At 32.4% G+C, this 57,671-nt stretch carries 60 protein-coding genes and 1 riboswitch (2 of these 61 cut by a window edge); of the genes, 8 read left to right on the forward strand and 52 right to left on the reverse strand.

All coding sequences use genetic code 11. The features are described 5' to 3' along the window. The 21 genes from bshA to cmk all read right to left on the reverse strand — a co-directional run. On the reverse strand, nucleotides 1-1,017 hold the 5' portion of the coding sequence (gene bshA / locus HMPREF2658_RS04680) for an N-acetyl-alpha-D-glucosaminyl L-malate synthase BshA (RefSeq protein ID WP_000690024.1). The gene continues 126 nt to the left of window position 1, outside the view; the window shows 1,017 of its 1,143 coding nt (coding positions 1-1,017); it begins with the start codon at nucleotides 1,015-1,017; the stop codon falls past the left edge of the window. A 256-nt stretch (nucleotides 1,018-1,273) separates the two neighbouring features. After that, the gene (locus HMPREF2658_RS04685; protein WP_000839928.1) at nucleotides 1,274-1,591 is read right to left on the reverse strand and encodes a nucleotide pyrophosphohydrolase; all 318 of its coding nucleotides are present in this window, start codon (nucleotides 1,589-1,591) and stop codon (nucleotides 1,274-1,276) included. Between the two features lie 336 nt (nucleotides 1,592-1,927). Further along, nucleotides 1,928-2,608, reverse strand: a complete 681-nt coding sequence (locus HMPREF2658_RS04690) for a zinc metallopeptidase (RefSeq protein WP_001827022.1) — start codon at nucleotides 2,606-2,608, stop codon at nucleotides 1,928-1,930. Between the two features lie 71 nt (nucleotides 2,609-2,679). After that, a complete protein-coding gene (locus tag HMPREF2658_RS04695; RefSeq protein ID WP_000154694.1) occupies nucleotides 2,680-3,267 on the reverse strand; it encodes a DUF1405 domain-containing protein in 588 nt (195 codons plus the stop codon). Beyond that, nucleotides 3,257-3,832 carry a YpiB family protein gene (locus tag HMPREF2658_RS04700; RefSeq protein ID WP_000005212.1) on the reverse strand — a complete coding sequence of 192 codons (576 nt, stop codon included), beginning with the start codon at nucleotides 3,830-3,832 and terminating at the stop codon, nucleotides 3,257-3,259. Before HMPREF2658_RS04700 ends, HMPREF2658_RS04695 begins: the two co-directional genes overlap by 11 nt. A 13-nt stretch (nucleotides 3,833-3,845) precedes the next feature. Then, complete coding sequence (locus HMPREF2658_RS04705; RefSeq protein WP_000389524.1) at nucleotides 3,846-5,090, reverse strand: tetratricopeptide repeat protein; 1,245 nt, start codon at nucleotides 5,088-5,090, stop codon at nucleotides 3,846-3,848. A 6-nt stretch (nucleotides 5,091-5,096) separates the two neighbouring features. Then, nucleotides 5,097-6,395, reverse strand: a complete 1,299-nt coding sequence (aroA, locus tag HMPREF2658_RS04710) for a 3-phosphoshikimate 1-carboxyvinyltransferase (RefSeq protein ID WP_000245905.1) — start codon at nucleotides 6,393-6,395, stop codon at nucleotides 5,097-5,099. A gap of 9 nt (nucleotides 6,396-6,404) precedes the next feature. After that, nucleotides 6,405-7,469, reverse strand: coding sequence for a 3-dehydroquinate synthase (gene aroB, locus HMPREF2658_RS04715; protein ID WP_000776333.1), 1,065 nt, complete (start codon nucleotides 7,467-7,469; stop codon nucleotides 6,405-6,407). 25 nt (nucleotides 7,470-7,494) lie between these two features. Continuing rightward, nucleotides 7,495-8,661 (reverse strand): chorismate synthase, encoded by a 1,167-nt coding sequence (gene aroC, locus HMPREF2658_RS04720; RefSeq protein ID WP_001269939.1) that lies wholly within the window; start codon nucleotides 8,659-8,661, stop codon nucleotides 7,495-7,497. A 407-nt stretch (nucleotides 8,662-9,068) separates the two neighbouring features. Continuing rightward, complete coding sequence (locus tag HMPREF2658_RS04725; RefSeq protein WP_000789524.1) at nucleotides 9,069-9,269, reverse strand: hypothetical protein; 201 nt, start codon at nucleotides 9,267-9,269, stop codon at nucleotides 9,069-9,071. Nucleotides 9,270-9,478: 209 nt separating this feature from the next. Further along, nucleotides 9,479-9,928 carry a nucleoside-diphosphate kinase gene (gene ndk, locus HMPREF2658_RS04730; protein WP_000442481.1) on the reverse strand — a complete coding sequence of 150 codons (450 nt, stop codon included), beginning with the start codon at nucleotides 9,926-9,928 and terminating at the stop codon, nucleotides 9,479-9,481. Between the two features lie 91 nt (nucleotides 9,929-10,019). Further along, nucleotides 10,020-10,979, reverse strand: coding sequence for a polyprenyl synthetase family protein (locus HMPREF2658_RS04735; RefSeq protein WP_001096468.1), 960 nt, complete (start codon nucleotides 10,977-10,979; stop codon nucleotides 10,020-10,022). 1 nt (nucleotide 10,980) lies between these two features. Then, nucleotides 10,981-11,706 carry a demethylmenaquinone methyltransferase gene (locus HMPREF2658_RS04740; protein ID WP_000774683.1) on the reverse strand — a complete coding sequence of 242 codons (726 nt, stop codon included), beginning with the start codon at nucleotides 11,704-11,706 and terminating at the stop codon, nucleotides 10,981-10,983. A 2-nt stretch (nucleotides 11,707-11,708) separates the two neighbouring features. Then, nucleotides 11,709-12,281, reverse strand: coding sequence for a heptaprenyl diphosphate synthase component 1 (locus HMPREF2658_RS04745; protein ID WP_000450565.1), 573 nt, complete (start codon nucleotides 12,279-12,281; stop codon nucleotides 11,709-11,711). Between the two features lie 430 nt (nucleotides 12,282-12,711). After that, nucleotides 12,712-12,984, reverse strand: coding sequence for an HU family DNA-binding protein (locus HMPREF2658_RS04755; protein WP_001043863.1), 273 nt, complete (start codon nucleotides 12,982-12,984; stop codon nucleotides 12,712-12,714). A 170-nt stretch (nucleotides 12,985-13,154) separates the two neighbouring features. Further along, nucleotides 13,155-14,153: an NAD(P)H-dependent glycerol-3-phosphate dehydrogenase gene (locus HMPREF2658_RS04760; protein WP_000161733.1), complete on the reverse strand. Its 999-nt coding sequence runs from the start codon at nucleotides 14,151-14,153 to the stop codon at nucleotides 13,155-13,157. Nucleotides 14,154-14,169: 16 nt separating this feature from the next. Beyond that, a complete protein-coding gene (gene der / locus HMPREF2658_RS04765; protein WP_000165530.1) occupies nucleotides 14,170-15,480 on the reverse strand; it encodes a ribosome biogenesis GTPase Der in 1,311 nt (436 codons plus the stop codon). 221 nt (nucleotides 15,481-15,701) lie between these two features. Beyond that, nucleotides 15,702-16,877, reverse strand: a complete 1,176-nt coding sequence (gene rpsA, locus HMPREF2658_RS04770) for a 30S ribosomal protein S1 (RefSeq protein WP_000133956.1) — start codon at nucleotides 16,875-16,877, stop codon at nucleotides 15,702-15,704. A 256-nt stretch (nucleotides 16,878-17,133) separates the two neighbouring features. Next, nucleotides 17,134-17,325: a hypothetical protein gene (locus HMPREF2658_RS04775; RefSeq protein WP_011382287.1), complete on the reverse strand. Its 192-nt coding sequence runs from the start codon at nucleotides 17,323-17,325 to the stop codon at nucleotides 17,134-17,136. Nucleotides 17,326-17,441: 116 nt separating this feature from the next. Then, entirely contained in the window at nucleotides 17,442-17,558 is a 117-nt protein-coding gene (locus HMPREF2658_RS04785) for a hypothetical protein (RefSeq protein ID WP_001806145.1), read from the reverse strand. Nucleotides 17,559-17,588: 30 nt separating this feature from the next. Continuing rightward, nucleotides 17,589-18,248, reverse strand: coding sequence for a (d)CMP kinase (cmk, locus tag HMPREF2658_RS04790; protein ID WP_000644393.1), 660 nt, complete (start codon nucleotides 18,246-18,248; stop codon nucleotides 17,589-17,591). A 76-nt stretch (nucleotides 18,249-18,324) separates the two neighbouring features. On the opposite strand from cmk, the gene HMPREF2658_RS04795 reads away from it, so the two are divergent. After that, complete coding sequence (locus tag HMPREF2658_RS04795; protein WP_000681753.1) at nucleotides 18,325-19,293, forward strand: asparaginase; 969 nt, start codon at nucleotides 18,325-18,327, stop codon at nucleotides 19,291-19,293. Between the two features lie 114 nt (nucleotides 19,294-19,407). On the opposite strand, the gene ypdA is transcribed toward HMPREF2658_RS04795, so the two are convergent. The 4 genes from ypdA to HMPREF2658_RS04820 all read right to left on the reverse strand — a co-directional run bounded on the left by ypdA (nucleotide 19,408) and on the right by HMPREF2658_RS04820 (nucleotide 24,732). Beyond that, a complete protein-coding gene (gene ypdA, locus HMPREF2658_RS04800) occupies nucleotides 19,408-20,394 on the reverse strand; it encodes a bacillithiol disulfide reductase YpdA (RefSeq protein ID WP_001174260.1) in 987 nt (328 codons plus the stop codon). 399 nt (nucleotides 20,395-20,793) lie between these two features. Continuing rightward, a complete protein-coding gene (gene ebpS / locus HMPREF2658_RS04810) occupies nucleotides 20,794-22,257 on the reverse strand; it encodes an elastin-binding protein EbpS (RefSeq protein WP_000069306.1) in 1,464 nt (487 codons plus the stop codon). 152 nt (nucleotides 22,258-22,409) lie between these two features. Next, nucleotides 22,410-23,789: a RecQ family ATP-dependent DNA helicase gene (locus HMPREF2658_RS04815; RefSeq protein WP_000902118.1), complete on the reverse strand. Its 1,380-nt coding sequence runs from the start codon at nucleotides 23,787-23,789 to the stop codon at nucleotides 22,410-22,412. Next, nucleotides 23,779-24,732: a YpbB family protein gene (locus tag HMPREF2658_RS04820; RefSeq protein WP_001163808.1), complete on the reverse strand. Its 954-nt coding sequence runs from the start codon at nucleotides 24,730-24,732 to the stop codon at nucleotides 23,779-23,781. The genes HMPREF2658_RS04815 and HMPREF2658_RS04820 overlap by 11 nt, the downstream gene beginning before the upstream one ends. Before the next feature lie 107 nt (nucleotides 24,733-24,839). Here HMPREF2658_RS04820 and HMPREF2658_RS04825 point away from each other — a divergent pair, with 107 nt between their 5' ends. After that, entirely contained in the window at nucleotides 24,840-25,088 is a 249-nt protein-coding gene (locus HMPREF2658_RS04825) for a ferredoxin (protein ID WP_001151999.1), read from the forward strand. A gap of 105 nt (nucleotides 25,089-25,193) precedes the next feature. On the opposite strand, the gene HMPREF2658_RS04830 is transcribed toward HMPREF2658_RS04825, so the two are convergent. From HMPREF2658_RS04830 to HMPREF2658_RS04875, 9 genes are all read right to left on the reverse strand, one after another. Next, nucleotides 25,194-25,739 (reverse strand): ECF transporter S component, encoded by a 546-nt coding sequence (locus HMPREF2658_RS04830; RefSeq protein WP_001186906.1) that lies wholly within the window; start codon nucleotides 25,737-25,739, stop codon nucleotides 25,194-25,196. Between the two features lie 61 nt (nucleotides 25,740-25,800). Next, nucleotides 25,801-25,935: riboswitch (FMN riboswitch) on the reverse strand. Nucleotides 25,936-26,344: 409 nt separating this feature from the next. Then, nucleotides 26,345-27,259, reverse strand: coding sequence for a DUF1672 domain-containing protein (locus HMPREF2658_RS04840; RefSeq protein WP_000476856.1), 915 nt, complete (start codon nucleotides 27,257-27,259; stop codon nucleotides 26,345-26,347). 90 nt (nucleotides 27,260-27,349) lie between these two features. Beyond that, nucleotides 27,350-29,512 (reverse strand): hypothetical protein, encoded by a 2,163-nt coding sequence (locus HMPREF2658_RS04845; protein ID WP_001033750.1) that lies wholly within the window; start codon nucleotides 29,510-29,512, stop codon nucleotides 27,350-27,352. Continuing rightward, nucleotides 29,505-30,434: a DUF1672 domain-containing protein gene (locus HMPREF2658_RS04850; protein WP_070854225.1), complete on the reverse strand. Its 930-nt coding sequence runs from the start codon at nucleotides 30,432-30,434 to the stop codon at nucleotides 29,505-29,507. Before HMPREF2658_RS04850 ends, HMPREF2658_RS04845 begins: the two co-directional genes overlap by 8 nt. A gap of 251 nt (nucleotides 30,435-30,685) precedes the next feature. Next, on the reverse strand, nucleotides 30,686-32,437 hold the full coding sequence (gene srrB, locus HMPREF2658_RS04855) for a two-component system sensor histidine kinase SrrB (protein WP_000987760.1): 1,752 nt from the start codon (nucleotides 32,435-32,437) through the stop codon (nucleotides 30,686-30,688). Continuing rightward, on the reverse strand, nucleotides 32,418-33,143 hold the full coding sequence (gene srrA, locus HMPREF2658_RS04860; RefSeq protein WP_000064074.1) for a two-component system response regulator SrrA: 726 nt from the start codon (nucleotides 33,141-33,143) through the stop codon (nucleotides 32,418-32,420). The genes srrB and srrA overlap by 20 nt, the downstream gene beginning before the upstream one ends. A 132-nt stretch (nucleotides 33,144-33,275) precedes the next feature. Next, entirely contained in the window at nucleotides 33,276-34,013 is a 738-nt protein-coding gene (locus HMPREF2658_RS04865; RefSeq protein WP_000159580.1) for a pseudouridine synthase, read from the reverse strand. Beyond that, nucleotides 34,006-34,548, reverse strand: a complete 543-nt coding sequence (gene scpB, locus HMPREF2658_RS04870) for an SMC-Scp complex subunit ScpB (RefSeq protein WP_000368647.1) — start codon at nucleotides 34,546-34,548, stop codon at nucleotides 34,006-34,008. The genes HMPREF2658_RS04865 and scpB overlap by 8 nt, the downstream gene beginning before the upstream one ends. Continuing rightward, complete coding sequence (locus HMPREF2658_RS04875) at nucleotides 34,541-35,272, reverse strand: segregation and condensation protein A (RefSeq protein ID WP_000273372.1); 732 nt, start codon at nucleotides 35,270-35,272, stop codon at nucleotides 34,541-34,543. The genes scpB and HMPREF2658_RS04875 overlap by 8 nt, the downstream gene beginning before the upstream one ends. Before the next feature lie 91 nt (nucleotides 35,273-35,363). Here HMPREF2658_RS04875 and HMPREF2658_RS04880 point away from each other — a divergent pair, with 91 nt between their 5' ends. Beyond that, nucleotides 35,364-35,870: a DUF309 domain-containing protein gene (locus HMPREF2658_RS04880; RefSeq protein WP_001183432.1), complete on the forward strand. Its 507-nt coding sequence runs from the start codon at nucleotides 35,364-35,366 to the stop codon at nucleotides 35,868-35,870. A gap of 77 nt (nucleotides 35,871-35,947) precedes the next feature. Here the strand turns inward: HMPREF2658_RS04880 and xerD are convergent, their stop codons facing one another. The 3 genes from xerD to HMPREF2658_RS04895 form a co-directional block, all read right to left on the reverse strand. Next, nucleotides 35,948-36,835, reverse strand: a complete 888-nt coding sequence (gene xerD / locus HMPREF2658_RS04885; protein ID WP_000447733.1) for a site-specific tyrosine recombinase XerD — start codon at nucleotides 36,833-36,835, stop codon at nucleotides 35,948-35,950. Nucleotides 36,836-36,883: 48 nt separating this feature from the next. Continuing rightward, a complete protein-coding gene (locus tag HMPREF2658_RS04890; protein WP_000392691.1) occupies nucleotides 36,884-37,333 on the reverse strand; it encodes a ferric iron uptake transcriptional regulator in 450 nt (149 codons plus the stop codon). Between the two features lie 104 nt (nucleotides 37,334-37,437). Continuing rightward, nucleotides 37,438-37,980: an NUDIX hydrolase gene (locus HMPREF2658_RS04895; protein WP_070854227.1), complete on the reverse strand. Its 543-nt coding sequence runs from the start codon at nucleotides 37,978-37,980 to the stop codon at nucleotides 37,438-37,440. Between the two features lie 81 nt (nucleotides 37,981-38,061). Between HMPREF2658_RS04895 and HMPREF2658_RS04900 the strand changes: the two genes are divergently transcribed. Next, entirely contained in the window at nucleotides 38,062-38,970 is a 909-nt protein-coding gene (locus tag HMPREF2658_RS04900; protein ID WP_001171342.1) for an aldo/keto reductase, read from the forward strand. A gap of 215 nt (nucleotides 38,971-39,185) precedes the next feature. Here the strand turns inward: HMPREF2658_RS04900 and HMPREF2658_RS04905 are convergent, their stop codons facing one another. After that, nucleotides 39,186-39,434, reverse strand: coding sequence for a hypothetical protein (locus HMPREF2658_RS04905; RefSeq protein ID WP_000995799.1), 249 nt, complete (start codon nucleotides 39,432-39,434; stop codon nucleotides 39,186-39,188). Between the two features lie 15 nt (nucleotides 39,435-39,449). Continuing rightward, complete coding sequence (locus tag HMPREF2658_RS04910) at nucleotides 39,450-40,205, reverse strand: SDR family NAD(P)-dependent oxidoreductase (protein WP_000678241.1); 756 nt, start codon at nucleotides 40,203-40,205, stop codon at nucleotides 39,450-39,452. Between the two features lie 141 nt (nucleotides 40,206-40,346). Here HMPREF2658_RS04910 and proC point away from each other — a divergent pair, with 141 nt between their 5' ends. Then, the gene (gene proC, locus HMPREF2658_RS04915; protein ID WP_070854229.1) at nucleotides 40,347-41,162 is read left to right on the forward strand and encodes a pyrroline-5-carboxylate reductase; all 816 of its coding nucleotides are present in this window, start codon (nucleotides 40,347-40,349) and stop codon (nucleotides 41,160-41,162) included. A 104-nt stretch (nucleotides 41,163-41,266) separates the two neighbouring features. On the opposite strand, the gene rnz is transcribed toward proC, so the two are convergent. After that, a complete protein-coding gene (gene rnz / locus HMPREF2658_RS04920) occupies nucleotides 41,267-42,187 on the reverse strand; it encodes a ribonuclease Z (RefSeq protein WP_054194578.1) in 921 nt (306 codons plus the stop codon). Between the two features lie 312 nt (nucleotides 42,188-42,499). Between rnz and zwf the strand changes: the two genes are divergently transcribed. Further along, nucleotides 42,500-43,984, forward strand: coding sequence for a glucose-6-phosphate dehydrogenase (gene zwf, locus HMPREF2658_RS04925; RefSeq protein ID WP_000105075.1), 1,485 nt, complete (start codon nucleotides 42,500-42,502; stop codon nucleotides 43,982-43,984). Between the two features lie 229 nt (nucleotides 43,985-44,213). After that, nucleotides 44,214-45,080, forward strand: coding sequence for an AraC family transcriptional regulator (locus HMPREF2658_RS04930; RefSeq protein ID WP_000382585.1), 867 nt, complete (start codon nucleotides 44,214-44,216; stop codon nucleotides 45,078-45,080). A gap of 82 nt (nucleotides 45,081-45,162) precedes the next feature. Here the strand turns inward: HMPREF2658_RS04930 and HMPREF2658_RS04935 are convergent, their stop codons facing one another. The 6 genes from HMPREF2658_RS04935 to HMPREF2658_RS04960 form a co-directional block, all read right to left on the reverse strand. Continuing rightward, the gene (locus HMPREF2658_RS04935; RefSeq protein WP_001041920.1) at nucleotides 45,163-46,812 is read right to left on the reverse strand and encodes a glycoside hydrolase family 13 protein; all 1,650 of its coding nucleotides are present in this window, start codon (nucleotides 46,810-46,812) and stop codon (nucleotides 45,163-45,165) included. 15 nt (nucleotides 46,813-46,827) lie between these two features. After that, nucleotides 46,828-47,847, reverse strand: coding sequence for a LacI family DNA-binding transcriptional regulator (locus HMPREF2658_RS04940; protein ID WP_000256333.1), 1,020 nt, complete (start codon nucleotides 47,845-47,847; stop codon nucleotides 46,828-46,830). Nucleotides 47,848-47,865: 18 nt separating this feature from the next. Continuing rightward, complete coding sequence (locus HMPREF2658_RS04945; protein WP_072468927.1) at nucleotides 47,866-48,102, reverse strand: hypothetical protein; 237 nt, start codon at nucleotides 48,100-48,102, stop codon at nucleotides 47,866-47,868. Next, complete coding sequence (locus tag HMPREF2658_RS04950; RefSeq protein ID WP_000413439.1) at nucleotides 48,041-48,412, reverse strand: VOC family protein; 372 nt, start codon at nucleotides 48,410-48,412, stop codon at nucleotides 48,041-48,043. The genes HMPREF2658_RS04945 and HMPREF2658_RS04950 overlap by 62 nt, the downstream gene beginning before the upstream one ends. Before the next feature lie 218 nt (nucleotides 48,413-48,630). Next, nucleotides 48,631-50,037, reverse strand: a complete 1,407-nt coding sequence (gene gndA / locus HMPREF2658_RS04955; protein WP_000193707.1) for an NADP-dependent phosphogluconate dehydrogenase — start codon at nucleotides 50,035-50,037, stop codon at nucleotides 48,631-48,633. 67 nt (nucleotides 50,038-50,104) lie between these two features. After that, complete coding sequence (locus HMPREF2658_RS04960; RefSeq protein ID WP_000606699.1) at nucleotides 50,105-51,238, reverse strand: tripeptidase T; 1,134 nt, start codon at nucleotides 51,236-51,238, stop codon at nucleotides 50,105-50,107. Nucleotides 51,239-51,500: 262 nt separating this feature from the next. Between HMPREF2658_RS04960 and prli42 the strand changes: the two genes are divergently transcribed. After that, complete coding sequence (prli42, locus tag HMPREF2658_RS04965; RefSeq protein WP_001789875.1) at nucleotides 51,501-51,680, forward strand: stressosome-associated protein Prli42; 180 nt, start codon at nucleotides 51,501-51,503, stop codon at nucleotides 51,678-51,680. A gap of 126 nt (nucleotides 51,681-51,806) precedes the next feature. On the opposite strand, the gene HMPREF2658_RS04970 is transcribed toward prli42, so the two are convergent. From HMPREF2658_RS04970 to lpdA, 6 genes are all read right to left on the reverse strand, one after another. Further along, nucleotides 51,807-52,787 carry an aromatic acid exporter family protein gene (locus tag HMPREF2658_RS04970; RefSeq protein WP_000916199.1) on the reverse strand — a complete coding sequence of 327 codons (981 nt, stop codon included), beginning with the start codon at nucleotides 52,785-52,787 and terminating at the stop codon, nucleotides 51,807-51,809. A 13-nt stretch (nucleotides 52,788-52,800) separates the two neighbouring features. Beyond that, on the reverse strand, nucleotides 52,801-53,238 hold the full coding sequence (gene brxB, locus HMPREF2658_RS04975; protein WP_000367419.1) for a bacilliredoxin BrxB: 438 nt from the start codon (nucleotides 53,236-53,238) through the stop codon (nucleotides 52,801-52,803). 348 nt (nucleotides 53,239-53,586) lie between these two features. Next, on the reverse strand, nucleotides 53,587-54,861 hold the full coding sequence (locus HMPREF2658_RS04980; RefSeq protein ID WP_000406833.1) for a dihydrolipoamide acetyltransferase family protein: 1,275 nt from the start codon (nucleotides 54,859-54,861) through the stop codon (nucleotides 53,587-53,589). Nucleotides 54,862-54,873: 12 nt separating this feature from the next. Continuing rightward, nucleotides 54,874-55,857 (reverse strand): alpha-ketoacid dehydrogenase subunit beta, encoded by a 984-nt coding sequence (locus tag HMPREF2658_RS04985; protein WP_001096632.1) that lies wholly within the window; start codon nucleotides 55,855-55,857, stop codon nucleotides 54,874-54,876. Then, nucleotides 55,857-56,849: a thiamine pyrophosphate-dependent dehydrogenase E1 component subunit alpha gene (locus HMPREF2658_RS04990; protein WP_000568356.1), complete on the reverse strand. Its 993-nt coding sequence runs from the start codon at nucleotides 56,847-56,849 to the stop codon at nucleotides 55,857-55,859. Before HMPREF2658_RS04990 ends, HMPREF2658_RS04985 begins: the two co-directional genes overlap by 1 nt. Nucleotides 56,850-56,864: 15 nt before the next feature. Then, nucleotides 56,865-57,671: the 3' portion of a dihydrolipoyl dehydrogenase gene (gene lpdA, locus HMPREF2658_RS04995; protein ID WP_001291530.1), read on the reverse strand. It continues 615 nt past the right edge of the window; only the last 807 of its 1,422 coding nucleotides appear in the window; its start codon lies off the right edge, out of view — the gene reads right to left on this strand; it ends in the stop codon at nucleotides 56,865-56,867.

Raw genomic sequence — 57,671 nt, forward strand, 5'->3', positions numbered from 1 at the left:
GTATAACACCTTATCTTCAAGTAATCGGATAGCATAGTCACTCGCTGAATCACTATCACCCACATCTACGACAAATCCAGTTTCACCATGTTTAATAACCTCTTTAATTCCACCGGCATTTGAACCAATTGGAACGACGCCTGTTTTCATAGCCTCAAGTAAAGTTAGTCCAAAGCTTTCTTTTTCACTTAATAATAATACTAAGTCAGATAATTGGTAAAATTCACTTACGCAATCTTGTTTCCCTAAAAATAAAACATCCTCTTCTACGTTTAACTCTTTCGTCTTTTGACGCATTGGCACTAATTCAGGACCATCACCAAGTAAAATTAATTTACTAGGTATCTTTTCACGTACTTTTGCAAATGTTTCTATAATAGTATCTATGCGTTTTACTTGTCTAAAATTCGATACATGTATTAACACTTTTTCATCTGGTGCTATACCAAATTGTGATTTTAATGCTGTGTTATGTTTAGTTGGAAACTCATTTTCACGTACAAAATTATAAATCGGTATAATTTCTTTGTTAGTTTCGATAATTTCATGTGTTTCTTGCGCTAAAGATTTACTCACACTTGTCACAATATCACTTTTTTCAATGCCAAATTTAATTGCACCTTGGAGTGAATGATCATAGCCCAAAACAGTAATATCAGTACCGTGTAACGTTGTCATAATTTTTATATCTTTACCTGACATCTCACGAGCTAAAATCCCACAAATTGCATGAGGTACAGCATAGTGCATATGCAACAAATCAAGATCATATTCTTTAATAACTTCAGCGATTTTAGTACTTAACGTAATATCATACGGTGGATACTGAAAAACTGCATATTGATTCACTTCAACTTGATGAAAAATCATATTCGGTAATGGTTTTCTTATTCTAAACGGGATATTTGAAGTGATAAAATGTACTTCGTGACCTCGCTCTGCTAATTTAATTCCTAATTCTGTGGCAATAATTCCAGAACCACCCATGGACGGGTAACATGTTATACCTATCTTCATTCGCTTGCCCATCCTTTCTTTCTATTTCTCTTTCTATTATTCTCGATGCGTAGATAATTGTTTAAATTTAATTTTACAATTTAAGTTTATAGTAATGTTGAGTTTATAATTTCAAATATCTAAAAAGCAGGTGTTGTATATATAATCATTTATCTAGTTATACTTACTTTAAAAATAATATGATTTCATGCGATGCAATTCATTGATGGATATTTTTAATCTTAATCAAATCCAAATAAAGCAAATATTTTTATATTCACTTTCTTTCGAATCGATTTTTATCTCTTGTATTAAACTTTTTCATTGTTTCATTAAAGCTCTCTGTCATATCTATTCCCATTGAATTCGCTAAACATAACAACACAAATAAATTATCACCTAATTCTGCTTTAATCGTATTTGCTTCCTCTGAATCTTTCTTCTTTTTTTCACCATAGGTATGATTTATTTCACGTGCAAGTTCGCCCACTTCTTCAGTCAATCTAGCTAAGTTAGCTAGTGGTGAAAAATATCCTGTTTTAAATTGTCCAATATATTCATCAACTTCACGTTGCATTTCTACCATTGATTTCATTTCTACGTTCTCCTTATATTGCATTTCTAATATAGTATATATCAATTTGAAGTCTCATGCATGTTTAGTGCAATCTACTGACTCTAGCTAAACTAGATGACAAGTTGTTTATTTTAGAAGTTTAATAATTCAGTTTATATAAATGTAATGCATTCCTAACTAAATTAAATCAATTGAAATTGGGATTATAACTTTATGATACGTACCACTACAATAAAATAATATAGTGAATAATCTACTATTAGAAAAATAAGCACAAAAAAACTAGCAACCACACAAAAATGTGATTAGCTAGTTAATAAGTGTCTAATTTAAGTTAATTGTTAATCTATAAGATTAATCACTTGAACGCGCAATCAAAATAATACGTACAAGCTCTGCTACAGCGACAGCAGTTGCTGCAACATAAGTCATTGCTGCTGCAGATAATACTTTACGCGCATGTTTGTATTCCTTTTCATTTACAATGTTCAATGCCGTAATTTGTTTCATCGCTCTTGAACTCGCATCAAACTCAACTGGTAACGTAACAATTGAGAATAATACCGCTAATGACATTAAACCAGCACCAATCCATAAAGCAGTTGAACCAAATGCACTACCTATCGCTGTTAAGATAATACCTAACATGATGATCATATAACTTAATGAACTCCCTAGGTTTGCAACAGGTACTAATGCTGCTCTGAATCTTAAGAACCAATATCCTTGGTGATCTTGAATGGCATGACCAACTTCGTGGGCTGCAATTGCAGTTCCAGCAACTGATGGTCTGTCATAGTTTGCAGGAGATAGTGAAACAACTTTCTTTTTAGGATCGTAATGATCTGTTAAGAATCCTTCACCTTTAACAACTTCGACATCATAAATACCGTTTGCATGTAAAATTTCTAATGCAACTTCACGACCCGTTTTACCACTAGTTGATCTAACTTGTGAATATTTCTCATAGTTAGATTTAACTTTGTGTTGTGCCCATAAAGGAAGCACCATTAATATTACGAAATAAATTATCATAGTAAAAATTGAAGACAATAAACTCACTCTCCTTTATAGATATTTTACTGTCATTTGCCGTTTTTATCAAATCATTTACACTTTAATAATTTGTTTAATTCAATATAAAGCAAAAGTCCAAAAACACTCAGACAACATGATAATACACCAATTTGCCACACATGTGTAGTTATAAAATCATAATATGGAAATTGAAGGTGAAAATAGTCAATATAATCATTCAAAAATACCCAAGTCATCGCTACGCTGATTCCAATCATAGAACGTTTAAACCTAGGATAGAAGTAAATTGCCTGAACAGCCATTATACTGTGAGAAAACATTAATACCAGGCCATTTACTGTAATATCACCTTGTTCAATAATAAATAATATATTCATAATAACTGCCCAAATCCCGTATTTGAATAATGTTACAAATGCCAGTGCATCGATAATACTATTTTGTTTTCGGATTAATATCAATGAGATTGAAATAACTAAGAATAATATTGCAGTTGGGCTATCTGGAACAAAAATCTTAAACTGCCACGGCGTATGACTTAATTGTTCACCATACCATATATAACCATAAATCATCCCTAATATATTACAAATGAGGAGCATCATTAACCAAGAACGTTGATAAAGTGTATATTGCCAAAATGTATTAATCGTCATCTGCTAAGTCCTCAAATTGATTATGTTTATTTACTAGCTTGAGTGTATTTAAAATTTGCGTTAGTTGATAAAAACGTTGCTTTTCATTCATCTGTAAACTTAAATCAATATTGTGTAACAAGTAATCTATTAATAACGCATGTTTATGTCGATCTATAGCCATACTATTTAAGTCATGAAGGTAAGTTTGATAACTGGGCGATTCCGTTAGTTGAGCAACTATTAAATCATCTAGCCTTTGCTCACGCTTTGACACGTTTGCGAAGTGAATTTGAATATCAAAAGCACAGTTATGATTAGCGATATAATCAAATATTTCATTTGTATTCATTAACTTTATATTACGCTTAGTAAATTGAATTGCAGAAGCGTGACTTCCCACTTCTGCAATTTCTAATGTTTCATGATGATTAATTTTTGTATCTACAAAATGAATGTTTGCCAATTTCGCCTCATTCACTTTTATATAGTTAAGCACCCAAACTGCAATACGCGACTTAAATCGATATTGAAAAAGTAAATATTCAATAAAACTTTCTTTAATTTGATTGAGTGTCTCTGACATCAAATACCCCATTTTAAGATTGCAATCTTGATAATTCGTCATGCCAATTTTCGTTACTTGGCTCTAGTTCCAACAATTGATTTAAAATAGTAATTGCTTGTTCCTTTTGACCAATTTCAATTAAATAGAAATAATAATCACTCATAAAATCAATATTTGTTTTCATCGTTGGATATGCTAATTCAAAGAAATGTTGAGCTTCTTTATCTCGCTCTTCTTGACCATAGGCGAACGCTAAATGCCACATGAATGTAGGATCCAAATCTTCTTCATCTACATATGTTAATAATTCAATGATTGCTTCATAATCTTCTTCATTACGATATAAATCGCTTAAAATCAATAAAGGTTCTTGGTAAGCATTATCAACCTCTAATGCTTGTTTTAACAATAATACACCTTCATTAGCATCGCCGTGTTCTATTTCCAAACATCCAGTTGTATACATTAACTCTTTATAAAATTGACTTAGTCGTAATCCTTCTTTACCCGTTTCAATGGCATCTGGATAATTTTTTTCATTTTCATATAATGATTGTAAATACAGGTATCCTTGAATATAATCAGGATCTTTAGAAAGTAATGTAGTCATTATTTTAATTGCTTCTTGAGTGATGTCATTTTTATCATAAGAAATAGCTTTTTTGAGATAATCTTCTGAAGTCATCTCATCTTCATTAATTTCATCGTATAAGCGAATCGCATCACTATAGTTACCACTTTGTAAACTACAATCTGCCATACGAGAGAATAAATTTACACCATTAACTTGATATTCACCAGTTTCTAAAACAGTTTCGTATTCAGAGGTAGCACGTAAATATTGACCATCATAATATAACATTTCAGCCAATGCAAAATGGATTATTGGATCATTTGGCTCTAGTTCAAGTGCTTCTTGTAATTTATCAATAGCAACTTCCATCATATTAATTTGTTGATATAAATCTGCTTCTAACATCAACTTTTCAGGTGATGGTTCAACATAACTTAAATATTCTAACGCTTCGTCAGTTTGATTTTCAGACATTAAACCTTCAATAAAATAAATCAGCAATTCACTTTCGTCTGGATATTTGTGATATAACACGCGGAATACTTCCAAACCTTGTGGCATTAATCCAAAATTATAAAGTGTCTCTCCTAGAATAAATAATGCGTCATCGTTGTCAGTAGTTATTGCTTCATTAACACGAGAGTCTAAATTTTCTAGTTTTTGTAGATTGATATCGTCTATTAATTTATAGATATCTTCCATTTTATATTATCCCTCATTTTCTAAAAGCTTTAGTTTTGGTAAAAATCCTGGAAATGATACATTTACAGCATCAAATTGTTTAATTTTGACAGGTTCGCTTGAAAGTAGAGAAGCAACTGCAAGCATCATTCCTATTCGATGATCAGTTAAACTATCAACTGTTGCATTTGTTTTAAATTCTGACGGATGAATAATCAATCCATCATTAGTTGGTTGTAATTCAAACCCTAACAAGTTTAACATATCAGCCGTTGTATCAATTCTATTTGTTTCTTTTACTTTTAATTCCTCGGCATCTTTAATTGTGCTCGTGCCAACTGCTTGTGTACAAAGTAATGCTATTACAGGCAGTTCATCAATTGCTTTTGGCACTAATTCTCCTTCGATTGTTATTGGTTGAAGCATTGGTGTGTATTGAATACGAATAGAAGCAGTAGGTTCAGCACCAGTTGTTTGATTGAAAAGTTGAATATTACCGCCCATTTTTTCAACAATATCAATAATACCTGAACGTGTTGGATTGATTCCAACATTATGAATTGTTACATCACTTCCTGGTGTGATAAGTGCTGCAACAATAAAGAACGCTGCAGATGAAATATCGCCAGGAACATGAAAATCTGCAGGTTTAATGTATCGAATTGCTTCAGGAGTTGTAGTAATTGATAACCCTTCCGCTTCAATTGGAATATTAAAATGTCTGAACATCGTCTCAGTATGATTTCGACTTACATCTAATTCTTTAATGATGGTCGCTTCCTTAGAAAATAGACTTGCGAATAAGATGGCACTTTTAACTTGTGCACTTGCCACTTCCATCTTGTAATTAATACCTTTAATTACAGATGGTTTAATGATTAATGGGGTGTAATTGTCTTCAATTCCTTCAATATTTGCATTCATACTTTTTAACGGTCTTAAAACACGATCCATCGGCCTTTTACCTATGGAAACATCTCCAGACAAGACACTTTCAATACCTAAACCACTTAACAAACCTGCCAATAATCGTGTTGTCGTACCAGAATTACCTGTATACAATACTTGATGTGGCGTGTTAAAAGACTGATATCCTGGGGAAGTCACAACTAATTTTTCATCATCTTCTTTGATTTCTACACCTAACAGTCGGAAAATGTCCATCGTACGACGACAATCTTCACCAAGTAGTGGCTTATATATAGTAGATACACCTTCAGCTAGCGACGCCAACATGATTGCACGGTGTGTCATTGATTTATCGCCCGGCACTTCAATTTCGCCCTTTAACGGACCTGAAATATCAATGATTTGTTCATTTACCATTTCATTCACCTACTTAAAATATGTTTTTAATTGTTCACATGCATGTTGTAATGTTAGTTGATCAACATGTTGTACAACGATATCTCCAAATTGTCTAATCAAGACCATTTGTACACCTTGCTTATCATTCTTTTTATCACTTAGCATATATTGGTATAACGTTTCAAAATCCAAGTCAGTTATCGTGTCTAAAGGATAACCAAGTTGTATTAAATATTGAATATAGTGATTAATATCATGCTTAGAATCAAACAAAGCATTCGCAACTATAAATTGATAGATAATGCCAACCATCACTGCATGACCATGAGGTATTTTATGATAGTATTCAACAGCATGCCCAAATGTATGACCTAAATTTAAAAATTTACGTACACCTTGTTCTTTTTCATCTGCAACAACAATATCCAGCTTCGTTTCAATACCTTTAGCAATATATTTATCCATACCATTTAATGACTGTAATATCTCTCTATCTTTAAAGTGCTGTTCGATATCTTGCGTCGCTGATTCACCATTCAATAACGCATGCTTATAAACTTCTGCATAGCCACTTAATATTTGCTCAAATGGTAACGTCTTTAAAAAGTCTAAATCATAAATCACAGCAGTTGGACGATAAAATGCACCGATAAGGTTTTTACCTTGCTTTGAGTTAATACCCACTTTACCGCCAACACTAGAATCATGCGCCAAAATCGTTGTGGGAACTTGTATAAAATGGACACCTCTTAATAGTGTTGCTGCTACAAATCCTGCAAAATCTCCTGTCGCACCACCACCAACAGCTATAATCGCTGTATTACGTGTTACATGATGCGACAAAATGTATTCTAATGTTTCTTGATATTGCTCAAATGTTTTCGTCTTTTCACCAGCTGGAATAATGACTTTATGTACATTTTCATATGATAAAATATCATCAAATTTATTCGCAAAATATTGATTTACATATTCATCAATTAACAAGAAACTTTGGTCAAATTGATTTAAATATGTGCCTATATACTTGATTGCACCGTGTTCAACATATATTGGATAATTGTTTGAAGGGTATGTTGTTTGTAATTTCATGATTACACCTCAATTGTTCTTGTTGTTAAAACTCAATATTTAATTGTCTGCGCTCAATAATTTGTTGTTTAAGTTGCTCAATATGATTTGATTGGAATTCTTCCAATAATGCTTTTGCAACTTCAAATGCTACGACATGTTCGCAGACGATACTTGCTGCAGGAACAGCACAACTATCAGAACGTTCAATTGTTGCTTTAAAGTCTTCTTTAGTATTAATATCTACTGAATTTAGTGGTTTATATAACGTTGGAATTGGTTTCATTACACCATTAACGATAATTGGCATTCCATTTGACATACCGCCTTCTAAACCACCTAAGTGATTTGACCCACGATAATAGCCCAATTCAGTATTGTAGAGAATTTCGTCTTGAATTTCACTACCAGGCTTTTCAGCTGCTTTAAATCCTTCTCCAAAACTTACACCTTTAAATGCATTAATACTAACGACACCCTGTGCTATTCTTCCATCTAATTTACGATCATAATGTACATAACTACCTACACCAACAGGCATATTTTCAACTACAACTTGAACTACGCCCCCTATTGAATCACCATCGTTTTTCGCTTCATCAATTTTATCGCGCATTGCTTGTGCGATGCCATCATCAATTACACGGACGTCATTTCGATCAAGGTTTGCTTTAAATGTTTCTGAATCATAAAAATCTTTATCTTTAATGCCACCTATCTCAACAACACGACTGTATATTTCGATATCTAATTGTTCTAATAAAACTTTGCATAGTGCACCGACCGCTACACGTGCTGCTGTTTCTCTGGCAGATGAACGTTCTAATACATTTCGTAAGTCACGATGATTATATTTCATACCGCCAACTAAATCTGCATGTCCCGGTCTTGGTTTCGTAATTGTACGTTTCATATTTTCTCGTTCTTCGTCGCTTATTGGCGCAGCGCCCATAATTTTTCGCCAATGTGTAAAATCATCATTAGTAACAACCATTGTAATAGGGCTACCTAATGTATAACCATTTCTTACACCCGAAACAATCTCCACTGTATCTTTTTCGATTTGCATACGACGTCCACGTCCGTAACCGCCTTGACGCTTAAACATTTCTTTATTAATATCCTCAACCTTAATTTCTAAATTTGCAGGTACACCTTCAACAATAACTGTTAATTGAGGTCCATGTGATTCTCCTGAAGTTAGGTATCTCATACACACTCGCTCCTTTCATACTTCCACGATAACATTATAATATGTTGTTAATCTTATCATATTCATTGTGCATTCATAAATGTTTGTTTTCAAGCTCAATTAAGAAATTGATTTATATCTCTTTTTAAATGTCAGAATTATCTTAATATTAAACGAACTAAGATTCATTATAATATATTCACAACGAGAAAAGTATTATGAATTTCTAATATTGTTATATTGTTTAAACAACCATTTGAAAATTTAAAATTTATTCGAACAACTTATACCGCATATAATCGTAGCTAACCACGAATAAATAATATACAAGCTATATTTCTTTATATAAAAGAAAATGGACTGATCATTTTTTATAAAGTTAATCAGTCCGTATAAAAATAGTTTATGATATTAAAAATATGCATATGTTAAGCGTTTTTGTTATACTTCGACTTCAAAAATATAATCAACTCTTTTACTAATACATAAAAAATATAAATGAGAGTCAGTATAAAAATAATTTTTGTTAAAGGATTAAGTGGTTTGTCTAAAAATATAGCACCATATAATAATTCCATTAATTTTAAGAACATTAAAATCCCCAAAATAATTGAAATAATATTCTTCATTTTAACAACCCCTTCTTTCTGTTTAGTTTCATTTGATAAAGAATATTCCTCTCTTTTTAATAAGTGTTACCAAAAAAACTATAAAATTTTTCAAGTAATTTACTACAACATAAAAAACGGGTCTTGTTATGTATAATCATAATGACTAACCACATAACAAAACCCTTTCTACCTTTATAAATAAATCATAAAGGTTTATAGCTTATATTTTATTCGTATAACCAAGCATCACGTGGTGAAGCATAGCTAGTAATTTCATTTTCATTAAACCATAAATTAATTTCACGTTCAGCAGACTTTAATGAATCTGAACCGTGAATGATATTTCTACCAACAGTTAAACCTAAATCACCTCTAATTGATCCTGGTGAAGCTTCTGAAGGATTGGTGCTGCCAATAATATGTCTAGATACATTAACTGCATCTTCACCTTCAACTACCATTGCGAACACTGGTGCTGATGTAATAAATGAAATTAAATCATTATAAAATGGTTTACCTTGGTGTTCACCATAATGTGTTTCAGCAAGTTCCATTGGTACTTGCATTAATTTACCACCGACAAGTTTTAGTCCTTTTCTTTCAATTCTTGAAATTACTTCACCAATTAGATTTCTTTGTACTGCGTCTGGTTTAATCATTAAAAATGTACGTTCCACTTTATGTATCCCCCTGTGTTTAATAGGTTTATGTATATTACTATTATATATTAACAGGTTGGTAAAGCGCTTTCAATACTTTTCATAAATACTATGTGTTTCTTGACCCCATTTTTTTCGTCAAACTTAAAAGTAGTGATTTCGGATGTCCATCTGGTAACTCAGAAATCAAATCCAAAGCTTTACTTAAATACTTAGAACTTACTGCCTTAGCCTCATCGATGCTGTCAGATTTTCTAATGATTTGGATACATTCTTCAAATTCTTTGCGTTCACTATCACGACGTAACTGTTCGATTTTCAATTTGAAGTCTGGATTTTTACGCATTTCTAATAAAATCGGTAACGTAATATGACCATTAAGCAAATCACTTCCGACCGGCTTACCTAATTTCTTTTCGGTACTTGTGAAGTCTAATACATCATCAATGATTTGGAAGCTCATACCTATATAATGACCAATCATTTTCAATTTTCGTACAGTCTCTTTATCAGATTGTGATGTAATTGCACCAACTTCAGTTGATAATTGAATTAACAGTGCTGTTTTGCGATTGATACGTCGTAAATAATTGATAATTGTCTGTTGACTGTTAAATTGGTCTTGAAATTGGAAAAGTTCCCCTCTACAAACATCAACGATAGATTCAGATATTAATTGATGTACACGATTATCTTTAACTGCCATTAAGTGTTCAAGTCCTAATGCCAATAAAAAATTCCCAGTTAAAATAGCAGTTGTCTGATCCCATTTCTTTGATATGGTTAACTTGCCTCGACGCTTGTCGCTTTTATCAATAACGTCATCATGAACAAGTGTTGCCATATGAATTAACTCTAATGCGACTGCAACTTGATACGTTTGTTCAGACGTTTGGTCATCTTTGCCAAATTGGCTACTCAGAATTACAAATGCTGGGCGTACTCTTTTACCACCAGATGACAATAAATGTAATGATGCCTGTTCTAATACAGAATCTTTACTTTTTATTGCCTTTTCAAGTCGTTGTTCCACTTTCTTAATTTCATTGTTCATGTTTAACTTTGCCACGTTAATCACCTTTGGTATTATCTTTTTCTTTATAGCCAAGGTGCATTGCAGCAACGCCCCCTGTAAAACTACGTACTCTTACATTTATGAAATCCGCTTCTTCAAACATGCGCTTCAACTCTTCTTTTCCAGGAAAATTAAACGTAGATTGCTGTAACCATTCATATTCTTCTTTTGATTTTGCAAATAATTTTCCAAAAATAGGCATAACAAATTTAAAGTATAATGCATACATTTGTTTAAAGACTGGCAAAGTTGGTTGGCTCGTTTCAAGACATACCACCATACCACCTGGTTTAAGTACTCTATTCATTTCTTTTAACGCGACTAAATAGTCTGGCACATTTCTTAATCCAAACCCAATTGTTACATAATCAAAAGAATTGTCTTCAAACGGCAATTCCATTGCATCACCATGAACAAGTTTAACATTTTCCATTGAAGCAGTTTTTTCTTTTCCTACTTCTAACATATTCTCACTAAAATCAATACCAGTAACTTCACCTGTTGGTCCTACAGCTTTGCTTAATGCGATTGTCCAATCACCAGTACCACAACAAACATCTAATGCTTTCGTACCTTTTCTAACACCCATGTCTTTCATGACACGTTTTCTCCATACTTTATGCTGCTCAAAACTAATAATATTATTTAATCTGTCATATTTTTTTGAAATATTTTGAAAAACGCGATGTACTTGCTCTTTATTTGCTTTATTGTCAGCCATGCTTAATTACCTCTACTTTTTAAATAACTTTTTTGGATATCGTGTAAGTAATGCTTTACTTCACTTTGATTATATTTCTTGAAGTATGATGGATAGTAATCAGACATATCTTCAAATAAATAATTATATATTTCCGACTCATCAATATTGATACCGAAATGAGATAACGTAATATATGGGAAAAGTGTTTCAATTTTTACTATTGCTTGAGAAATTTCATAATCATTTAAAGCTTGATGATGTAATGAAGATTTCAATTCATTAATTTCAACAATTGCTTTACTAATTTCATTTTGAAATGATAAATCATTGATTTCTGCTAGTAGCGTATAAAAATGTGCACTAATTAAATCTCCAATCAAAATGGAATGCTTAGACAAATGATTATATGTAATGTCATCAAGGTGTCTCATTGATGTGTCAATTGTGAGGCATGCTACTTTGGCAACATCTGGAATATCATATAAATCGAGTAACTTACCTAACCGATGATTAATATTAATGGATTCATATTCTGATACGCCCTTTAATCTTTCTAATATTTGTCTTTCCAATTTGCTAACAGTTGTTTCCATGTCTACACCTCACGATATTATCACTATTCATATTAACATTATATGTAAGAAATTAAAATCTTTTGAAGCATTAAGATTACTTATCATTTTTAAATTTCAATTTAAACTAACAGTAATTTATGTAGCTTTTGTAATTCTCATAATAACCCTTACTTCATTTACATTATTCATCACTTTAAATAACATAAAATACTATAGTAGACATGGTTACCTTTTAAGTAAATTCAACACTACCAATTAATCTAATTATTCATATGTATATTTTGTAGTTGCTATTTTTATCAAAACTATTATGTCATGAAATATTTTGAACGCTTAAACAATGGATGTTCCAAAGATTAAAAACTTAGAAGAACATTACAATTTATGTACAGTTTGTAAGTATTAAAAGCAAAATAAAAAGCCCTTATTCAGGGCTTTTTAAGTAAAATTATTTTACAGCATCTTTTAATGCTTTACCAGCTTTGAATGCTGGAACTTTACTTGCTGGGATATCAATTTCTTTACCAGTTTGAGGGTTACGACCTTTACGTGCAGCACGTTCACGTACCTCAAAGTTACCGAAACCAATTAATTGTACTTTTTCACCTTTAGCAAGTGAGTTTTGGATTGATTCGAATACAGCATCTACTGCTGAACCAGCTTCTTTTTTAGTTAAATCAGCTTGCTCTGCAACTGCATTGATTAAATCTGTTTTGTTCATTAGACATTCACCTCCTGAGGTTTGATAATGATATGTTTATATCATTATGGTAAAACTTTAACACAAGCATTACATAAATCGCAATCATTTATGTGGCAAAAACGTTGAATTTAAGCCATTTCTATTCATTTTACGTAATTATTAGCTGTATATGTGTAATAATACACATTTTATTCAGATTTTTTATCGCGCTCCATTAAATCTTTTACGCATTCTTTTACTGATATATTTTCAAATAACACTCTATATAATGCATTTGTAATTGGCATATCCACATTTTTTTCTTTAGCTAAATGATAAACGGATTTAGTTGTATAAATACCTTCAACAACCATATTCATTTCAGATAATGCTTGATCCATTGATTCACCTTGTCCAAGTTTATATCCTAATGTGAAATTTCGAGAATGTGTTGATGTGCAAGTAACGATTAAGTCACCGATACCACCTAAACCTAGAAATGTCATAGGATCGGCACCTAACTTTTCACCTAATCTGCTAATTTCCGCTAAGCCACGAGTCATTAATGCAGCTTTTGCATTATCACCGTAGCCAATTCCAGCTACGATACCACTTGCAACTGCGATGATATTTTTCAATGCACCACCAAGTTCAACACCAATCAAGTCATCATTCGTGTACACACGTAAATAATCATTCATAAATAAATCTTGTGTTAATTTACTTACACTTTTATCTTTTGATGATGCCGCAACTGTAGTTGGTTGCTTGACTACCACTTCTTCCGCATGACTTGGCCCTGACAACACGCCAATACCTGCATTATATTCAGGTGAAATAGAATCTTCAATCATTTCTGACACACGTTTAAACGTCCCATTTTCAATACCTTTAGCAACATGTATAAAAGTCTTTTTAGATGTCAGCTTATCATTAATTTGAGTAGCAACTTCTCGCATTGCTTTAGTAGGTAAAGCCATTAAATAAATGTCAGCAAATTGAATTGCTTTGGTCATATCTGAAGTAGCGATAATGCTATCATCTAATTTCGCGTATTTTAAATACTTTTTATTTGTATGACATGTATTTAATTCATCAACAGCATCTTGATTTTTACCCCACATCAAAACATCATGTCCATTTTCTGCAAGAACATTGGCAAGGGCTGTTCCAAAACTTCCCATACCAAAAACGGTAATTTTAGTCATTGTTATCCCCCAATCGTTAATTTCTCTTTCGAGCTATAATATGAATTGGTGTACCTTCAAAACCAAAAGCGGCACGGATTTGATTCTCTAAATAGCGTTTATAAGAAAAATGCATTAATTCTACATCATTAACAAATACAACAAATGTCGGTGGCTCTATAGCAACTTGTGTTGCATAAAAGACATTCAAACGTCTACCTTTGTCTGTTGGTGTAGGGTTCATGGAAATTGCATCAGTAACAACTTCATTTAAAGTTGAACTTTGTACACGTTTTTTATGGTTTTCACTTGCTTCATTAATGTAAGGGAATAATGTACGTAATCTTGTGCGTTCTTTAGCAGACACAAAAGCAATTTGTGCATAATCTAAAAATTGGAATTCTTTACGTACTTCATCCTCAAATTTCTTCATCGTTTTACTATCTTTTTCCACAGTATCCCATTTATTTACGACAATCACGACTGCTTTACCTTGTTCATGTGCATATCCTGCAACACGTTTATCTTGTTCAATAATGCCTTGTTCTGCATCAATGACCACTAAAACAACATTTGAACGTTCAATCGCTTTTAAGGCTCTTAACACTGAATATTTTTCAGTTGATTCATATACTTTACCTTTTTTTCGCATACCAGCAGTATCAATCAAAACATAATCTTGTCCATCATAACTATATTCAGTATCGATTGCATCTCTTGTTGTTCCTGCAACATTAGAGACAATGACACGATCTTCACCTAAAATAGCATTTACTAAACTTGATTTACCTACATTCGGACGTCCAATTATTGAAAGACGAATCGTATCTTCATCATATGGGTCTTCTTCCTCTTCACCAAAATGAGAAACAACTGCATCTAACAAGTCACCAAGCCCTAAACCATGTGACCCTGATATCGGATACGGTTCACCAAATCCTAATGAATAGAAATCATACACGTCTGTACGCATTTCCATATTATCTACTTTGTTAACCGCTAATACGACCGGTTTTTTAGATTTGTATAAAATTTGAGCGACCATTTCATCGCTTTGTGTCAATCCTTCACGCACGTTAACCATAAAAATAATAACATCCGCTTCATCTATGGCGATTTCTGCCTGCGCTCTAATTTGTGTTTGGAATGGTGCATCACCAATTTCAATACCACCTGTATCAATAATATTGAAATCATGTGTTAACCACTCACCTGAAGAATAAATACGATCTCGTGTTACACCTGGCGTATCTTCAACAATCGAAACACGTTCTCCAACTATTCTATTAAAAATTGTAGATTTACCTACGTTAGGCCTACCTACAATAGCTACTATAGGTTTAGTCATAAGCTAACTTCCTCTCTTTCTTATATCTTTTTAATAATATCACATGAGACTGTGTATTCAAAATGAGTTTATTACTGTAATGATAAAAATCAGCACTTAAAACTTTATCTTATAAAACACTTAGTTAAATTTGTCCACGTTATCATTCCGAATATATTTTGTTACAAAAAAATACTCCACATGCAATCATAAACATGTGGAGTTGACTATTAAATATTAAATTATAGTTTAAGATTTTTAAGTTTATCACCAATCATATCGCCAATTGTTGGATTATCTTCTTCTTCGCTTTCTAAGTACGCCTTAGTCGTAGAAGGATCGCTTTCAACAACATCTTCGTTTGGTAATGTTGCTTTAATAGATAGTGATACTCTTTCATTCTCTTCATCAATACCTAATATTTTAACATTTACTTGTTGACCAGGTTCTAACACTTCACCTGGCGTACCAATGTGTTTGTGTGCAATTTCAGAAATATGTACAAGTCCTTGTACACCTGATGCAATTTCAACAAATGCACCAAAGTTTGCCAATCTTACTACGACACCTTCAATGACATCATTTTCGTGGAATTGACCTTTAATATTTTCGAAAGGTGTTGGTAACGTATCTTTGATTGATAATGAAATACGTTCTGTATCTCTATCAATAGATTTAATTTTAACTTTAACATCTTGACCAATTGAAACTACTTCTTCTGGTGTTTGAACATGTTCGTGAGAAAGTTCAGATACATGCACTAAACCATCAACACCGCCAATGTCTATAAATGCACCAAATTGAGTTAAACGCGCTACTTTACCATCAATAACATCGCCTTCATTTAAAGATTGTAATAATTGATCTTTTTTAGCATCGTTTTCTTCTTGTTCAACTGCTTTACGGCTTAAAATGACTCTATTATTTTCAGGATCCAATTCTTCAACTTTAATACGAATTGTTTGTCCATCAAACACAGAGAAATCCTCAATGAAGTCTGTTGAAATTAGTGAAGCCGGAACAAAACCTCTTTGTCCTACATCAACAACCAAACCACCTTTAACTACTTCTGTTACTTTTGCTTCGATGATTTCATTATTATCTAATTTTTCTTGTAAATAACTATAAGACTTCTCAGTTTCAAGTTGTCTTCTAGATAAGATGTAAGCTCCAGTTTCATTTTCTTCATCAAACTCAACTTTAGTGACATATGCTTCAACTTCGTCGCCCTCTTTTACAACTTCACTTGGGCTATCAATATGATGCGTAGATAGTTGACTAATAGGAATAATCCCATTAAATTTACCACCGTTGATATGAACAACAACTTGCTTGTCTTCAACTTGTTGTACCTCGCCAGTGACTTTGTCACCTTCTTTAATATCGTTAATCATTGATTCATTGAATTCTTCAGTCATCTTGTTTGCCTCCTTATACACTACATATTTATAACATCTTATAAACTGACAGAATTGTCAAGAAATTCTACCTTTATTACATTTAGTAAATTAGTTGTATCCATAAATATGTCACTTAATCTCATTCTGTGAATTAGTTGGACATATATTTATTACAACCATATATTCAAACAAGTAATAAAGTCCGCTATGTTTATACATATTTTTTGTATAAAAATTAGCATAGCTCACTATTTTGTTTTATAAGTCTGTCATTTCATTGTTCTCTACAAGATATATTATAGTAAAATTTTATACTTTTATAAAACAAAAAGCCACGCAAATAAGCAACTTTTACATTTGAATAGTAAGAAGACCGTATATAGTGCATCTTTCTCGAATTATTACATAGGTCATTTTTTGTGACTAAAACAGCTTCTTTTGCAATACTTAGATTTGTAACACTCATTTTCTTACCATTTGTAAAATGCTTTATGAATGTAATGAATTATTTTTGGAATTCTAATAATTTACCTTTATTATTTCTGTTTACTTTTTAAAAAACTTACACAATTGACTGACGCATTAACTTTCACCAAAAGTAAAAAGGCAACTTTTATTCATCGTTGAATAAAAATCACCTTTTAATTTGAGTAAATCATTATCAGCACATTCAATTTGCATATGCGTTAAGCGTTGCACATTACAAATAGATAGTTATGACTTACTAGATTATTTAATTTGACTAACCATCGCTAAAATTTCGTCAGTAACTTCTTCAATCGTCTTGCCTGTCGTATCTAAAGTCACTGCATCATCTGCTTTTCTTAATGGTGATATTTCACGGTTCATGTCATATTGATCACGTGCTTCTATATCACGTTTTAAATCTTCAAAATTTGATTCGATACCTCTTAATTGATTATCTTTATATCTTCTTTCTGCTCGCTCTTCAACTGATGCAATCATATATACTTTTAAATCTGCATCTGGTAGCACTACAGTTCCGATATCGCGACCATCCATTACGATACCTTTTTCTGCAGCTAACTCTTTTTGTTTTTTAACGGCGAATGAACGTACTGGCTCTTTAGATGCAACGTATGAAACATGTTGCGTCACATCATTGTTTCTCAAAAAGTCTGTTACATCTTCGTTATCTAAAATGACACATTGACCTTTATCTGCTTTATAAGTTAAATCTAATGTTGTTTGGTCAACTAGTTTTGCAAAGTCCTCAGTTTTGTTTAATTTTAAATATTTGTATGTTAATGCACGATACATTGCTCCTGTATCTACATAAATCATTGATAGTTCACTGGCTACACGTTTCGCAATTGTACTTTTTCCGGCAGCAGCTGGACCATCTAATGCAATATTAATGGCTTTCATGCGTCATTTCCCTTCCTTGTCGTTTTATGAATAATATTTTATCATAATTAAGTAAATGAAATATAGGAGGAAATATATGAAACATCTACTTGTTATTCATACTGGTGGCACCATTAGTATGTCACAAGACCAATCTAATAAAGTAGTAACAAATGATATCAACCCTATTTCAATGCATCAAGATGTCATAAATCAATATGCACAAATAGATGAATTAAATCCTTTTAATGTACCTTCACCTCATATGACAATCCAACATGTTAAACAATTAAAGGATATTATTTTAGAAGCAGTATCAAATAAATATTATGATGGTTTCGTTATCACGCATGGTACCGATACGTTAGAAGAAACTGCCTTTTTACTTGATTTAATATTAGGTATCGAGCAACCTGTTGTTATTACTGGCGCAATGCGCTCGTCTAATGAAATTGGTTCTGACGGATTATATAATTATATTTCCGCTATTCGCGTTGCCTCTGATGAAAAGGCCCGTCATAAAGGCGTGATGGTTGTATTTAATGATGAAATTCATACGGCGCGTAATGTTACCAAAACACATACGTCTAATACAAACACATTTCAAAGTCCAAATCATGGTCCGCTAGGTGTATTGACAAAGGATCGTGTGCAATTCCATCATATGCCATATCGCCAACAAGCATTGGAAAATGTCAATGACAAACTAAATGTACCATTAGTAAAAGCATATATGGGTATGCCAGGTGACATTTTTAGTTTTTATAGTCGTGAAGGTATCGATGGTATGGTTATTGAAGCGTTAGGACAAGGTAACATACCTCCAAGCGCATTAGATGGCATTCAACAATTAGTATCTTTAAATATACCTATTGTGCTAGTTTCACGTTCCTTTAATGGCATTGTGAGTCCAACTTACGCATACGATGGTGGTGGTTACCAACTCGCACAACAAGGTTTTATTTTTTCTAACGGTTTGAATGGTCCAAAAGCAAGATTAAAATTATTAGTCGCGTTAAGCAACAATTTAGATAAAGCTGAAATCAAATCATATTTTGAATTATAATGATTACGTAACATAAAAAGGTCTATGTACAATAATTAGTCATCAACCTCATTTGACATCTCATGAATGTCAGTCGTTGTAAAACTAAGTTATTTAGTACATAGACCTTTATTTTTATGATTCTAACGGCGTTTGTTTCTTAGCTAGCATGCTTTGAGCAATAATGCCACCGTGGAATTTACCATTTTCAATAAAAATGGTATTCGCATCGTTCCCTGCAGCAATCACACCTGCAATGTAGCAATTTTCGATATTTGTTTCGTATGTTTCTTTATTATACATAGGCGCTGTTCCAAATTCATTTGTATTAATTTGAATGCCTACAGATTTTAAAAATTCATAATCGGGATGATAACCAATCATCGCAAATACATAATCATTGTGTATTGTTTTACTTTCACCATTTACTTCATAAGTCACAGTATCTTCAGTTATTTGGGTAACATTAGCATTAAATTCCATGTCAATTTTTTCATGATTTACTAATGCTGTGAAATTTGGAAGTATCCACGGTTTAATTGAAGGCGAATAATCTCCACCACGATATAGAACCGTCACGTTAGCACCAGCTTTTTCCAACTCCAAAGCAGCATCGATAGCCGAATTCTTACCACCAATAATAACAACATCTTGATCAAAATACGGATGTGCCTCTTTAAAATAATGGAACACTTTAGGTAAATCCGCACCTTCAACTTCTAATGTATTATGCTGACCATAATAGCCTGTCGCGATTGTTAAAAATCGACATTCATAAACATCTTTCGTCGTAGTAATTGTAAATTTATTATTCATTTTTTTAACAGTTAATACTTCTTCAAATGCATTTACTTTTAATTGATGATGTTTTACAACTTCTCGGTAATAAACTAGCGCTTGATTACGTCTTGGTTTACTTTCTTCAACGATAAACGGTACGTCCCCAATACTTAATTTATCACTTGATGAGAAAAATGTTTGGTGAGTAGGATAATTGTAGATTGATTCAACGACATTACCCTTTTCAATAATTAAGGTATCAATACCTTTTCTTTTTTGTTCAATAGCCGCACTTAATCCGCATGGCCCTCCACCAATTATGATACTTTCAACTTTTTGCATTGTTTCGGCCTCCTTTAATCCCAAACTATTATAACAGTTCAGTGATTGATGTGCTAAGTCTGTGCTTGAAGATTTATGATATATTTTTGACAATTTGTTTAATGTGAATATAGAATTGTTAGCTACGGAGTTGAATAACACTACAATTTAATATGTTGATTTATTTTTTATTCTTCCTTGTTAAATTTGTTGATTATGGTGTTTTATCTTTTTGATCTATGTAAAAAGTTAAATTGATATGTCAATATTTGAGACAACACCTTGTTAAATAACAAACTTTGAAAATGAAAAAACTGCTACATACTTATAAGCGCAATTTAAGTTTTCTATAATATTTAGAGAAACTTTATAATATGCACGTTTGTATATAGCAGTTCAGTTACAATTTATATAGTTATATTATGGAATAACGATTTGTTGACCGTTTCTAATATTGTTACCACTTAAACCATTGGCACGTCTAATTTTTTCAACATTTTCCGGTGAACCTGAACCGTAGTATTGAATTGCGATACGGTATAAGTTTTCTTGACCATTCACTGTATGTCTTTGGCCACCACCTTGACGTTGTTGTTGCTGTTGTTGATTTTGATTAGCTTGTTGTTGATTTTGATTATTTTGTGCTTGATTGTTCGCTTGATTAGCGTTGTTTTGATCATTATCAGATTCATCTTTAGTCGCTTTGTCTTGATCATCTTTTGATTTATCACTGTCTGTAGATTTTGATTTATCTTTAGAAGCGTCTTTAGATGTGTCTTTGTCTTTACTTTCATCAGCATTATTTTTATTTGTATTCGCGATTTTATTTTCTTTTGTACCATTATTATGATTGTTTAATGCCATGCCTCCAAATATCGCTAATGCACCGATAATTAGTACAGCTGCAATTAATGGTAACAATACTTTGGCCATGCCACCTTTTTTACGTTCTTTATCTCTATCATGATGGTCATGTTCATCATGGTTTTGACTTGCATTATTAGAGGCATGTGGTTTTGAAGCGGCAGAAGCACTTTTACTTGCTGCGCCTCCAGCCAAACCTGCTGTTCCAGCACCGATTGCTGCACCTTTTTTACCATTATGATGATCTTTAGACTTATCTTGAGACGCTTTATCCTCAGTCGAGTTATTCGCCTTGCCAGAATTACTTTTCTTTTGAGCGTCATTTGAATGTTTCTTAGCTTTAGAAACACCCATTGCACCAGCTGCACCTGCTACACCCGCTGTTCCAGCACCAATTACTGCACCTTTTTTACCACTATGATGATTTTTAGATTCATCTTTGTCTTGCTTAACAGTTACATCATCATGTTTATCTTTTGATGTATTTGCTTGGTTAGCACCTGTTGCAAAATATGGTTTAGGTTGCTGAGATTGTTCAGCTTCACTCTTATCAGAAACTGTTGAATGCTCAGTGTTATTTTCTGCATCTTTAATAGTCTCGTGTTTATCATTGTCTTCGATTGGTTCTGGATGTGATTTATCCATTGCAAAAGCATTCTTATTATAATATTCCTCTTCATGTTGAGATGTACTGTCTTGATGGCTAGGTTCTTGATTTACAGAACTATGCGCTGATGATTCGACTTGACGATCATCTAATGTGCCAGCCTCATTGTGAGCATTGTCGTCAGATGCTTGTGATTCATCGTGATGTTGTTTGTTATGATTTGTTGCTAAATCACGGCGTCTTTTTCTTCTTTGGGCATTTCTTGGTGGGAACTGTTGCTCCGTATTCTCTGTTGTATCTTGATGTTCTAATTCTGATTGGTCTTTTTCGACATCTTCCGTATGGTCTTGATGTGAATTTGTGTCTATCGATTGACGATTTTTTTCAAAGTCATCTTTAAAATTATTAGACATAGCCATCTTCCTTTCTATTCTATTACAATGATTTTACATAAAATATACCCGTATGACACAAGTTTATGTATATTTTTCAAAATTATTTCAATCATTTTTCAATTGTGTATACACTAATTATAGCTTGTCAATTTTCTTTTAGTAAAGTAATACTATCTGAGAAATAAATTTTGCAACTTTTCATCAAACCCAATACTTCTAATTACCTTCTTCTTATTTAAAATTACGATATCAGTTATATTAGAATCATTGTCACAACATCGATCTTGTGCCGGTGGATATTCACCGAAAAATTCTAATAAATACTTCCGTCTACATTGATCCAATTTGCAATAGCCAATCATGCGAAAGAATCCTAATTGCTTTCGTTTAAATGATTGCTTAAATATCTGTTTCAAGGCGCCGATACTATAGAATGAATGCAACGTTGTCAAAACGTCTTGTTTATCGGGTGCTAAAAATTCTCCTATTTCGAATTTTTGTACATCTTCTTCTGTTATCATATCTGCAAATAATAACGTTTCTAAAATATATTTATCGTCCGGTTGAAATAAACTAATTGCCTGACTTAGTTCACCATCGCGACCCGCACGGCCAATTTCTTGAATGTAGTTAGAAGGACTTGTTGAAAGATGAAAGTGAATGATTGTGCGAATATCTTTTTTATTAATTCCCATACCAAAAGCACTCGTTGCGACTATAATCGGAATATCATTATTTAAAAATTGTTGTTGAACTGTGTGTCGCTCTTGATAATTCATATCACCATGATAAATGCCAGTGAGAAAACCTGAATCATAAATAAGTTGCGCTAAATTCAGACACATCTTTTTCGATGAGACATAAATAATCGTTGGTCCCGACTGTTGTAGAAACGGTAGCAACCACTCAATTTTATCTTCATCATCATGAAAATTAAGATGCTTAAAGCTTATGTTTGGGCGATTCATTGTAGTTTTAATAACGTTGAATTGAATTGCTAACATTTCCGTCAAATCATCTTGTAAATGCGGTGGTGCAGTTGCTGTCAATGCTAAGACTACCGCTTCTTTAAAATGCTTTGTTACTTTTCCTATTAGAGCATAATGTGGTCTGAAATCATATCCCCATTCAGATAGGCAATGTGCTTCATCTAGAACAATCATGCCAAAGTCTATCATAGATATTAATTTAAAATTTGACGGTTGCAGGAGAAATTCTGGACTTAGAAAGATGAAGCGGCTATGTCGTAAACATTTAATATTATGCTTTTTCTCAATTTCATCCATACCAGAGTGAATACATGTTACACGTTTTTCTCCATTTATTTTCAACTGCATAACTTGGTCATCCATTAAAGATATTAACGGTGAGATAATTAATGTCGGCTTACCTGATAAATACGTAGGTATTTGATAACACAAACTCTTTCCGCTTCCAGTTGGAAGAATACCTAGAGTGTGTTGTTGAGACATTATACTTTCTATAATTTCCTGTTGTCCCGGTTTAAAACTCTCGAAACCAAATTTGTTTCGTAAAATATCATGCAACATTCAAATCACCTCTTTCAAATCCAACGATTAATACTTTTAATTGAAAATATGATAACGTGTCAAATTGTTCTTTGTAAAATTTTAATCGTTCGCCACGATGCTGTTGATAAAAATTCAAAAATTGCAGTTGATCTTCTTGTTCAACATAATCATCGTAATTAGACATATAACCTTTGATTAAGATTTCAAGTACATGATCTTCGATAGTATTGATTTTAACTTGTTGTTGAGCCGCTATATCTTCCATCGTGAATTGTTCAAGCAATCTTGTATAAGTAATATAGGTTTGATTTAATAATGTAGGTTTCATTATTATTTTTGATAAAATAGTATATTCTCCACTTTCTAATTCAAACATCATTGTCACTAAATTATTCATTTCGTATTCAAACAATTGCTGTTGAGATAGTTTTTCTATTAAACTAACTTGCTGTCTCGTATACATTGGTTCATCATAGCCTTGCAAATAATAATGTAAGTAACATGGCCCTTTTAAAGTTATTGCTTTAAACAAGTTATGTAGTTCATTTTCAAAGTCAATTTGTAATTGGTTTTCTTTAATATAGTTATAGACAATTTTTACAGTTTCTTGTATCTTATTATTTTGAGAGATTGGTACGAAACGAAAATCTTGCTGCATAGTATTAGACATGGTTTGCACTAATAGTTGAATTGCTTGAAATGTTTGCCCCAGGCTTTCAAATGTATATCTAGGATGCAACATAATTTCCATTTCAGCATTAAATTCAGTTATATTTTCTAAAAATAGCTCAAAAGACGGATATTTTAATAGTGGTAAACTGTGATATAATGACAACTGTTGTTGACTACAAGCGTCAAAAAAGGTTTGGTGAGATTTCTTACCAACTAAGATATTGTAAATACTTTTATTTGTTTTATAGTTAAATGTTTGTTGTAATGCTGTTTTTATAATGTGTTGCAAGTTTAACCCTCACTCTGTAAAACGGATAATTTGAAAATAAAAATGATGCTGTCTAAAATTTTAGTCACATTACTATTTTAGCATTTTTATCAAAGGAGGCGAAGACATTGGCAAAATATACAATCGTTGATATGGATACTTGTATTGCATGTGGTGCATGCGGTGCAGCAGCGCCAGATATATATGATTACGACGACGAAGGTATTGCTTTCGTAATCCTTGACGATAACCAAGGTACTGCAGAAGTACCAGAAGAATTATATGAAGACATGGAAGATGCATTAGATGGTTGCCCTACAGATTCTATAAAAATTGCAGACGAATCATTTGACGGGGACGCTTTAAAATATGAATAATTGATTTTTTAGACAAATGTTCCATAGAAAAAGCAGGTAAGCTATCGTTTATTGATAGTCACCTGCTTTTTATTATTATGTGTATATTATTTTGCTTTAATTTGATTAAATTCTTTTCAAGAAATTCGCAAGCCTTCTATATAGTAATATAAATACAATAGAAATGACGATACCTTTAATAATATTGAATGGTATAATTCCTGAAACAATGATTACTTTAAGATTATTTGCGATATCAGCTAAGTTAAATATCATACCGTACAAAGGTAATAAAACGAAATAGTTCAAGATACTCAAAACGATAGTCATAATGATTGTTGCAATGATTAATCCAGTAATCAAAGATTTTGTTGAACGTTTATTTTTATAGATGGCGTAAGCAGTTAATAAGAAACTTGCGCCTGCTAAAAAGTTAGCAAATGGTCCAACTGGATCGCCCATACTAAATAAGTAGTTCAATAAATTTTTAACCAGTGCAACTATGATACCGGCAACTGGTCCAAACGTAAATGTAGCTAGTAGTGACGGTACATCACTAAAATCTAAAGTTAAGTATGGTGGCAAAAATGGTATAGGAAACTTGATAAAAGTTAACACAAACGCAATCGCGCTCAACATACTTATTGTGATAAGACGTTTATTTTGTTGCATATTCAATTTTCTCCTTCCATTCATCTCGTAAGAATAGGAGGATTATTGCACAACAAAAAACCTCCATCTTCTCCCATCCAGACTATACTGTCGGCTCTAGAATCTCACTAGATCAGCCACTAATATGAAACATATTAGCAGGTCGCAGGCTTTATTTACTGCCGGTTGGGAATTACACCCGACCCCGAAGATGAATTTTACATTATTAAATTTAATTCTCATTAATTTTATACTATATATCACAAAACCTCAATAACTATGCTTTAATTAGATCATAGTTACGTAATTGGAGAGTGATACATTGGTGATTTGCGAGCATTGTTTGAGTAGGTTTGATTGGTTTGTGGTTTTGTCAGTTGTTGGGATGGTTTTTTGATTCTATCACTCAATTGGGTCAAGATCGTCATAAAATGGAAAGCAAATTATAAGAATCTAGTAGGTCAAAAAGTTTTATATCAGCACTTCCATTTATATTATTATTTAAATCGCCAGAAGTTATACTTAAAACCTTCTACTTATTTGCCTTCACAACAATAGTAGAATTGTCTTTCAATACTTAATCTATCCAATATACACTAATCTCCGTTAAATATTCATCATTTATTTTATTCTTGATCAAACACACCATATTCTGAAGTGCTTTTACCGTTATAATTTGGTTTAACTGTATTTATTTTATTGTCCGAAAATTTTATACTAAGATCTATACCGTTTGGTATCTCTTTTTCTTTTTTTATTTCTTCTGCCATTTTTATTACATTTTCACTGTTACTTTTTTTAGTATAGTTCTTTTTTTTACTAAATAGAGTAGTAGTTACCGAAACTTTAGACTTATCTTTTAATTGCTTCTTAACATTTGACAATTCTTTTGAAAATTCACTGTCACTTTTGTTTAATAATGGTTCAAAATAGTCTCTATACTCAGTTAAATTATACGGTATAGTCGTAATATAAAAATATTCATTTTCACATCCACTATTTTGTGTCTTGTTAATTGCCTCTTTTGTAAATCCTGTATATTGATATTTCTTTTCATTATCTTTGAAAAATTTATATAAATTGTCATACTTTTCTTTTTGTGCTCGATATTCAAAGCCACTCAACACTGTACCTACTAAAGTACTCATATCATCGCCTTTGTCCTCACTTCTTAATGAGCTATTACTGTCAATAATTGATTTGTCAAATGGAATACTCGCATTAAATACGATGTCGTGGTCATCACAATGCACGAATACTTCTACGCCGTCGCCACTACCTACAACATTGGTAGCTTTAACTTTTAGACCGAAGTTATCCATAAAAAATTGTTCACTACGTTTAGCTATTTTATCTTTATGCTTCTTTGCAAATTCAATCGCATCTTTTTCTGCAGGTGGTTGGAAGCCTTGTCCTACATATTTGGAAGCTTCCATTTCTTCTGGTACTGATTTTGTTTCATTGTTGGATTCGTTATTGGTAGTTGAACATCCTGATAGTAGTATCGTTGCTATTAAGATTAGTTTAGTTCTTTTAAACATAGCACATCACCCATTTATGTGTTTGTAAAACTTTTATGTTTGAAAAAACTACTTATTCTCAATGAAAACAAGTAGCTTTTAATAAATTAATTAGTATACTGCTAGTTTTTCTAATTGCTCTTTAACTTGAATTAAGTTTGAACGAATTAACGAGGCAGATTGATCCATTGTTTGAATAGCTTGTCCTTCATTTTCGTTCAAGCCATTACAAACAACTTCAAACTGTTGTGCCATTTGATCAAGACGCGCATGAGCTTGTGTGTTTAAAATAAACATATCGTCATAATGTGATGGTTCAAAAATCTGATTAACAATTAACGGTTTCATATTTCTAACTATATCATCTAAGTGATTTTCTAAAATCGGCGATGCTGCCTTTAAATCATGTAAAAAATCTGTCCATTTTGTTAGGTTTATTTTTAATTCTTCTATTGAATTTTCAAATTGTTTTCGATCAATAGAGGATTCTTTTAAACCATCAATGATTCTTTTTTCGTATAACATTGTAATTAATAAATTAAGACCATCTATAATTCCTTTTATAATTTCTGTTGTGTTATTTATATTTCTTACTAACTCTTTGAAATTTTCATTATAAACTTTTTGAATATAATCAGATAATTCTTCAACAGCATTATCAATATGATTTTTTAAAATAGTCATTTTTCTTGATAAATATTTTGAAAGGTTAACTTTACCCGAAACCATATGTTGACCATTATAATTGATATTTAGGTTTCCATCCATAATAGTAGCATCTTGATAGGACATGATACTTTTTATATCAGCAATTTGATTACCATAAATGTCATTTTGATTTTTAATTAGAACGATATTTTCGCTAACGATTTTTAAATGTTTCATCATTTCTTCCGTCACACCATCTTGTAAATCATGATCTAAATTTTTAAACATTTTTACTAATATTTTATCGATTGAGTCGTGAATTCTTTCTATTCCACTCTGGAGTTGACTATCGACCTTATTAATACCCCACTTTAACGGTTTCAAGTTTAAAGCTGGAACTAAAATTGCAATAGGTCCAATTTTATCCATAAAAGAATCTATACTTTCAAATAACTCATTCTTTTTAGATGTAATGTCTCTACTCATATTTTCTAAAACATCAATTTCAATTACATTCTTAAATTTTTGTTTTAACTTATGCTTTCTATCTCCAAAATAAGAATTTTCCGACTGAGATATATTAAAACTTTCATTTAAAAATGTCACACATTCTTGTAACATAATGCTTGTTTCCCCTGTAACAAGTTGGTATAAATCACCTAATTTCTCAATATCTAACTTAATATTTTCCCCTTTACCTGACCTCGCTATTGAATCCCCTGTCCAAACATTTATTGGAATTCTACCATCCATGTCTAGATTTATATTTATAACCTTTTTCACTTCTTTTCCATTTTTAATCTCTGTATCCTTGACCGATTCTATTTTATGAACAGGTATATCCTTATATTCATTAGATTTCGAATTGAATTCCCTTTTAAAACCAAGATGACTATCAATTAATCCATTTAAAGTTGGAACACCATCTCTTATATTAATTCTTTTACCTGGCATTTCTTTCGCAAATGGATCTTGTAACCATGATAGTAAGTCATTTGTACTATGAAAACTAATCATATTTTTAAATTTTGAATTTTTATATTGTTCCCATGAAGCATATGGTAACATAGCAGGATTAGAAGCAACTATATTTTCATTTTGATGTTTGGCCCCATGATATTTTGCTCCTGCGCCACCTTCGGAATTACCACCGTCAGCTACAATGCTTTTGTGCTTGTAATTTTTAGGATTTGTATTATATTTTCTAAGAAATTCACTTTTTGATAATTTATTTGCATCTTCTATTTTTTTCTTATATTGATTTGAAAATTCATCCGCTTGATTCAAATATTGTGTGGACATATTTGAATCATTCATTAATTTGATGTTTTGTATCCAATCATCACCGATATTTTTAGACCTAAGTGGGTTTTTAGGATTAATTGCCTCATTAGAAGTTCCTTGATAGACGATAGTCTGTTGGCCTGTTGGTTTACTTTTATCATCTAACAACTCATATATTTTAATATCAGCAGCACCATTCAAATTCCTATTTTTATCATCATTGTAACTATCTACTTGCATAAATCGTTTTCCATTAACTTTAATTTCTTTATTTGTATTTATATCTTGATAAACCCAGTAACCACTTAACTCAGTTAAATCTCTATCATTAATTTTATTCATCTTTACGATACACTCCATATTCTATTGGATCATTATCATCATAAAAGGCTTTTTTAGTATTAATAGTAGGCTTTCCTATTTGAATTGTAATTGTAGATTTTTCTGGCTTATTTTTAAAATTATATAATTTATCACTCAGTTCAATTACATCATCAACTGTATTATCTTTAGTAAAATTTTTCTTTGTACTAAACAATGTTGTTACAGATACAGTATTAGCAGCGTAATTCACTTCTTTTCTGGCTTGTTCCATTCCTTCTTTAAATTCTTTATCATTTTTATGAATCAATGGTTCGTAATACTTACGATATTCTTTTAAGCTTCTTGACGAGTAGGTGATATAAAAATATTCATTTTTATATCCGACATTTTGCGTCTTGTTTATTGCTTCTTTTGTAAAGCCTGTATATTGGTATTTCTCTTCATTATCTTTGAAAAATTTATATAAGTTATCATACTTTTCTTTTTGCGCTCGATATTCAAAGCCACTTAGTACTGTACCCACCATCATACTCATATCATCACCTTTGTCCTCACTTCTTAATGAGCTATCACTGTCAATAATTGATTTGTCGAATGGAATACTCGCATTAAATACGATGTCGTGGTCATCACAATGCACGAATACTTCTACGCCGTCGCCACTACCTACAACATTGGTAGCTTTAACTTTTAAACCGAAGTTATCCATAAAAAATTGTTCGCCTCGTTTGGCAATTTTATCTTTATGCTTCTTCGCAAATTCAATCGCATCTTTTTCTGCAAGTGGTTGAAAGCCTTGGCCTACATATTTTGAAGCTTCCATTTCTTCTGGTACAGATTTTGTTTCTGTTTTTGTGTCTTTTTTTGATTCATTTTCCATCGTGGAACATCCCCCTAAAATTAATGTCGTAGCTAAAACTGATCCAATGAATTTTTTCATATGACACCTCGAATAATTTAATTAATACAATATATCTATATTTTACCCTATTTTTATAATCAAATAAATAACTTTATCAAACTTTATATTTTTGTATAAATTAGTAATATATTTAATAGTTGATATTCGCAAAAACCTTAAACCCTAAGTCCTAATCCACATACAAAACTTTCGACATCAATCAAAAAACGCATGCTATAAATTAGAGTCTCTAATCAATAACATGCGTTCTGAAATAACTATATTCAGTTTTATTCCGGCTTTGGTAGTTTGATAATAAACGTTGTGCCTTTTCCTAATTCGCTTTTAACATCAATGGAACCACCATGCTCTTCGATAATCATTTTACAAATGAACAAACCTAAACCGGTACCTTGTTTACCTCGCGTTCTCGCTGCATCAACTTTATAAAAACGATCAAATACTTGTTGTAAATGTTCTGGTGCAATGCCTGTGCCTGTATCTTTAATGTATAAAATATCTTCGCTTTCATTTTCATCACAAGTAATTGCAATTTCATCACCAGGTTTCGTATAACGTGATGCATTATCAATTAAGTTCGTTAGTACTTGGTCCATTCGATCCATATCATAACTCCAAACACGCTTCTTACAATAATTAAAAGTCATATTTAGACCTAAATCATCAGCTTGTTGGCGATACTTAATTTTCATCTTATCTAGTAACGCTGCAATAGGCTGAATTTCTTTATTTACGGATAACCCTTCAGCATCCATGCGAGCGACATTTAACAATTCATTAACTAAACGATTTAAACGTTTCGATTCATCAAGGACAATGGCAAGCGATTCTTTTATTTCATCCGGTTCTGTAACAATACCATCTACAATTGATTCAGTATAGCCTTGAAGTAATGATATCGGTGTACGTAATTCATGTGATACATTAGCAATGAAATCTTTCTTCATTTGATCTAGATTGTGCTCATTAGTCATATCACGAACTGTCACAACAACGCCACTTTTACCTCCCTGTTCAATCTTGTCGATATAGCTTGTGGTCACAACAAAGAATCGTGCATTCATTTCTAAATCACGCATTTCAGTTTGTTTTGATTTAAAAGTATCTTCAATTTGTCTTAATAAGAAAGCTTTGGCATCTTCATCAATATTGTCCATAATATCATTCGCCATCTTATTCGATAAGATAATTTGTCGACTCTCATTAATACCTAGGACACCTTCTACCATAGAGTTAATTAAGCTGTCTCTAATATTTTTAGATGTGGATAATGCGTCGACATGCTCTTCGATTTCTGTACTCATCTGATTAAATGCCTGCGATAATTGACCAATTTCATCTTTCGTTGTGACAGAAGGTTTATAAGAGTAATCCCCTTCAGATACACGTGTAGCTTGGTCTCTTAAGCGCCTTAAAGGTTTTGTAATTCTTGACGATAAGAAAAAAGCAAAGACTGTTGTAATTGTTAAGAAAATAACAGCCGTAATTATAGTGATAATCGTAATAGCATTATTTGTATCTTCGATTGATTTCAAGTCTTTATATATAAAGACTCCACTATATTTGCTATGACTATTCTTCTGTGCTTTTGTTGGATAGCCTAACAAAATATATGTTTGAGATGAGCCCTTTTCTTTAATCGTTACATTTCGAGTAACAGATTTACCTTTATCAAACACATCGTCAAAATGGTCGTTGTTGACTACTTCATTCAACATTTGCTTTTTAATATTAGAAAGTGAAGCTGAAGATTGACGATGTTTATTATTTATAATCATTAACCCACCAGGGTTTTCAATTAATGTTTGACTATATTTGATTGCTTCTTCTTTATTGTGCGATTGTTCGACCAGTGAACTAATTCGTCTAGCATCTTCTCTTATGGCATTTTCGGTTTCTTGTGTGAAATAGTATTGCATAAAGGTAATTAACGCAATACTTAATAAAATTAAAACTGTCGTCACTATTAAAATAATAGTTAACCACAGTTTAATTACGACACTATTTAGCCGGCTCATCATTAGATTTAACCTCAAATTTATACCCAACGCCCCAGACTGTTTGAATCATATGCGCAGCTTCGCTAGACACACGATTCAACTTTTCTCTAAGTCGTTTAACATGAGTATCAACTGTTCTTAAATCACCATAGAATTCATAATGCCAAACTTCTTTTAATAATTGTTCACGGTCAAATACTTTATTTGGTGTTTTAGCTAAATATATTAATAATTCGTACTCTTTAGGAGTCAAATTGACTTCTTGATTATCAGCAAGTACGCGATGTGCATCATTATCTATTTCTAAATGTTTAAATTCAATCACATCACGTGCGTGAGGTTCGCTTTGTTCTACAGTTGTAGATTGCGTTCTTCTTAGAAGTGCTTTAACTCTTAAGACTACTTCTCTAGGTGAAAACGGTTTGACGATATAATCATCTGCACCAGATTCAAAACCTTCAACACGGTTTGTTTCTTCACCTTTAGCAGTCAACATAATAATTGGTGTTTGTTTATGTTCACGCAATTTAGTTGCCACCTGGATACCATCCATTTCAGGCAACATTAAATCTAGTAGTATGCAAGCATAATTATTCTCCATTGCAAGATCATAAGCTTCTTGCCCATTACTCGCTTCATGGATTTCAAAAGATTCTCTTTCTAAATACATTTTAAGTAATCTTCTGATTCTATCCTCATCATCTACGATAAGTATTTCGTTCGACATACAGGTCATACCTCCCACACATGCTTTTCTTTACAAAAGTATTATATCACAGGAAAACGCATACAGTTATTAAAAACCTAAAATTTTGTGAAAAAATTCTCAAACTTTGTGATAAATACATATTTTATCTAATTATTTTCCGTGTTCAGCAAGATGACGCATTACTTTAACTTCATGAGGTGTCAATACGCGGCCTTCGCCAGCATTTAAACCAACAACATTTAAAGGTCCATATTCAATACGAGATAATTTTGTTACTTGATGACCAAAGTGTTCAAACATTCTTCTAACTTGTCGATTTCGTCCTTCTGTAATTGTAATTTCAACCAAAGTTGTATTTTTATCTTTATCTTGTTTTTTAACTTTTACATCAGCTGGTTGTGTTAAACCATCTTCTAATTCTATGCCTTTTTCTAATGCTTTTACTTCTTCTCGCATAAGATAGCCTTTTAGTTTCGCAACATATTTTTTCTTAATTTGATATCGAGGATGTGTCATTAAATTAGTAAATTCTCCATCATTTGTTAATAATAACAATCCAGATGTATCATAGTCTAAGCGTCCAACAGGATAAATACGAGCATCAATATCTTTAAAGTAATCAGTAACCACTGTACGTCCTCTATCATCTGATACACTTGTTATCACTTGTGTTGGCTTATGGAATAATATGTAAATCTTGTCCTCTTGTTCAATTTTAATACCTTCAACTTCAATCGTGTCTGAAGGCTTCACTTTTGTTCCTAATTCAGTGACAGTTGTACCATTCACTTTCACTTTTCCTTCAGAAATTAAAGTTTCTGCCTTACGTCTTGATGTATAACCACTGTTCGCTATACGCTTTTGTAATCTCTCTAATTCTTTAGTCATTATTTTCTCCTTTTTGATTGACTAGATTGCTGAAAAAAACATCCATTTCTTCATCGTCTTCTTCAGTTGTTGGCAAATCATCTATACTTGAAATACCAAATACATTTAAAAATAAATCAGTAGTGATTAATTGTTGGCTACGCTGTTCATTGACCACTTTAGCCTCAACTAGTCCTTTGGCAATCAATGTTTTAACTGCACCATCTGAATTGATACTACGAATTAATTCAATATCACTTCTTGATAATGGTTGGTTATAAGCAATAATTGATAGTACTTCCATTGCTGCTTGTGATAATTTCATTTGTGACTTTTGTTCAATTAATTGTTCAATGTACGTTGCCGCTTCTTTTTTAGTCGTTAAAACATACGTCATTCCAAATCGTTGTATTATTAATCCATGTGATGAATAATTTTCAATTAATTCTACGAGTTGGTCTTTCGATATATCTAAAATTTCTAATAGCTGTTTTTCATCTAAACCTTCATCGCCAGCTGTAAATAATAGCGACTCTAATATACCATGATTATCCAAAATGGTAGTTCACTCCTCTAACAATGTTAATATCTTCAAAATTACGTTGTTGCTCAATATTAATTATTCCTGCCTTTGACATCTCTAAAATAGCTAAAAAGTGAGTGACTACTTGTTCAATTGGCTCAGAAAACGTAAACAGACTAAAGAAGTTAAAATGATCTTTATCTTTCAATCTCGATGTCACTTGTTCTGTAGCTTGTTGAATGGTAAATGTCTCTTTTCGGATTTCAACAGATTTAGGTGTATTTAACTCAACTCTATTTTTAACTCTTTGATAAGCTACAATTAATTCAGTTAAGTCAATCGTATGATTTGGATCCCAAGATTCATCTGTTTCCAAATGAGATAAATCTGTCGGTCTTTTTGTAAAATAAAAATCTCTTTCTTCTTTCATGTCATTTAAAATAGCAGTATATTCTTTATAATTTTGATATTCTATTAAACGCCCAACTAAATCTTCACGTGGGTCATCATCAACATCCATATCTGATGTTGATTGTGGTAAAAGCATCTTACTTTTAATCATTAAGAGTTCTGACGCTAATACTAGGTATTCACTTGCAATATTAATTTCAAGCTGTTTCATTGCATGAACGTACTGCATATACTGCTCTGTTAATGCTTGCATTGGAATATCATAAATATCTATTTCAAATTTTTGGATAAGATGCAGTAATAAATCTAATGGTCCATTGAAAGCATCTAATTTAACTTCATACATAATATCTACCTCGTATTGCGTCATATGTGCATAATTCTCTAAAATATTATAGCATGAAAATAACTTACTTTTAAATTGGGGTGATAACAAAATGCAACAGGCACTGATAAATTTCTATTATCAATTTCATACTAAGCAACATTATTTCCTATGTCATGACATTTTAGAAGATGCATGGAAAGCTGAAAATAACTACAGTAAGCAAGATGCAGTTGTTAGTTTAATCTTGTTTGCAACTGCTTGTTACCATTATCGCCGCAATAATTTAAAAGGCGCCTATAAGTCTTTTAATAAATCTAAAGAAATAATACAAAATGCTAAAGATAGAGATGCGTTATACCTTAATTTAAATGATTATCAGTTGTTAATTGAGCAACAGATAGCAAAGTTGAATACAGCAAAGCCTTTTTCATCAGTTATATTACCAATAACTCCAGACTTTGAACGCATCATCAAGGCCAACTATCCAGATTATGATTATAATCACGAAACAGCAACAGATCCTTTTATTGTAGACCATCACATGCGGCGTGATCGTTCAGAAGTGATTGCAGCAAAAGAAGAAGCGATTCAATTAAGAAAACATAGACGTAATTAATTAACCAATTTAAAAAAGCCACAATAGCACAGACATTTTTAGTCATGTGTATTGTGACTTTTGAGTTATGGTTCACTTTATGCTCTAGGATGAAATTGGTTATACATTTTTCTAATTTGAGATTTTGAAACATGTGTATAGAGTTGAGTAGTAGATATGTCAGAGTGACCTAACATCTCTTGCACTGCTCTTAAATCTGCGCCATTTTCCAATAAATGTGTCGCAAAAGAGTGGCGTAACGTATGTGGCGTTAACGTCTTTTTAATGTTTGCCTTTACACCATTTTGTTTAATCATTTTCCATATTGCTTGTCGTGATAAAGGTTTACCATGCATATTTAAAAATAAGACTTCGGTAACAGTCTTTTTTAAAAGTTGCGGTCTAATCGTTTCAATATAAGTAGTTAAGTACTCAATGACTGCGTCGCCTAATGGTACAATTCTTTCTTTATCCCCTTTACCAAATACGCGTACAAACCCCATTATTAAGTTCACGTTCTCTAACTCTAAATGTATCAATTCAGATACACGCATTCCCGTTGCGTACAGAAGTTCTAACATCGTACGATCACGATAACCATTAATTTTATTTAAATCCGGCGTTTCTAATAAAGCCAACACTTCGTCAACATTTAAAACGTCAGGCAATTTTTTGTCATATTTTGGTGAATCTAATAATACCGTTGGATCTTTCGCCGCATATTTTTCTCTTATAGCAAATTGATGAAAACTACGGATTGTTGAAATAAATCGCGCAATAGATTTAGCAGATTGCCCTTGGTCTATTAAATGCCCCAAACACTCTTGAATTAATTGTCGATCTATAAAATCAATATGCGAGATATGATGTTCAGTCATATAATCTTGATACTTTTTCAAATCACGTCTATAAGCACCAATTGTGTTAGAACTTAGTCCTTTTTCAATTTGTATAAAGCGCAAATATTCTTCAATAATTGTTTCCATAACCACACCTCTAAAAAAAGCGAAGGTTAATTTAACCTACGCAATTTACTATCCTTTACCTTTAGCTTGGCACGTTTCACACACACCATGGAAAGTTAAACGATGATCTAAAATTTTAAAATTGAACTCATTTTCAACTCGATTTTCAACTTCTGGTAACAAATCTTCATCGATTTCATCTACACGACCACATTCCATACATACTAAATGATGGTGGAAATGTTTTGCGCCTTCTTTTCTTAAATCAAAACGAGCGACGCCATCACCAAAGTTAATTTTGTCGACAACTTTTAGTTCAGCTAACAACTCTAACGTTCTGTATACTGTCGCCAAGCCAATTTCAGGCGCTTTGTCTTTTACTTTTAGATATACGTCTTCAGCACTTAGATGATCTTTTTCATTTTCAATTAGTACTCTAACAGTAGCTTCGCGTTGTGGCGTTAGCTTATATGATGATTGTTGTAATTGTTGCTTAACGCGATTTAATCGTTCTTCCAACGATGTCCACTCCCCTACTAATAATTAAAATCATTACAAATTATTTCAAACTTCACAATTAAAACTAACAGTTTTCTCAATAAAATGCAAGCTTTTCTCATTTGTTATTTAGAATGATTATAATTTAATAATAGGTGTTGCAATGCAATGATAGTCTTCGCATCTTCTATTTCTTTATTCATTAGCATCGATTTAACATTCTCAATCGGAACTTTAATGACTTCGACAAATTCATCTTCATCTAAGTGAACTGTGCCTTCTTCTAAATTATCCGTAAAATATATTGATAATTGTTCATCACAAAAACCTGGTGAACCATACATATCTACAACATGTGTTAACTCTTTGGCAATATATCCTGTTTCTTCTTCTAATTCACGATTAGCCGCTTCGACTCTATCTTCATCATCTTCTAATTTACCAGCTGGAATTTCTAGCAATGGTTTTTCTACTGGTTTACGATACTGTTTCACTAATAAGACTTCTTTTTTAGGCGTCACTGCACAAACAGCAACTGCACCATTATGATAAACTAATTCTCTTGTTGACGTTTCACCGTTTGGTAATGTCACTGTATGAATTTCTACATCTACAATTTTGCCATTATAAATAACTGTTCGATCAATTGTTTTTTCATTTAAATCCATTATAATCACGTTCCTTTAAATTCATATTATATATTGATACACTATGCTTGTTAGCTAAAGTGTATCGAAAGGAGAACAGACATGCAAAAAAATATATTAAAAAGTGGTATTGCATTATCTGAATTAGGTCTAGGTTGCATGAGTTTAGGTACAGATTTAAAAAAAGCCGAACAAATTATAGATTGTGCTGTTGAAAATGGTATCACTTATTTTGATACAGCAGACATGTACGATAAAGGTGTAAATGAATCAGTTGTTGGTAAGGCACTTCTTAAATATCAACAACGCGATGATATTGTCATTGGTACAAAAGTAGGCAATCGTTTAACAAAAGATGGCAGTACAACATGGGATCCGAGTAAATCCTATATTAAAGAGGCAGTTAAAGGTTCACTAAAGCGTTTAGGTATAGATCATATCGATTTATATCAACTTCATGGCGGAACCATTGATGACCCATTAGACGAAACAATAAGCGCATTTGATGAATTGAAACAAGAAGGAATTATACGTGCTTACGGTATTTCTTCTATTCGCCCAAATGTAATTGATTATTATTTAAAACATAGTCAAATCGAAACGATAATGTCTCAATTCAATTTGATTGATAATCGTCCAGAATCATTATTAGATGCAATCCACAACAATGATGTTAAAGTATTGGCAAGAGGACCTGTGTCTAAAGGATTATTAACTTCAAACAGTGTTAATGTGCTCGACAATAAATTTAAAGATGGTATTTTTGATTATTCTCATGATGAATTGGGTGAAACAATAGCCTCTATTAAAGAAATTGAAAGTAATTTATCTGCATTGACATTTAGTTATTTAACATCACATGACGTGCTTGGTTCCATCATTGTAGGTGCAAGTAGCGTCGACCAATTAAAAGAAAATATTGAAAACTATCATACTAAAGTTAGTTTAGATCAGATTAAAACAGCAAGAGCTCGTGTAAAGGATTTGGAATATACCAACCATTTAGTGTAGAAGTCATTTTCAGTAATAAAAACAGCGGCATGAGGCGTTTCATTATAAAAATGCCTTACTGCTGTTGTTTATATACAATTCGCTATAATTTATGATTAAGATTACTCACTTATGATAGTAATTAAAGAGTTGTCCTCACGCATCAGTATTTAGTAATTTCGCCCTGCGGCAGTGCCTTAAGCAAACTTCTGCCACTTCATCTTTTAATAATTTTATTAAAACATCTTTCTATATTTCACTTCGCATGTTGATTCATCATTATTAGTTATTATTTGTACACCCAGCACATTTCCTTGCAACACAAGTAGTTTGAATTTTTCACAAGTATAATATAATGTACTGTCTGAAATTTGGTCTACAGAAATATCGCCTAAAATATCCAGCACTGTAAATTCTTCAAATACTGATAGTTGTTCCGCATATCGCACACAAAATCTTACCACACTCTCCGATTGACAGTTCATTGCCATCCCACCTATTTATGCTTTATTTTTAAATAATTTAGGAAAACATCGTTCAAAAAATCTAGGCGCAATTTGATACATTTTCAACGCATAATGCATCCATTTAGGCAGATTAATTTCCAATTGTTTTGTTTTAATACCATAAATGATATCTTCTGCAAGCTGATTAGCATCAAGCATCATTTTCCCCATCTTTTTAGCATACTTCATTGATGGGTCGGCTTTTTGATGAAAAGGTGTATCAATCGGGCCAACATTAACTGTCATGATATGTAAGTTTGGTGACTCTAGTCTTAAAGCATTCATTAATGCATAAAACCCTGCTTTCGATGCCCCATAATGTGCAGCATTTGCTTGTGTGGAAAATGCAGCTTGACTTGAAATACCTACAATATGTGCGTTAGATGTTAAATATGGTCTCAAAACAGTATATAAAACATTAAAACTAATTAAATTAAGCTGATACGTTTCAATCATTTCTGAAAAACTATGGTCTGAAATAGATTTGAAATAACCTAAACCTGCACTATAAATAAATCCATCGAATGATGTATTGTCTTCAAATTGCAGTGCCTGTATCGACTTCATATCATTTAAGTCACACGGAATAACATTTATAGTTTTCCCCAATTCCTGTTCAAAGATTCTAGTTGCTTTATCAACATCACGCACCAACAATGTTACATGCACTTTATTTTTTAGTAACTTTCGGACAATCGATAAACCTAAACCACTCGTACCACCAGTCACTATAAAATGTTGTCCTTTCATCAATTAACCTTCCTTTTCCATTATATAGAATGCAATTTATCAACTTTACATAATTGAGACAAGTTGATTATCTTTCCTAATATATATACAATAATAAGAAAATATAACATACAAATCAAAAACTAAAGGGATGTGACGTTAATGAAACTCGTATTTTATGGAGCTGGTAATATGGCACAAGCTATATTTACAGGAATTATTAACTCAAGCAACTTAGATGCCAATGATATATATTTAACAAATAAATCTAATGAACAAGCTTTAAAAGCATTCGCTGAAAAACTAGGTGTTAACTATAGTTATGATGATGCGACATTATTAAAAGATGCAGATTATGTATTTTTAGGTACCAAACCACATGACTTTGATGCTCTAGCAACACGCATCAAACCACATATTACAAAAGACAATTGCTTCATTTCAATTATGGCAGGTATTCCGATTGATTATATTAAACAACAATTAGAATGCCAAAATCCAGTTGCTAGAATTATGCCAAACACAAATGCGCAAGTTGGACACTCAGTTACTGGCATTAGTTTTTCAAACAACTTTGACCCTAAATCTAAAGATGAAATTAACGATTTAGTTAAAGCATTTGGTTCAGTAATTGAAGTATCAGAGGATCATTTACATCAAGTAACAGCTATCACCGGAAGCGGTCCAGCATTTTTATATCATGTATTCGAGCAATACGTTAAAGCTGGTATGAAACTTGGTCTAGAAAAAGAACAAGTTGAAGAATCTATACGCAACCTTATTATAGGTACAAGTAAGATGATTGAACGTTCAGATTTGAGCATGGCTCAATTAAGAAAAAATATTACCTCTAAAGGTGGTACGACACAAGCTGGCCTTGATACATTGTCACAATATGATTTAGTATCTATTTTCGAAGATTGTCTAAATGCTGCCGTCGACCGTAGTATTGAACTTTCTAATATAGAAGACCAATAAAAACAAACCCGCCAACACATGTATGCATCATCGCAAGCACTGTGTTTGACGGGTTATTTTTATAAATTATTACTATTTGGCAAGCATTGTTTATTACTTTGTCATTAGATTTTAAAACTATCAAAATCTTTCACAAAATTAAAATTTGGTGTATCTTCATTTTGTATCAATGTTTGATAAATTTCATTTATATCTTCTGTATTATAGCGATTGCTCAAATGTGTAATCAACGTACGTTTAACATTGGCTTCTTTTATCAATGCAAATACGTCTTCAATATGGCTATGCTGATAATTGTTGGCTAAATGCTTTTCACCATCTATATAGGTCGCTTCATGTACCATCACATCAGCATCTCTAGAAATCACACGTTCATTTGAACATGGTTTTGTATCACCAAAAATTGCTACAATTGGACCCTGTTTGGACTCACCTCTAAAATCTTTTGATTGATAAACTTGACCATTATGTTCAAATGTATCATGAGATTTTACTTCTTGATATTTAGGACCTGGTTCAAGACCAATGTTTTTTAACGCTTCAACATTGATTGTACCTGTAGTTTCAGGTGCCATTACTCTATATCCATATGATGGAATACCATGATTAAGTAAATGCGCCTCTACAGTAAAACCATCATGATGATATGTTAGATGATCATCGATTTCAATATATGTAATTGGATAGTTTAAATGTGACTCTGATAAATTCATAGACATTTCCACATATGCTTTAATTCCTTTTGGTCCAACTAATGTAAGTGGCTTTTGTTCACCGCCCTGAAAAGAACGACTAGAAAGTAATCCTGGCAAACCAAAAATATGATCGCCATGCATATGAGTAATAAATATATGTGTCACTTTTCCTAATTTAATTGCATGATGTAAAATTTGGTGCTGTGTACCTTCACCAACGTCGAAAAGCCATATGGAATTGGAATATGGTTCTAAATTTAATGCGATTGCTTGTGTATTTCTTTCTTTAGTTGGCAAACCTGCACTCGTTCCAAAAAATGTAACTTCCATATATGCCCCTCCTTTTCTTCAATTCATTTTATCATAAAATTTGTATCAATTTAGTTTTAATTTATTCTTTAATCAAATTCTGTTAAAAATTCGTCTTTGCTAGTTAATTTTTCTAACTTTAACGTAGACATAACTATATAAATTTTGATAATTACGTTATACTTATCATTAATAAGTATCACATTAAACATGATACATGAATCGATATTTCATTTAAGACACTGCATACTGTCGAGCATATTGAATGACCTGCTGAATGGATTATCTTATAATAATAAATCATATATCTAATTAAGAATTGAGGTTTTAATCTTGAGTACTAAAAACAAACACATCCCTTGTTTAATCACAATCTTTGGTGCAACTGGTGACTTAAGCCATCGTAAGTTGTTTCCATCAATATTCCATCTCTACCAACAAGACAATTTAGATGAACATATTGCCATCATCGGTATTGGACGTCGTGACATTACTAATGATGATTTCCGTAATCAAGTAAAATCATCAATTCAAAAGCACGTAAAAGATACAAACAAAATTGACGCGTTTATGGAACATGTCTTCTATCATAGACATGATGTTAGTAATGAAGAAAGCTATCAAGAATTATTAGATTTTAGTAATGAATTAGACAGCCAATTTGAATTAAAAGGTAATCGACTATTCTATTTAGCAATGGCACCACAATTCTTTGGCGTTATTTCTGATTATCTAAAATCTTCTGGTCTTACTGATACAAAAGGATTTAAACGCCTTGTTATCGAAAAACCATTCGGTAGTGATTTAAAATCAGCCGAAGCATTAAACAATCAAATTCGTAAATCATTTAAAGAAGAAGAAATTTATCGTATTGACCACTATTTAGGAAAAGACATGGTTCAAAATATCGAGGTATTACGTTTTGCGAATGCGATGTTTGAACCATTATGGAATAACAAATATATTTCAAACATCCAAGTTACATCTTCTGAAATACTAGGTGTTGAAGATCGTGGTGGTTATTATGAATCAAGTGGTGCGCTAAAAGATATGGTGCAAAACCACATGTTACAAATGGTTGCATTATTAGCTATGGAAGCACCTATTAGTTTAAATAGTGAAGATATCCGTGCTGAGAAAGTAAAAGTACTTAAATCACTGCGTCATTTCCAATCTGAAGATGTTAAAAAGAACTTTGTTCGTGGTCAATATGGCAAAGGCTATATCGATGGTAAACAAGTTAAAGCATACCGTGATGAAGATCGCGTTGCAGATGACTCTAACACACCTACATTTGTTTCAGGTAAATTAACAATTGATAACTTTAGATGGGCTGGCGTACCATTCTATATCCGTACTGGTAAACGTATGAAATCTAAAACAATTCAAGTTGTCGTTGAATTTAAAGAAGTACCAATGAACTTATACTATGAAACTGATAAACTGTTAGATTCAAACCTATTAGTAATCAATATTCAACCAAATGAAGGTGTATCTTTACATCTAAATGCTAAGAAAAATACACAAGGTATCGAAACTGAACCTGTTCAATTGTCTTATTCAATGAGCGCTCAAGATAAAATGAATACTGTAGATGCATATGAAAATCTATTATTCGATTGTCTTAAAGGTGATGCCACTAACTTTACGCACTGGGAAGAATTAAAATCAACATGGAAATTTGTTGATGCAATTCAAGATGAATGGAATATGGTTGATCCAGAATTCCCTAACTATGAATCAGGTACTAATGGTCCATTAGAAAGTGATTTATTACTTGCTCGTGATGGTAACCATTGGTGGGACGATATTCAATAATTGAATTAAAACGCACATGTTAAACAAAAATAAATGAGCGAATGACAAGGATTGATTACGAATCAAGTATATCAATTGTTCTATCATTCGCTTTTTTTCTAGACTATATTATGAAATTATATTTTACAATGCCCAAAACTATTTTAATAATCATTGAACAAATGGGTGTATAATTTATAGAAATAATGTAGAATAAAAATAAATGATTGAATTAATTGGAGTGAAAGTTTTGGACGTTATCAAGCAAATACAACAGGCAATTGTTTATATTGAAGATCGTTTATTAGAGCCTTTCAATTTGCAAGAATTAAGTGATTACGTTGGTCTTTCGCCATACCATCTTGATCAATCATTTAAAATGATTGTCGGCTTATCTCCAGAAGCTTATGCACGCGCGCGTAAAATGACACTCGCTGCAAATGATGTGATTAATGGTGCTACACGACTAGTAGATATCGCTAAAAAATATCACTATGCAAATTCAAATGATTTTGCAAATGATTTTAGTGATTTTCACGGCGTATCACCTATTCAAGCTTCTACTAAAAAAGATGAATTACAAATTCAAGAGCGATTATATATCAAATTATCAACTACTGAGAGAGCACCCTATCCATACAGATTAGAAGAGACAGATGATATTTCATTGGTTGGATATGCACGATTTATAGACACTAAGTATTTGTCACATCCTTTTAATGTTCCGGATTTTTTAGAAGACTTGCTCATTGATGGTAAAATTAAAGAGTTACGACGATATAATGACGTTAGTCCATTTGAACTATTTGTTATTAGTTGTCCTCTTGAAAATGGTTTAGAAATATTTGTAGGTGTACCAAGTGAACGTTATCCTGCACACTTAGAAAGTCGATTTTTACCTGGCAAACATTGTGCGAAATTCAATTTACAAGGTGAAATTGATTATGCAACTAATGAAGCTTGGTACTATATTGAATCAAGTTTGCAGTTAACATTGCCATATGAACGAAATGATTTATATGTTGAAGTGTACCCTCTCGATATTTCATTTAATGACCCATTCACTAAAATTCAGCTTTGGATTCCTGTTAAACAGAGTCCTTATGACGAAGATTAAATAATTAAAAACAAAGAAGCCCCCTAATATATCTATAGGTCTACAAATGGCCTTAGATACTATTAGGGGGCATATTAATATGTTAATTTAATTCGATAACACATGCTTCATATGGACGTAACTGTTTTAAATTAACTTTGGCATCATAATTAAATAGCTTCACTTCTCCATGACTTACATCAAATGGTACAGTTAATTCTGCTTCGTGGTTAGTAAGATTACCTACAATAAGAACTTGCTTTTCATTTAATGTTCTCGTGTATGCAAAAACTTGTGAATTTTCAGCATCTACTAAATCAAATTGACCATATACGTATACATCATTAGACTTTCTTAATTGAATTAAATCTTTATAAAATTGTAATACTGAATGCTCATCTTCTAATTGTTGTGCAACATTAATAGATTTATAATTCGGATTCACTGGGAACCAAGGTTCACCATTTGTAAATCCTCCATTTAACGTATCATCCCATTGCATTGGTGTGCGAGAGTTATCTCGGTTCTCATCTTTATATTTCGCAAGTAAAGCGTCTACATCTCCACCTTGAGCTTTCACAATTTGATAGTCATTCTTAACAGCAACATCGTTAAATGTTTCAATACTTTCAAATGGATAATTCGTCATACCAATTTCTTGACCTTGATAAATGAATGGCGTACCTTGTTGCAAGAAATAAACTGCTGCATGACTTGTTGCTGATTCATACCAATACTTGTCATCGTCACCCCACGTCGATACACGTCGTGGTTGGTCGTGATTTTCAATAAACAACGCATTCCAACCTTTATTTTCAAGTTGTTTTTGCCATCTATTTAATACAGATTTATACGAATTTACATCAAAGTGAGAATCACCACTATTCCACAGTCCCAAATGTTCAAATTGGAATATCATATTAAATTTACCATTTTCTTCCCCGACCCAGTCATCAGCATCATCAGGGCTTACACCATTCGCTTCACCAACAGTCATAATGTCATACTTACTTAATGAGCGATCTTTCATCTCTTGTAACCAAGTTTGTATACCTGGCTGATTCATATCTACATCAAATGCTGGGGCATATGTTTTACCCTCAGGTACAGGTAAGTCACCCGCTTCAAACGTCTTTTTAATATGTGTAATTGCATCTACTCTAAATCCATCAATGCCTTTATCAAACCACCAGTTCATCATTTCGAATACAGCATCTCTAACTTCCGGATTATCCCAATTCAAATCAGGTTGTTTTTTACTGAATAAATGGAAATAATATTGCTCAGTATTAGCATCATATTCCCATGTAGATCCATTAAAGATACTTTCCCAGTTGTTTGGTTCAGAGCCATCTGGCTTTGGATCTTGCCAAATGTACCAATCACGTTTGGGATTGTCTTTACTAGATTTGGATTCTATAAACCAAGGATGTTCATCAGATGTATGATTCACAACTAAATCTAAAATAAGCTTCATACCTCTATCATGAACACCTTTTAATAAACGATCAAAGTCTTCCATCGTTCCAAATTCATCCATAATCTCTTGGTAGTCACTAATATCATAACCATTGTCATCATTAGGTGATTTAAACATTGGACTGAGCCAAATGACATCGATACCTAAATCTTTTAAGTAGTCCAATTTATCAATCATTCCAGGTAAATCCCCAATACCATCGTGATTACTATCATTAAAACTTCTTGGATATACTTGATATGCTACTGCTTCTTTCCACCATTGCTTATTCATTTTAAAACTCCTTTGCTATCGTTGTGTTGATTTTCTTATTTTTAATTCTGTATCTATAATGACGAGTTCAATAACATCCTGTGCTTTGTTTTTTAATATATTTAAAATTGCTGCACCAGCCTGTTGACCTAACATTCGAGGCTTGATGTCAATACATGTTTGAGGTGGTGACGCAATTTCGGTTAAATAAGAATCATTGAACGTTGCTGTCATTACATCTTTCGGAATTTCAATATTAAGTTCATATAGGACACTTAAAATCGCTAAATGTAACATAGCATCTAACGAAATGATTGCCTGTTTAATATTTGGGTCCTTCAAACGCGTATGTAGATTTTGCATGTAATTAAAAATAACTTCTCTTTCATTACTAGTCTCAATAATTTGATAATTAATTTTATTTTGAGAAGCTATCGTTTCAAATCCTTGAATCCTGTCTTTCGAAACTTCAAAATCGCCTTTTTCTGTAATAAATATTAATTCATCTACACCTTGTTCAATAACATGTCGTGTCAAATTTTCAGAAGCTAATATATTATCATTATCAATGTGTGTAAATTGATGATCTATATCCGATGTAGGCTTACCAATCACAATAAATGGCATGCTTTCATCAATTAACATTTGTTTAATCGGATCATTTTCTTTTGAATAGAGCAGTATAAACGCATCAACCATTCGTTGTTTAATCATTTTATAAACTTCATCCATTAAATCATTCATATTATTTGAGACTGTCGTTTGTGTACCATAGCCATGCTGGTTACACGTTTCAGAAATTCCTAGCAATACATTGATGTAGAATGGATTCAGTCGAATAGGCTCCTCAGAACCTTTTAACACTAAACCAATTTTATATGTTTGGTTTGTAATTAAAGTTCTAGCAGCGGTATTAGGAAAATAATTCAATTCTTCCATAACTTTCTTCACTTTTGAAATTGTCGCTTCGCTAATACGTTGATTTCCTTTTATAACTCTTGAAACTGTCGAAGGAGAAACACCGGCTTTTAGTGCAACATCTTTAATCGTAACCATTTAATCACCTCCTGTTAATCACTGCACTGGAAAACGCTTCCAACCTTTGTATAATATCAGTTTAGTCACACTTTCTAAAAAAGTCAAAAGATTTGTGCAAACGATTGCATAAAACGATAAAAATAAAACCTTCATACTGAAATTCAATCCGAAAATCAATATAAAGGTTTGTATAAAAATTAAAATCGATTGTTTAGTCACTAACTGCAAAATAGTTACCTTGGCCATCTTGGAAATTAAATACACGTTGACCATTCATTTCTACTATATCATGCCCAGTTAAACCTAAATCATTTAATTTTGAGTATAATGCATCAAAGTTTTTCTCTTTAAACATTAAAGATGGTGTTCCTAGGTTCACCTCCGGGCTATACTTTTCAATAAATTCTTTTGCCATAATCGTCAATGACGTTTCAGCATCTTTCGTAGGTGATACTTCAACTGCAACATAGTCCTCAGCTAACGGTGTTTCACTTACAACAACAAATTCTAAAGTTTCTGTCCAAAATGCTTTCGCTTTTTCAACATCATCAACATATAACATAACTTGATTTAACTTTTCCATAAAATAGTACCTCTATTTCTCTATAGTACATGCTATCATAACACAGTAAATATTTTATTACTTCACAAAATGCTTAAAAATATGGCGGGATGCTTTTAAGGTAATAGATATTGCTTGTGTAATTTTTTATAGGTTGTAGCTACTCTATCACACTCTCTTTTATATTTATCAAAAGATATAAAAAAGGATAGTATCTTTCAACTATCCTTTAATCAATATTATTCTTCAATCCATTGTGTATGGAATACGCCTTCTTTATCTTTTCTTTCATAAGTATGTGCACCGAAGTAGTCACGTTGTGCTTGAATTAAGTTTGCAGGTAAATCAGCTGCACGGTAACTATCATAGTAATTAATACTTGATGAGAAACCAGGTGTTGGTACACCATTTTGAACACCAGTTGCGACAACATCACGTAACGCATCTTGATATTCAGTAACGATGTTTTTAAAGTAAGGATCTAGCAATAAGTTTTGTAATCCTGGATTATTATCGTAAGCATCTTTGATTTTTTGTAAGAATTGTGCACGGATAATGCAACCTTCTCTCCAAATCATAGCTAAATCACCAAGTTTTAAATTCCATTCATTATCTTCACTTGCTTTACGCATTTGCGCGAAACCTTGTGCATAAGAACAAATTTTACTCATATATAATGCTTTACGAATTTTTTCTAAAAAGTCTTTCTTGTCACCATCAAATGATGCTTTTGGACCATTTAATTCTTTAGAAGCATTTACGCGCTCTTCTTTGATTGAAGAGATAAAACGTGCAAATACAGATTCAGTAATAATGGTTAATGGAATACCTAATTCTAATGCATTAATTGAAGTCCATTTTCCTGTACCTTTTTGACCTGCAGTATCAAGAATTTTTTCAACTAATGCTTCTTTATTTTCATCTAATTTCATGAAAATATCACCAGTGATTTCAATTAAATAACTTTCTAATTCACCAGCATTCCAGTCTTTGAACGTTTGAGCAATGTCTTCATGAGACATACCTAATAATTCTTTCATCATAGCATAACTTTCTGCAATTAATTGCATGTCAGCATATTCGATACCATTGTGTACCATTTTCACATAGTGTCCAGCACCATTAGGTCCAATATAAGTAACACATGAAGCACCGTCTTTTGCCTTTGCAGCAATTGCATCAAGAATATCTGCAACTTTGTTATAAGCTTCTTCTTGTCCACCCGGCATTAATGACGGACCAGTTAACGCTCCAATTTCACCACCAGAAACGCCCATACCAATAAAGTTGATTGCACTTTGTGCTAATGCTTTATTACGTCTGATAGTATCTTGATAGTTTGTATTACCACCATCAATTAAAATATCTCCATCATCTAATAAAGGTAACAAACTATCAATCGTAGCATCCGTAGCTTTACCTGCTTGAACCATTAATAAAATTTTACGTGGTTTTTCTAAAGAATTAACAAATTCTTCCAATGAGTATGTTGGATGAATATTTTTTCCTTTTGATTCTTCAACCATTAAATCAGTTTTTTCACTTGAGCGGTTAAATACAGATACACTATATCCGCGTGATTCAATATTCCAAGCTAGGTTTTTACCCATAACGGCTAAACCAATAACTCCAATTTGTTGTGTCATATTACTTACCTCACTTGTTGATTTTTCATTAGTATTGTATCACAAAATAGACATACACTACACTATATCATTTCGATTGTCGCGCAACTATTTTGATTATTTCTAACACTTGACTTGCAAGCAAGTTCAATGATTTAATCGGCATTCTCTCATTTGTTGTATGGATTTTTTCATAACCCACTCCTAAAATGACTGAAGGAATACCAAATGTATTAATAATACTGCCGTCTGAACCGCCACCAGAAATAATTGTATTTGCAGATAATCCTAAATTACGAGCACTTTCTTGTGCAATTTTAACAACCGTTTCATTATCATTAATTTTAAATCCTGGATAACTTTGCTCCACTGTAACTACTGCTTTCCCACCTAATTCTGATGCAGTAGTTTCAAACACATCAGTCATATGTTTGACTTGTGTTTTTATTCTTTCTGGATCGTGAGAACGTGCCTCTGCTTCTAAGATGACTTCATCTGCAACAATATTCGTAGCTGAACCGCCATGAAACTTACCAATATTTGCAGTAGTTATTTCATCAACTTGTCCTAATTTCATTCGACTAATTGCTTTCGCCGCAATATTAATAGCACTAACACCCTCTTTTGGCGTACTTGCATGAGCCGTTTTGCCAAAAATTTTAGCTGAAATTAACATTTGCGTCGGTGCACCTACAACCGTAGTACCGACATCAGCACTTGCATCAATAGCATAACCAAAGTCCGCGTCCAACAAATCTGAATTTAATTCTTTAGCACCAATTAAACCTGATTCTTCTCCAACAGTAATCACAAATTGAATTTGTCCATGTGAGATTTGTTGTTCCTTTATCACTTGCAAAACTTCAAGCATAGCTGCTAATCCTGCTTTATCATCTGCACCTAGAATAGTCATACCATCAGAGTAAATGTAGCCGTCATCTTTTACAATTGGCTTTACATTAATTGCGGGTACAACAGTATCCATATGGCTCGTCAAATATAATTTAGGTACTTCGCCTTCTTCGATAGTACTATTCATTGTACACACTAGATTATTGGCACCTAATTTAGGATGTTTAGCCGCTTGATCTTCTTTAACATCTAACCCTAATGCTATGAATTTTTCTTTTAAAATAGGTTGGATTGTTGATTCATTCCCTGTCTCAGAATCGATTTGTACAAGTTCTAAAAACGTATTAAGTAATCTTTGCTCATTAATCATAATGGAACCCCTTTTATCCAAATTTTCAAGTACGCCAAACGGTAAAAATTGATGAAATAAAATGTTACAGTAATTGACGTTACACAGATTTATCAGGCTTGTAAATTGTGTCATATTATTTTCAATTTAATATATATATTTATTGTAACTCAAACTAAGCTTTGTCAAAAATATATTGATTGATTTTTCAAAGATATCGTATAATGAGGAAAATGACATAAGCAAACTTACTCATGTTTTTTATAATATTCCTTTATGATGATTGCTAGTTATATCGTCTCAAGTTAAAAGTTTTATATCTTATGTCGTAATTATTAATACAAAGGTTATTCATTTGGAGGCACACAAAATGCAAAATAAAGTTTTAAGAATTATCATTATCGTTATGCTTGTATCAGTTGTATTAGCATTGTTATTAACGAGTATCATTCCAATTTTATAAACTATATCTCAACTACCTATACAAAATCATACAATTAAAAATCCATCCGTTATAAACACATGTATTAATAAGTTATCGTATTGCAACGATTACTTTCAAACATGGGTCATACGGATGGATTATTTTTTAAGCTACTTCACTATGCATTTTCAATGAACCAAATTGCGATTTGATTTGTAAATATTCTTCTAATTCATTTAATATTTGAATAATACTTGCTCTCGAGTTAAGCGCTTTGTGTGTTGTTGGCAATGGCAGTTCATCCAATTTCAAACGCGTCTCATACAAATTGTGTAAACGCATTGCTGTATAGTCATTACTATTCACATTTAGACCAATTTCTTTCAGCAGTGACGCAACATCATTTAAAAGTGGATCTTTATGACAGATACTTTCGATGAGCGGTTTCATTCTCATTAACAATTCCACTTGCTCTTCTCGCATATCAAAATAATGATAGTATGAATTTTCGTTTCTAACAAAATGATTTTTAACATCTCGGAACGCGATAGACTTCGCCTTTTTAATATTTAAAAGTAACGCTTCAAATTCAATCGCAATGGTATCTTCATATTTTTCACAAATATAACTATATTTACTAAAAATATCAGCAATTTGTTGCTCAATTTTACATTTGTATTCGTCTAGCTGTTTGTCTAAACTTGGCATCATTAAATTCATTGTAAATGCAATACTTAGTCCAATTAACAGTAATAATGTTTCATTAACAATTAAATGTGTATCAATTGATTTTGCATTAAAAACATGAAGTAATATAACGCAACTCGTAATGACACCTTCTTGTACTTTTAATACGACAGTTAATGGTATAAATAACAATACGATAATACCGAGTACAATTGGACTCTGACCTAATAAACTAAATATTGCTGAACCTAAAAACAATACTAAAAAACATGATACTAATCTTGAAATAATCGCTTGTAGCGAATGTACTTTTGTATGTTTAATACATAATACGACTAATATGGCGCTTGAAGCATAATTATCTAAACCTAACAGCTTACTAATAATTACACCTAAAGTCATACCCACTGCTGTTTTTATTGTTCTAAATCCAATCTTGTAAGGATTTAACTTTAACATGGGTTAGCGCCTCTTATCTTTCTTCACAATATTTATTGAATAATGTTTGTAATTGATTAATTACGTTCATCACATCATGACCTTCGATTTGATGTCTTTCAATCATTTCTGTAATCTTTCCATCTTTTACTAATGCAAATGACGGACTTGAAGGCGCATAACCTTCGAAGTATTCACGCGCTCTTTGTGTCGCTTCTTTATCTTGTCCAGCAAATACTGTCACTAGACGATCAGGTAATACGTCATAATGTAAAGCATGTGATGCTGCTGGTCTTGCGATACCACCTGCACAACCACATACAGAATTGATCATAACTAGTGTTGTACCATCTTGTTTAAGAACTTTGTCAACATCTTCTGCAGTAGTTAATTGCTCATATCCCGCAGATTCAATTTCATTCCTTGCTTGTTCTACAACACCGTTCATGTATAAATCGAAATTCATGTCCATAAGTTCAATCACCTATCCCTTTATATTTAAACTATCCTCATTCTACTAATTAATAACATATTGTTCAATAAACTAATCTGAATCACACCTATATTTAGACACAATTTTAACAATATACCAAACATTATTGTGCTTAAAATCATGGAAACTAATTTGTTCACCTGTTTTCATTAATATGTTTCAAGTATGATGTCTTATTTTGACTTTACTGCAAAAATGTATTCAACCATGTTGATTATTGTTCTTTACCTTTTTTTGAATATATTGCAAATATTTTATTGCCCAAAAAAACATCCATCGACAAGAACAAGATAAAACAAGTTGTCGATAGATGCATCTATGTTATCACTAATATATATTTGTATTTTCTAAAGTATACTGTTCGATACGCTGTTTAATATGATTCATAAATTTACCAGTTTGTAAACCATCTAAAATGCGATGATCTATTGAAATACATAAATTCACCATACTTCGAATTGCAATCATATCATTAATTACTACTGGCTTTTTAACGATTGATTCTACTTGTAAAATCGCTGCTTGAGGATGATTTATAATACCCATTGATGATACTGAACCAAATGTACCAGTATTATTTACCGTAAATGTACCGCCCTGCATATCTTCAGCTGTCAATTGCTTATTACGCGCTTTTGTTGCTAAAGTATTAATTTCTCTAGCTATACCTTTGATTGACTTTTCGTCTGCATGCTTAATCACAGGTACGTATAATTTATTTTCATCAGCAACAGCAATTGAAATATTAATGTCTTTATGTAAGACAATTTCATTTCCTTGCCAGCTACTATTTAATAATGGATATGCTTTTAAAGCATCTGCTACAGCTTTTACAAAGAAAGCAAAGAAAGTTAAATTATATCCTTCTTTATTTTTAAAGTTGTTTTTATAATGGTTTCTCGTATTCACAAGGTTTGTAGCATCAACCTCTATCATCATCCATGCATGTGGAATCTCCGTTACACTATTAACCATGTTTTGTGCAATTGCTTTACGCACACCATTTACTGGTATTGTGCTATTTTCACTATTGTCTTCAGATGATTGGTTACTTGATGTATCTACTGAAGTTGATTGTGTTTGAACTTGTTTGTCAGATTGAGCTGTGGTACCACCATTTTCAATAACTGACATTAAATCCTTCTTAGTTACACGACCTTCAAATCCACTACCTACAACTTGTGATAAATCAATGTCATGCTCTGAAGCGAGTTTAAATACAACAGGTGAAAAGCGACCATTATTTCGTGGTTGATTTTGTTTAGAAGTAGATGTCTGTTCCACTGTTGAACTAGCTTTTTTAGTAGATTTCTGAGTATGCTCATCCACTTTTGCTTGTATCTCTTCAGTTGTTTCATTTGTCTTTTCATCAGCAGCTTCAATTTTACAGATAATTGTATCAATAGCTACCGTCTGCCCCGCTTCAACTAAAATTTCTGTAATTGTTCCTGATATCGTGGAAGGGACTTCAGCCGTCACTTTATCTGTAATAACTTCACATAATGGTTCATATTCATCAATATGATCACCAACAGAAACTAACCATTGTTCAATGGTACCTTCATGAACACTCTCACCTAACTTAGGCATTGTTATTTCCATGACTTTCCCTCCCTAGAATTCTGCTAATTCACGCATTTTATTTAAGATTTTTTCTGGATTCATCATAATTTCATTTTCTAATACAGGTGAAAATGGCATAGATGGTACATCTGGAGCAGCTAAACGCATGATTGGTGCATCTAGTTCAAACAGACAATGTTCTGCAATAATCGCTGACACCTCAGACATAATACTACCTTCTAAATTATCTTCAGTTACAAGTAAAACTTTACCTGTATGTTTAGCACGATCAATAATTGTTTCTTTATCTAATGGATAAACAGTTCGTAAATCTACGACTTCAACATTGATACCGTCTGCTGCTAAAATATCCGCTGCTTGTAAACAATAATTGACCATTAATCCATAACAAAATACTGTTAAATCTTCACCTTCACGTTTAACATCTGCTTTTCCTAAAGGTACAGTGTAATATTCTTCTGGCACTTCTTCCTTTAAGAATCTATAAGCCTTTTTATGTTCAAAGTATAAAACAGGATCATTTGATTCAATTGAAGATAATAATAGACCTTTAGCATCATACGGTGTTGAAGGTATAACAATTGTTAAACCTGGTGATGAAGCAAATATACTTTCAATACTTTGTGAATGATATAGTCCTCCGTGAACACCTCCACCAAATGGTGCACGAATCGTTAATGGGCATTGCCAATCATTATTTGAACGATAACGCATTTTCGCGGCTTCACTAATAATTTGATTTGTTGCAGGTAAGATAAAATCTGCAAACTGAATCTCAGCAATTGGTCTTTTACCAACCATAGCTGCGCCAATGGCTGTTCCGACAATATTTGACTCAGCTAATGGTGTATCGATAACTCTGTCCTCACCATATTGTTGTTGCAGTCCTTGAGTAGTACCAAATACGCCACCTTTTTTACCAACATCTTCACCAAGAATAAATACATCTTTATTTTGTTGTAATGCTAAGTCTTGTGCCTGGCGAATCGCCTCTAAATAAGATAATTTAGCCATTAGTTAAGACTCCCTTCTTCGTACACAAATGCATAGGCTTCTTCGACGCTTGGATATGGCGCGTCTTCAGCAGCCTTTGTCGCTTTATTGATAATGTCTTTATGTTCTGCTTCTATTTCTGTCAACCAAGCATCATCGATAATGCCAGCTGAAAGCAACTCTTTTTTGAACTTTTCGTTGCAGTCTGCTTTTTTAAGCGCTTCACGCTCTTCTTTCGTACGATATTGGTCGTCATCATCCGATGAATGAGCTGTCATACGAGAAGTTACTGCTTCAATCAATGTTGAACCCTGTCCAGAAATAGCTCGTTCTCTTGCTTCTTTCATCGCTTTATACATTGCTAAAGGATCATTACCATCTACTTGTTCACCATGTATACCGTAACCAAGTGCTCTATCCGATAATTTTTCAGCTGCGTATTGTAATGAATCAGGTACTGAAATTGCATATTTATTATTTATAATGACACATACAAAAGGAAGTTTGTGTACACCCGCGAAGTTTAAACCTTCATGGAAGTCACCTTGGTTTGAGCTACCTTCACCAACAGTTGCTGTTGCAATTTTCTTCTTACCATCCATTTTTAAAGCTAAAGCAGCACCAACAGCATGGGGTATTTGGGTTGCTACCGGTGAACTTTGTGACAAAATATTCTTAGCTCTACTACTAAAGTGTGATGGCATTTGTTTTCCACCAGAGTTAACATCGTCTTTCTTTCCAAACGCTGATAAAAACGTATCATACGCTGAGATACCCATATAAGTAACGAAAGCTAGATCTCTATAATAAGGCGCTGTAATATCACCTTCTTCTAATGCGTATGCCATCCCAATCTGAGTTGCTTCTTGTCCTTGACCACTTACAACAAATGGAATTTTACCTGCACGGTTCAATAACCACAGTCTTTCATCTATTTTTCTACCTAAATCCATCCATTTATATATTACTTTTAGGTCTTCTTCGCTAAGGCCTAATGATTTATAATCAATCATGTTAAATCCTCCTATTTATACGTGAATAGCTCTACTTTCTGCTTTCAATCCTAATTCCATCAACACTTCAGAGATGGAAGGATGTGCGTGTGTTGTTAGTCCTAATTCTAATGCCGAGCCATTCATGAACTGTAACAGTGATGCCTCATTAATCAATTCTGTTACATGTGGACCAATCATATTAATACCCACAATTTCTTCAGTTGATTGATCAATCACCATTTCGCTATACCCTTCGTTTGCGTCATGGCTATCAATCACTGCTTTACCAATTGCTTTAAATGGTACTTTAAAACTTTTAACTTTCATTCCCTCTGCCTTTGCTTGCTCAATGTTTAAACCGATAGAAGCAATTTCAGGTTGTGAATAAATACACTTAGGCATCATGTTATAGTTTACTGGGATTGGGCTCCCTTCAAACATATGATCGACAGCCACAACACCTTCTTTTGATCCAACATGTGCCAATTGTAATTTTCCAATACAATCACCAGCTGCATAAATATGTTTATCTTCAGTTTGTTGAAATTCGTTCGTTAAAATATGTCCTGATGTTGAAAGTTTTATTTTAGTGTTGTTTAAACCAATATCTGATGTGTTAGGTTTTCTACCAATCGATAGCAACACTTTATCTACTTTAATTATGTCTGAGGTAATTTCAAATGTAACACCATCATCGTTAACATTTATATCATTTTCAGAAAGTTTTATTCCCTCATAGAATTTAACACCACGTGCTGACAATGATTTTTTTAATAGTTGTGAAGCTTGTTTACTTTCAGTTGGTAAAATTCTTTCACCAGCTTCTATAACTGTTACGTC

The organism is Staphylococcus sp. HMSC062H10 (assembly GCF_001836945.1).
GTDB classification, from domain to species: Bacteria; Bacillota; Bacilli; order Staphylococcales; family Staphylococcaceae; genus Staphylococcus; species Staphylococcus aureus.

Bases quoted from the DNA above. Each gene is read 5' to 3' on its own strand.
- HMPREF2658_RS04845 (WP_001033750.1), bottom strand. From the start codon at position 29,512: ATGAATAAAATTAATGATAGAGATTTAACTGAGTTAAGTGGTTACTGG.
- HMPREF2658_RS04945 (WP_072468927.1), bottom strand. From the start codon at position 48,102: ATGGTCAACGTGTATTTAATTTCCAAGATGGCCAAGGTAACTATTTTG.
- HMPREF2658_RS04695 (WP_000154694.1), bottom strand. From the start codon at position 3,267: ATGACGATTAATACATTTTGGCAATATACACTTTATCAACGTTCTTGG.
- HMPREF2658_RS04960 (WP_000606699.1), bottom strand. From the start codon at position 51,238: ATGATTAATGAGCAAAGATTACTTAATACGTTTTTAGAACTTGTACAA.
- aroC (WP_001269939.1), bottom strand. From the start codon at position 8,661: ATGAGATACCTAACTTCAGGAGAATCACATGGACCTCAATTAACAGTT.
- HMPREF2658_RS04830 (WP_001186906.1), bottom strand. From the start codon at position 25,739: ATGCAACAAAATAAACGTCTTATCACAATAAGTATGTTGAGCGCGATT.
- brxB (WP_000367419.1), bottom strand. From the start codon at position 53,238: ATGGACATGAATTTCGATTTATACATGAACGGTGTTGTAGAACAAGCA.
- HMPREF2658_RS04760 (WP_000161733.1), bottom strand. From the start codon at position 14,153: ATGACTAAAATTACCGTTTTTGGTATGGGAAGTTTTGGAACAGCCCTT.
- HMPREF2658_RS04775 (WP_011382287.1), bottom strand. From the start codon at position 17,325: ATGAGTGTTACAAATCTAAGTATTGCAAAAGAAGCTGTTTTAGTCACA.
- HMPREF2658_RS04985 (WP_001096632.1), bottom strand. From the start codon at position 55,857: ATGGCTAAATTATCTTATTTAGAGGCGATTCGCCAGGCACAAGACTTA.
- HMPREF2658_RS04990 (WP_000568356.1), bottom strand. From the start codon at position 56,849: ATGATTGATTATAAATCATTAGGCCTTAGCGAAGAAGACCTAAAAGTA.
- HMPREF2658_RS04705 (WP_000389524.1), bottom strand. From the start codon at position 5,090: ATGGAAGATATCTATAAATTAATAGACGATATCAATCTACAAAAACTA.
- cmk (WP_000644393.1), bottom strand. From the start codon at position 18,248: ATGAAAGCCATTAATATTGCATTAGATGGTCCAGCTGCTGCCGGAAAA.
- HMPREF2658_RS04910 (WP_000678241.1), bottom strand. From the start codon at position 40,205: ATGAAAGGACAACATTTTATAGTGACTGGTGGTACGAGTGGTTTAGGT.
- gndA (WP_000193707.1), bottom strand. From the start codon at position 50,037: ATGACACAACAAATTGGAGTTATTGGTTTAGCCGTTATGGGTAAAAAC.
- rnz (WP_054194578.1), bottom strand. From the start codon at position 42,187: ATGGAAGTTACATTTTTTGGAACGAGTGCAGGTTTGCCAACTAAAGAA.
- HMPREF2658_RS04740 (WP_000774683.1), bottom strand. From the start codon at position 11,706: ATGGCTGACAATAAAGCAAATAAAGAGCAAGTACATCGCGTTTTTCAA.
- HMPREF2658_RS04865 (WP_000159580.1), bottom strand. From the start codon at position 34,013: ATGACTAAAGAATTAGAGAGATTACAAAAGCGTATAGCGAACAGTGGT.
- HMPREF2658_RS04755 (WP_001043863.1), bottom strand. From the start codon at position 12,984: ATGAACAAAACAGATTTAATCAATGCAGTTGCAGAGCAAGCTGATTTA.
- HMPREF2658_RS04840 (WP_000476856.1), bottom strand. From the start codon at position 27,259: ATGTTTAAAAGAACTAAACTAATCTTAATAGCAACGATACTACTATCA.
- HMPREF2658_RS04900 (WP_001171342.1), top strand. From the start codon at position 38,062: ATGCAAAAAAATATATTAAAAAGTGGTATTGCATTATCTGAATTAGGT.
- ypdA (WP_001174260.1), bottom strand. From the start codon at position 20,394: ATGCAAAAAGTTGAAAGTATCATAATTGGTGGAGGGCCATGCGGATTA.
- ebpS (WP_000069306.1), bottom strand. From the start codon at position 22,257: ATGTCTAATAATTTTAAAGATGACTTTGAAAAAAATCGTCAATCGATA.
- HMPREF2658_RS04980 (WP_000406833.1), bottom strand. From the start codon at position 54,861: ATGGAAATAACAATGCCTAAGTTAGGTGAGAGTGTTCATGAAGGTACC.
- rpsA (WP_000133956.1), bottom strand. From the start codon at position 16,877: ATGACTGAAGAATTCAATGAATCAATGATTAACGATATTAAAGAAGGT.
- HMPREF2658_RS04795 (WP_000681753.1), top strand. From the start codon at position 18,325: ATGAAACATCTACTTGTTATTCATACTGGTGGCACCATTAGTATGTCA.
- HMPREF2658_RS04880 (WP_001183432.1), top strand. From the start codon at position 35,364: ATGCAACAGGCACTGATAAATTTCTATTATCAATTTCATACTAAGCAA.
- HMPREF2658_RS04875 (WP_000273372.1), bottom strand. From the start codon at position 35,272: ATGTATGAAGTTAAATTAGATGCTTTCAATGGACCATTAGATTTATTA.
- HMPREF2658_RS04690 (WP_001827022.1), bottom strand. From the start codon at position 2,608: ATGATAATTTATTTCGTAATATTAATGGTGCTTCCTTTATGGGCACAA.
- HMPREF2658_RS04815 (WP_000902118.1), bottom strand. From the start codon at position 23,789: ATGTTGCATGATATTTTACGAAACAAATTTGGTTTCGAGAGTTTTAAA.
- HMPREF2658_RS04905 (WP_000995799.1), bottom strand. From the start codon at position 39,434: ATGAACTGTCAATCGGAGAGTGTGGTAAGATTTTGTGTGCGATATGCG.
- xerD (WP_000447733.1), bottom strand. From the start codon at position 36,835: ATGGAAACAATTATTGAAGAATATTTGCGCTTTATACAAATTGAAAAA.
- HMPREF2658_RS04970 (WP_000916199.1), bottom strand. From the start codon at position 52,787: ATGTTAAAGTTAAATCCTTACAAGATTGGATTTAGAACAATAAAAACA.
- HMPREF2658_RS04700 (WP_000005212.1), bottom strand. From the start codon at position 3,832: ATGTCAGAGACACTCAATCAAATTAAAGAAAGTTTTATTGAATATTTA.
- HMPREF2658_RS04895 (WP_070854227.1), bottom strand. From the start codon at position 37,980: ATGGATTTAAATGAAAAAACAATTGATCGAACAGTTATTTATAATGGC.
- aroB (WP_000776333.1), bottom strand. From the start codon at position 7,469: ATGAAATTACAAACAACATACCCTTCAAACAATTATCCAATATATGTT.
- proC (WP_070854229.1), top strand. From the start codon at position 40,347: ATGAAACTCGTATTTTATGGAGCTGGTAATATGGCACAAGCTATATTT.
- HMPREF2658_RS04935 (WP_001041920.1), bottom strand. From the start codon at position 46,812: ATGAATAAGCAATGGTGGAAAGAAGCAGTAGCATATCAAGTATATCCA.
- HMPREF2658_RS04725 (WP_000789524.1), bottom strand. From the start codon at position 9,269: ATGAAGAATATTATTTCAATTATTTTGGGGATTTTAATGTTCTTAAAA.
- HMPREF2658_RS04850 (WP_070854225.1), bottom strand. From the start codon at position 30,434: ATGAAAAAATTCATTGGATCAGTTTTAGCTACGACATTAATTTTAGGG.
- HMPREF2658_RS04685 (WP_000839928.1), bottom strand. From the start codon at position 1,591: ATGAAATCAATGGTAGAAATGCAACGTGAAGTTGATGAATATATTGGA.
- srrA (WP_000064074.1), bottom strand. From the start codon at position 33,143: ATGTCGAACGAAATACTTATCGTAGATGATGAGGATAGAATCAGAAGA.
- der (WP_000165530.1), bottom strand. From the start codon at position 15,480: ATGACTAAACCTATAGTAGCTATTGTAGGTAGGCCTAACGTAGGTAAA.
- HMPREF2658_RS04745 (WP_000450565.1), bottom strand. From the start codon at position 12,281: ATGGAAACAACTGTTAGCAAATTGGAAAGACAAATATTAGAAAGATTA.
- HMPREF2658_RS04950 (WP_000413439.1), bottom strand. From the start codon at position 48,412: ATGGAAAAGTTAAATCAAGTTATGTTATATGTTGATGATGTTGAAAAA.
- aroA (WP_000245905.1), bottom strand. From the start codon at position 6,395: ATGGTAAATGAACAAATCATTGATATTTCAGGTCCGTTAAAGGGCGAA.
- HMPREF2658_RS04940 (WP_000256333.1), bottom strand. From the start codon at position 47,847: ATGGTTACGATTAAAGATGTTGCACTAAAAGCCGGTGTTTCTCCTTCG.
- srrB (WP_000987760.1), bottom strand. From the start codon at position 32,437: ATGATGAGCCGGCTAAATAGTGTCGTAATTAAACTGTGGTTAACTATT.